This window comes from Aequorivita iocasae, assembly GCF_016757735.1.
Classification (GTDB): Bacteria; Bacteroidota; Bacteroidia; order Flavobacteriales; family Flavobacteriaceae; genus Aequorivita; species Aequorivita iocasae.
Window position 1 is genome coordinate 1210443 of record NZ_CP068439.1, and the last position, 57671, is coordinate 1268113.

The following is a 57671-nucleotide window of genomic DNA, read 5'->3' on the forward strand; positions in this document are numbered from 1 at the left end:
TGAGGGATTCAACGTAAATATGGATTGCCCCAAAAGCAGATTCTGGGCCTGTTGAAAATTTATCGGAGTACCGATCCATTCGCCCAACAAAGCAAAATCACCTTCAAAGTACGTGTTGCCAACAGTTTCATAATAGCGCACGCTTGTGGGCGTTATCAGGACCTTTGCGATTGTAATTCCCAAAATCGAAGCTTTTACCCAAATGTGCTTGTCTTTTTCCATACGCAGGCTCACGGTAATACTCTGCAATTTTTCATCGGTTTCATACACCAATTGTACCCTTCCCGCCAGTGTTTTAAAATCTGGGGCAGCAGCTTTGTGGGCAGCAATTATCTCCTTGGCAGAAGCATTTTCGATATTTGAAATGTTCTTGGCACCACCGCAGGATGAAAGTACCAGTAGCAACAAAATGTAATAGGGTTTCAGTTTCATAAAATTAATTCGGCATTTTAGTTGCGGCAGCTTTATCGGAATACATTTTGGCTTTTTTGTCATCGCCTTTGGTACTGTAGGCCAAGCTTAATTGTTGGTAAAAATCACGCTCCATTTTTGGATCTTCCAAAATAAAATCCAGACCAATTTCCAGACTTTCAATTGCGGCGTCACTTTTTTGAAGTCCGTTGTTTGCAACACCATTCAATAAATATAAAAGTGCTTGTGAGGGAAAAATTTCAAGGCCTTCAGCACTCAGTTTTACTGCGGCATCATATTTTTTGAAATCTATTTGAAACAAAAGTGTATTCTTCAAAAGATGGTAATTATCAGGGTCTTGGGCTATTCCTTTTTCATATGCGGTAAGGGCGTCTTCCTTTCGGTTTTTTGCAGCGTAATAATCTCCCAGTTTTTCGTAAACACGACCGTTTTCAATTGAAAATTGACTTACTATTTCTGCCAATTGCGTTTCGTATTCTGGGTTTTCATTCACATACTGAATAAAATCGCCCAGGACTTTATACTTTGTTTCCTTATCAACCTCTTCCGAAGCAAAAACAATTTTCATAGATTTTATTGCTTCCACGGCATTGCCCTCATCCAGATAAAATTTATAAAGCGCCAAATGTACCAATTGTGAATTTGGATTGCTTTCCAACAGGTTTTTTGCAGCTTCAAATGCTTTTTCTTTATTGCCCTGCTCACTGTAGAGAAAGATGAGATTCAGATATTCTTTTTCGTTTTTTGGATTGTTGTCAATTTTCTGTTCTAGATTTTCTATTGCTCCTTCGGTATTGCCGCTGGCACGATAAATTTGGGCACGCAAGGCATTTCTTATATCACTCTCGCCCCAAATTTGATCAAGGTTGTCCAATTGCTCCAAAGCTTTGTCATATTGCTTTGTAAGTGTATAAAGATTGGCTAAATCTTCTTTGTAATCTTCATCAAAAGGTATAAGCTTTTGTACCAAAGGAATGGCTTTTTCATAGTCTTTCTGTTGATAGTACAATTCATAAAACTGCTCCAAAACATCCAGTTTATCGCCTTGGCTTTTCAATACTTTGTTGAAATTTTCTTCAGCTTGAGCATATTGTTTTAGATAGGTGTGGTTTTTCCCCATTTCAAAATAAACCACGGCTTTGTTCTCTTCGCTTTTTGCTGCCTTTTCGGCTTTGTTTAAAGCGATGAGCGCTAGTTCATAATTCTCAATGCCCTTTTGTTTTAACGCTTCAAAAAAGTTTTCCTGAAACGCATCAGTAACATTTTCCGGTTCTGCATTTGGCAGATTTTCGGTTTCTTGAGACCATGCATCGTTTGGCAGAAGCAGTATTCCGAAGAAAATTAGAAGTATGTGTTTTATTATTATCCTCAAATTATGAAATTTCTGCCTTAAAAGGAATAGGTTATTTTAACTCTGAATAATCACCGATGCTCACATTGGTGAATTTGCCATCAAAAGTAGCATAATTGCCAATCATGGCGTTATCCAAATGTGCGTTCTTTATTTTTGAATGCTTTTGGATAATACTGTTTTTTACGGCACTATCCTCAATTACCGTGCCCTCGCCAATAGAGGCGTATGGGCCAACAGTGCTGTTTTTTAAAATTACACTTTCACCAATAAAGCAAGGTTCAATTATTTTTGAATTTTCATTGCTGATGTTTTCAGAAATCAAAGGATAATTTGCTTCAGAAAGAAAACCCAACATTTTTTGATTGGTTTCCACGGTAACTTCTTTATTTCCGCAATCCATCCATTCATCTACCGTTCCGGTTTTAAAAATTTTTCCTTTGGCCATCATTTGTTTTATACCGTCGTTTATTTGGTATTCGCCGCCATTGATAATGTTGTTTTCTAAAACAAATTGTAATTCATCTTTAAGTTGCGAAACATCCTTAAAATAGTAAATACCTATAACGGCTTGGTCGCTCACATATTCTTTTGGTTTTTCAACCAGTTCAATAATCTCGTTTTTATCGTTAAGGTTTACAACGCCGTAGGCTTCGGGATTTTCAACTTTTTTGGTCCAAATTACAGCATCTGCATCTTTGTCCAAATCAAAATCTGCACGTATCAAAGTATCTGCATAAGCGATTACTGCCGGTCCCGAAAGTGAATCCTTGGCACACATAATTGCATGGCCTGTTCCCTTTGGATCGAGTTGGCGATAAATAGTAGGCTTTGCATTTAAACTTGTTGCAAGTGCTTTTAAACTTTCCACCACATCATCACCAAAAAAAGCGGGATCGCCGAGAATGAATGCGATTTCATCAATCTTTTCATTCAAAACTCCAACAATATCTTCCACCAAACGGTGCACGATTGGTTTTCCTGCAACGGGAATCAATGGTTTTGGAACGGTAAGTGTATGTGGGCGAAGTCGGCTGCCGCGGCCTGCCATTGGGACTATTATTTTCATTTTTTTTTAAATTGAATTCAAATTCTTATTTCACGCCAGTACTTCCAAAACCTCCCGCTCCGCGTGAAGTATCGGTTAATTCTTCAACTTCTTCCCAAACGGCGCGTTCGTGTTTTGCGATTACCAATTGCGCAATTCGTTCGCCGTGTTCAATAGTAAAGTCTTCGTTGGAAAGGTTTACCAAAATCACCCCGATTTCTCCGCGATAATCGGCATCAATGGTTCCGGGGGAATTTAAAACAGTGATTCCTTTTTTTGCTGCCAAACCGCTTCGTGGGCGCACTTGTGCTTCGTAACCGATTGGCAATTCAATGAAAAGCCCTGTTTTTACAATGGCACGTTGCAAGGGTTTTAATGTTGAAGGTCCGTCAACGCAGGCGCGTAAATCCATTCCGGCGGAAGCTATTGTTTCGTAGGAAGGCAATGGGTGGTTTGATTTGTTGATTATTTTAATTGTCATTGAAAATTATTTTCGGATGATTTTTAAAAATTCCTTCTTTTCAGAATAGAACATAATTACGGCAAATACAATTAACAACGCAGTTCCTATCAATATATTTCCGTTGAAAGCGTAAAAGGAAATTGCCGAAAAACCAATGGCCAAAAGCAAATAACCGCTTATTTTTTTCGCTTCGTAAGGCACGTCATAATACTTGCGGCCGTAAAGATACGAAAGCACCATCATACTGCCATAGGCGGCAAGCGTTGCGATTGCGGAACCCATATAACCTATAATAGGAATCAAAACATAGTTCAAAACTAAAGTTACAATTGCCGCAAAAATTGAAATATAGGCCCCGAATTTTGTGCGGTCCGTAACTTTGTACCATACCGAAAGGTTGTGGTAAATTCCCAAAAAAAGATTCGCCAAAAGTATGAGTGGAACTATTTTTAACGCCTCCCAATATTGACTGTTTGGGATTAAAATTCGTTTGAAAATGTCTATATACACAACTACGACCAAAAGAATGAGGCAGCCGAAAAGCGTGAAATATTTGGTAATGGTGGCATACGTATTTTTTGCATTTTCGTGACCGGAATGGTTGAAGAAAAATGGTTCGATGCCCAATCGGAAAGCCATAACGAAAAGCGTCATAAACATTCCCAATTTATAGCAGGCAGAATAAAGACCAACCTGAACCTCCGCAATATTTTCGGGTAAAAGATATTTCAGAAGAATTCTGTCAAAAGCTTCGTTTATACTGAAAGCAATTCCTGCAATCAATACGGGAATGGCGTATTTCATCATCTGTTGCCAAATGGTTTTGCTGAAACCGAAACCAATTTTCGCATAAAGCGGAAGCAGTACCAAAAGCGTTACTGCACTCGCAATTAAGTTCGCGATGAAAACATACGCTACTTTATTTTCGGGAAACCAAAGGGAATTCCAATAACCGCTGCTTTTAGCAAGTTTCGGAAGCATTAAAAGGAAAAATAAATTGAATGCGAGATTTATAACTACGTTGAAAATTTTGACCGTAGCATATTTCATGGGTTTTTCGTTGGCGCGGAACCATACGAATGGTAATACCACCAAAGCGTCCAAAGCTAAAATTAAAAGTCCGTAGGTTACGTATTCAGGTTTAAAATCTGAAACCTCAGCGATGAAATTTCTGAAAAGCAACGTTATTCCCAAAAATATTAATGTGGAAACCGTAAGCGAGGTAAGCGTTGTGGACTGAACGATTTTTTGTTGTGAAGCGTCTTTGGTAACAAATCTGAAAAAAGCGGTTTCCATTCCGTAGCTCAACAAAACATTTCCCAAAATAAGGAACGCCATCACGGTGGAATAGATTCCGTATTCCTCGGGCAACAAAACTTTCACATAAAGCGGCACTAAAATTACCGAGAGCACGCGCGGCAAAACCGTGGCGAGGCCGTAAATAAATGTCTGTTTAAAAAGTTTTTTGAAAACGCTCAATGCGGTGCAGTTTTATAGCGCAAAAGTATTGAAAATAATAGTTTTGAAGGCTACTTCCCTAACTTCATATTTTAAATGAAAAGGTTTGAAATTTCCTCCGTAATTTTTGTGGGCCGAAATGTTTTCGCATCCAAAAAGCACCAAAGCGTGGTAGCTTCAACGATAATTTTTCCATCAGAAGGACGGATTATTTTGTAATGTCGTTCACTTTTTACGCCTTCGTAATTATCAATCCAGGTCTGGGTTTCAAGTTCTTCGCCTAAAAAGGAAGGATTTTTATAGGAAATGAAATGATTCAAAACTACCCAAACATATTGCTCACGCTGTGCTTCGGTAGTTTTTGAAATCCAATGCGCTTTCGCAGCATCAAGGCACCATTGCAAATAAGTAACATTATTTACGTGATTCAAACCATCAATAGCTGAAGCGGGAACGGTGAAGCGCTGTTTGAAAATTTCAGATTTCAAAAGCCTAAAATTAATTTCGCAATAAGAAAATAGGTAAGTATTCCGAAAATATCATTGCTTGTGGTTATAAACGGACCCGTTGCTACGGCAGGATCAATTCCTCTTTTATCTAAAAGAATGGGAATGAATGTGCCAATCAAAGCCGCAAGAATAATAACAGTTATAATTGCGATACCAATACTGATGGATTCGAGATAAGAAGTAAAGAAAAAAAAATGGCTAATAACCAAAACAACCAAAGCGATGGCAATGCCGTTAACAAGTGCTAGCAAAGATTCTTTCAATAATCGCGTTATAATATTTCCTTTTATGGTATCGTTCGCGAGTCCCTGCACCACAATTGCGCTGGACTGTACGCCAACATTTCCTGCGGTTGCTTGAATTAGCGGTACAAAAATTATGATTTTTGGAAAAGTGGTCATCATGGATTGGAAACCAGTAATTATGCTAGCAGCTCCCAAACCGCCCAACATTCCAATCATCAGCCAAGGTAAGCGGGCTCTTGTAAGCTTAAAAATACTATCGTCTGCCTCTACATCCTGTGATATACCGGCAGCCATTTGGTAATCTTTTTCAGCTTCTTCTTTTATGAAATCTACAATATCATCAATGGTAATTCTACCTACCAAAACACCTTCTTCATCAACTACCGGGATGGCTTCCAAATCGTATTTCTGCATAATTCGCGCCACGTCCTCAGCTTCGGTATGTACATTTACGTAATCTACTTTTGGAATGTAAATTTCGCTAATATGTGCTTTACTGGGTGCCGTAAGCAAATCTTTCAGCGAAAGCCTGCCCTTTAGTTTTCCTTCTTTATCAGTAACGTAAATGGAATGTACACGGGTAACATTTTCCGCCTGTCGGCGCATTTCGCGTACGCAACCGGCCACGGTCCAGGTTTCTTTTACGCGAACCAATTCTTTCGCCATCAACCCTCCGGCTGTATCCTCATCATAACGTAAAAGGTCAACAATATCTGCGGCGTGGTCTTCGTCTTCAATGTGGCCAATAACCTGCTTTTGAACATCGTCATCGAGCTCTGCGATTATATCTGCCGCGTCATCGGTGTCCATTTCGTCAAGCTCGTCGGCAATTTCGGAAGGGGAAAGATTGTCGAGAATGCGTTCCCTAAAATCGTCATCCAACTCCATTAACGCTTCACTGGTAATCTCGCTATCGAGAAGTTTGACCAAATACGTGGCTTCTTCGTGGTTCAGCTCCTGTAGTAGCTCTGCCACATCGGCAAAGTGAAAATCGTGCAAGAGGCCTTTCAGCGCATCGCCATCATTATTGGCAATGTACTGTTCAATCTGCTCTATAAACTCTTCAGTCAGTTCAAATTGCATCGGTTTCCAGTTTTTGTGTGAGGGCTATAAATTGTGTAACAGAAAGTTGTTCAGGGCGTTTGCCAAAGATAGCATCTTCTTTTATTTTATCGGATAGATTAAAGGATTTTAAACTGTTTCGAAGTGTTTTTCTACGTTGCTGAAAAGCTGTTTTCACAACTTTATAGAGCATTTTTTCATCGCAGGGAAGGGTGTAATTTTCTTTTCTTCGGAGCCGAAGGACGCCGCTGTCTACTTTTGGAGGGGGGTTAAAGACTGATGGTGGCACAGTGAACAAATATTCGGCATCGTAAAATGCTTGTGCCAAAACCGAAAGAATTCCATAAGCTTTGCTGCCTTCCTTTTCACAGATTCTTTCAGCCACTTCCTTTTGGAACATACCTGTAAACTCTGGAATTTGCTCTTTCCAATCCAACAATTTAAAAACAATCTGCGTTGAAATATTATAGGGAAAATTGCCCGTTATGGCGAATTGTTCTTCCCCGAAAAGCTGTGAAATATCATACTTCAAAAAATCCGCTTCAAGGATTTTAAGGTTTTTATCGGGATAATTTTCCTCTAAATATGCAATAGATTCCGTGTCGAGATCCATTGCGATAACTTCAATATTTTTTTTAATTAAATATTTGGTCAGTACGCCCATGCCGGGACCTATTTCCAAAACGTTTTTATAGCCTTCAAGAGACAATGTATCGCCAATTTTTTCGGCAATAGTTTCGTCTTTTAGAAAGTGTTGGCCTAAGTGTTTTTTTGCGCGTACTTCTTTTCCCATCAGTGTTCGCTTACAATTTCAAGTTCTGTGCGGAATGCTACAAACTTGCCTTCAAAAGGTTTACTTTGTGCACGAAGTTCGGCAGCGTTTTCGGCATAATATTTTTGAAGTGTTTCCTTGCTGTCGGTTGTATATTGAACCGAATAGGTAATTCCGCCCATTTCTTCCTCAACCACTACCCGTGTCATCAAGGCTTTGCTGAATTTTCCGGTAGCGAGCATCGCTGGTATGTGTTCGGCCTTCATCCATTGCAGCCAACGCTCGTGAATGGTTTCTTCTATGTTTAAGGTTACGTTGTAGATGTACATGTTTTTTTAAATTCCAATTTTCAAGTACCAAATTCCAAAATCATTTAATCTAAATACAAATTCCTATTTGGAATTTGGGATTTGAAATTTGGTGCTTTTTTAATTTATAGCATCCCCCCGCAAGGCACGGTACTTCTTCCGTGAATCCACAAAATAAATACTGTCCGCAAAGTTGAAAATGATCGCTTCGTATTGTGCTTTTGCCTTATCGGGTTGGTCTAATTTTTCTTCATAGATTTTTGCGAGGCGGTAATGGGCATCATCGGCCAAAATATCTTCATTATAAAATTCTATGATTTTTATGTAGTTAGATTCGGCTTTATTATACTGGCCAGTTTTCTCGTAAATCATTCCTTGTTTTAATAAAGCCTCGTCCTCTATTTTTTCGCCTTTGTGGTTTGTTAAAATATCTTCCAACGCATTAATAGCTTCTGAGTTTCTATCTTGAAAAGCTAATAGATCTGCTCGGGCATATTTTTTCAGAGCTGTTTGGGTAGAGTCTTCCAATGAGTTGTCGCGAATCAACAAACTAAGCTGCATGGCATCGTTCGCCATTAATTGCGATGTAGATTTTTTCAGCACGTCCAGCTGTACTTGCGCCCATTCAAAATCACCTTTAAAATAACTGGTTCGGGCTACTTTAAATCGCGCTTCCTGGGCAAGGACGTCGCTTTGTACTTTTTTCTGGATTTGGGAATAATAGATGAGTGCTTCATTGAATTTTTCATCAAAGACCAAAATATCTGCCAGCTCCATTTTTACCCGGGCTTCTTGATAGGAAGTTAAATTTTGTTTGGCTAAATTCTTCAGGTTTTCTATGGCGACTTCTTTTTTATTGTTTTGAAAGGCCAAAAAATGATTGTAGTCTATTTGCAGCAAATAGGTCTCGCGGTTTCGTCCAAATTCATCCAAAAGGCTTTCAAACTTTTTTTCAACTTCAGCATATTGTTTGGGAGTGGCGGTTTTTACTTCCATCTTCATCAAAATTTGATTGCCCTGAAGCTTGTTTTGGGGAGTGAATGAATTCTCAATTATGTAATTTACTATTTCTCTTCCCACTTCATAATCTTCATCGGCAATAGCAATGTAGGCAAGTTCCGTAATTCCACCAAGGTCTTCGCCTATACGTTTATAAATAGCTTTTTCTTGTATAAATGCTTTTTTATATTCTTTTTGTTGAATAAACAACCAACTGAGCAATTCGTTATATAGAAGGTCGGGATTTTGCTGTGACCGCTGTAATAGTGCTTTTTTGAGTTGCAAATTTGCCTCGTTGTCGGGGTCTTCATTTATGTAAAGGCTAAAATAGCGCTGTGCGGAACCTTTAAATGCCTGGTTCTTTTCCACCAGGCCCAAATAGCGGTCAAACATTTTTTCAAGTTTTCCCTGTTCGCCATAGATCTGCGCGAGTTGCATGTTGAAATCCAATTTATCGCTAAGCGCCATTGCTTTTTCATAAGCAGCTACAGCTTCGTCCAAAAGGCTGTATTTTTCAAAAGTATTGCCGATACTGTAGGAATAATTAGGGTTTAAGTCAATGGACTCTATTGCTTTGTTATAATTTTGAGCCGCTATTTCTGGTTTATTTTGAAGTGAATAGTTATAGCCCAATTCTATATACAGCTGCGGAAAATTTTTGCCGTTGCCCAATTTTTCTTTTATGAGACGTTCCGCCTCGGAATAATTTTCAAGTTGTTGGTTGCTTTGTACAACGCCCATAAAAAAGTCTAGCCTGTATGGGTTTTCTTTGTTCAGCTTTTCATAAATGCGCAAAGATTTTTCAAACTGACCTTGTTCAAAATAATTTTTTGCCAATGCATCGCTTTGTGAAAAGCTTGCCATGGCATTAAAAAAGAAGAGTATTAAAAAAATAGTACGCATGCCGTAAATATAAGCAAATGACCCGATGCTATAAAGTTCTTTGGGAATTTATCAAAAACAAGGCCGCAACACTTACTTACCGTCTTTGATTTTAAATTTTTTCAATAAAAAAGGGACCGCTATTAGGCAGGTCCCCTCTTTTCAACATTAAACAACCTCCTCTTATTGTTTAATGATTCTGTATATACTGGATTGTCCATCAATATTTACCTTCATCAAGTATATTCCTGCTGTAATTGATGAAATGTTGATTGACGGGTTGTTTTGCTGCGGAGAAGTTTCAAGAACCTTTTGCCCTAACAATGAATAAATTTTAACATTATCAATAGTTTGGGTAGCCGATAAGTTTAGAATTTCATGTGCTGGATTTGGATAAAAGGCAAATCCTAAAAAATTGTTTTCTTCTGTTGAAGCTGTAGCGTTTTGTGCATCAAAATAAAGCCCATATCCAAACGAACCGCCTGCACTAGTACCTGCAAAAGCCATACATGGGTTGTCGTCAGGGGTTTCTGCCACAGCAGAGGCAAATCCATCAAATACATCTACGTCGCTATCGTTCACTGCTTCAAAAGGGCCAAAGGAAGTGCCATCATATCTATGTGAGCGGTTTACATCATTGTCAGAATTATCGATAATATCACGTACATAAGAAGTTTCCATGATTTCACTATTGTTCACTTTCTGCATCCAAGAATCTATGTGTGCAATGTTATATCCTGCAGAGGTGGTTACATAACCTGTGGGTGCATAGGCCGCTCCATTTTCCCGGCGGTATGCTTGGCCGTCAAACTTATCGGTACTTCCCGCTGCCCGCGAAGATGCAATTATCAACACCTCATCGCTGGCTATCCCTTTTCGAGCAGCACATATGGTTGGGTTTAGTGATTCTATGCTAGCGCCATCAGTAACGGTTTCGTTACTACCCCATGAGGCTGGATCATTATAGTCGGTATTTACATTGGCTCGTATACTTCTAGAATTAAAGCCTATAAAGGTAGTGTAGCAGCCGCCAAGGTAACCATATGCGAATTCAACTTGCTCTCCAACAATTCCGAGCGAGTTTTCGTCGGCCCAGTCAAACCCGAAACTACCCGACGTACTTCTGGCCGAATATATATTATGGTCAGATTTTTCATAAGTAGCAAAACTTCTTTGTGTCCCTACACCTGGGTAGTTGGTGCCAACTCCAAAATCCACTACATCGCTAGCTATCACTTGTGCGTCAAACACGCCAGTATTTGTGTCCCATCTCCATGCTTGGAAATTTTTACTTTCTGTTACCAAATAAGCTATAAGGTAGCTATCATCATAAGTTATAAGTTGCATTTTTCGCATAGGGGCGGTCACGCCAACTTTTTTCCACTCATCAAAGGATAGTCCACCATCTTGGGAACGATAAATAAATATGGAATCGAAAGTTCCTCCAAATTCAATTAGGTTCTCATAGATGCCAATATAGATATTGTCAGAAATCCTGTCTTTATCCATATCTACACCATCTACATAATCATCACGTAATAGTTGGTCATTGCCCCATTCAGGGATTAATCCTTCCCCATCGCGTTCCAAAATTTTACTCGGGACAAATGCACCATTAATAGGTAAATTTTCCACGGTTTCTGGCAACCTATTAGTAACAATTGGCTTGTACAGTGCAGCTACGTTGGGGTCAATGGCTTGCCATGCATTTTTAATGGCAAGTCTATTTGCATTAATTTCTGACGCAGTGCCGTTTTCTTCAAGATTTTTGGCTTGTTGGTAAAGAGCCTGAAGTTCTGGCGTTCTGTTTGGGACGATAGTATTCCCGATTAAATCTGTTTGTGCTATGCCTGTGATGATACAAAGTGAGCACATTAAAAAGGTAATTGCATTTTTCATGATTACTTGTTTTAATTAATACTTGTCTATTCACTTTATAATCGAGGAGTTTACTAATGAGTAAGTAATAAACTTAGGCAAATCTAAGCCAGGGTCATTTATTGGGTTATAATTATTGTACCAAATTCTATAACAAATGTAACATGTATAAAAAAGCCGAAAACACAGGTGTTTTCGGCTTAAATAAAATTATTGAAAGAAGGTCTTTAGCCTAATTTTTCTAGATTTAGCTCTTCAATAGCGTCCCAGGTTTCATCTAAATCCATATTGGCGCCTTTGGCTTCCAGATAAAAACGGTTGCTTTCCATGAGTTGGATTTTACTTCTGTTGTTGCCAGTGCGATATTCCTCAATGGCTTTTGCCCCATTCTTAGTGACAGTTCTTCGGAAACCGTTTTCATCTTCTTCTTCAAAATCTTGCGACATTACCATTCTAACTCCTGCTGTTGCAGCTGCGCCCACTTGGCCAGCGCCATCAATTATACTGATTGAGAATTTCTTTGATTTGTCTTCATTTGCATAAACGGCTTCAATTGAAGATATATTCATCATGCCCGCTTGGCCCGCCTTGTAGCTTATGCGCTTCAATCCCTCCACTTCTTCCGGAAGCCAAGATTTTAATTCTTCATTGGTTAACGGTGTAGTTGCCTGTAATTCTTTAATATCTTCCTGCATATTGGTCATTTCCTGAACTGCGTTGGTAGAATTGGAAACAGCGTCTTTGGTTTCCTTAATTTTTTTGCTTACAGGGTTGTCCTTACAGCTCATAAAAACCGAACAGACTACTAAGGCAAGTACATACTTTTTCATAATTGAAAATTTTAGTTAGTAAATAATTTTGTTGAATTATAGCACTAATATAATCAATATCAGAAAAATAAGCAGTGTTTAAAAAGAAGAAGATATTGTGAGGATTATATTTCCGCGGCCACTTTTTCTAGTTCTGAATACCAATTTTCACCAAACTTTCGGATAAGGGCGGTTTTTACGAATTTGTAAACGGGTACTTTAAGTTCCTTGCCTAAAGTGCATGCATCATCACATATGGGCCAGCGATGATAGTTTACGGCGGCAAATTCACTGTAGTCCTGAACGCGAACAGGGTAGAGGTGACAAGATATTGGTTTTCTGAAATCAATTGCACCCGCATTAAATGCATCTTCAATGCCGCAGCTGGCAATACCTCTGTCTGTAAAAGTAACATAAGCGCATTCTTTACCATCAACCAAAGGTGTTTCCAATTCGTCAAGATCTGTTTTGATGTGTGCGCCTTGTTGTTCAATGGCGGCAATCCCTTCTGGTCGAAGAAAAGGTTTCACTTTGGGGTATATTTCCTGAAGAATTGCTACTTCTTCTTCAGTGACAGGAGCCCCCGCTTCGCCTTCAATACAACACGCTCCCTTACAGGCATTGAGGTTGCAAACAAAATCTTTTTTGATAATGTCTTCAGAAACGATTGTTTTTCCCAGTTGAAACATGCGGCAAATATAGCGTGTTTGCGTATTTTATTTGGTTTAAATTATACTTTTATTAACGATAATGAAGGGTATTTCATCAAATTTAATTGCCTAATTTTGCGCCCTTAAATAAAAGCTATGGTTTTAAATTTTAAGGAGATAGTTACGGCCACGATGGTTCTTTTTGCAGTTATTGATATAATAGGTAATATTCCTATTATAATTGGGCTACGCGAAAAAGCTGGTCATATAAACTCGGGCAAAGCCTCTGTAATTGCAGCCATAGTGATGATTGTTTTTCTCTTTTTGGGAGAAAGCATTTTAAAATTGATTGGCGTTAACGTAAATGAATTTGCAGTAGCGGGCGCACTTATACTTTTCTTTATTGCCCTAGAAATGATTCTCGGCGTCACACTTTTTAAGGAAGAAGACACCAGTCCAGATTTGGCCTCTATATTTCCATTGGCCTTTCCGCTATTGGCGGGCCCCGGAAGTTTGACCACGCTGCTTTCTTTGCGTGCAGAATATGCCATTCAAAATATAATTGTAGCAATTTTGGTAAATATCGTTATCATTTTTGTGGTGCTGAAAACATCTGGAAGATTACAACGTTTTTTAGGAAAGAACGGAATTGCAGTGATTCAAAAAATATTTGGTGTAATTTTGCTGGCGATTGCTGTGAAGCTTTTTACCTCAAATATCCAAGAATTGTTTAATTAATTTATAATGAAGATATTTATTTCCATATTGATCGCCTTGGCCACAGGATTGGTGATTTTTAACGCCACTAAACTAGATTTCGACAATTTATTTGAAGGCGACAGTGCCGTGGCTACCATCAGTATTCTGGCAGGACTTTGTGCAATTTTAATGCTAAGTATATTGTTGGTTTCCAAAACCATCGCTAGCCGTACTAAAAAGTAGACCGTTAATTTTTTTCCAAATGGTTGCTGGCCTCCAGTTCCAGAACTTTTAGAAGCATTGGGTCATTTTCGTTAAGAATAATTTCGTACTCATTTGGGCCAAAAAGCTGCTGTGCAATGTTTGCCTTGAGTGTTCTTTTCAAATCTTCGGTGTAATTTGATAAGTCTATTTGCGCCTCGTTGAATTTTGCGTACTCAATAAATTCTTTTGAAAGCTTCTCGTCCACGATAAAATTTTTTCTGAAATCGTCAAATTTTATTCCTTTAAACATATCTCGGTTTTTTTCGAGATACTCAAAGATGAAATAGCTCATAAACCCGCTTCTAGAAACATATTGAAGGGTTTCATTTTCCACGCTTGTGTCTTTTGGGACAAAAACGTCTGGTATAATTCCGCCGCCGCCATACACTACCTTTCCTTTTGGGGTTTTATATTTTAAAGAATCGGCCACTTTTATACTATCAGCGTGAATTAATTCACCATTTCGGTACCTTTTTTCATAATCGCTATAATAGGTTTCATTTCCATTTCCGTACGGACGCTGTATGGAACGGCCCGTGGGTGTATAGTAGCGTGCAATGGTTAAACGTACCGCACTGCCATCGCCTAGGGACATTTCACGCTGTACAAGTCCTTTCCCGAAGGAGCGGCGGCCAATAATGGTTCCCTTGTCGTTATCCTGTAACGCGCCTGCTACAATTTCACTGGCAGAGGCTGAATTTTCATTGATTAGAACATACAATTTTCCGTGTTCAAAATCACCACGGCGGGTGGCGTAGGTTTTGTTTATATCGCCACTTTTGTTTTTTGTGATGAGGACTAATTTGTCATCTTCCAAAAATTCATCTACCACACGTTCCGCTGTTGAAATGTATCCGCCTGGATTGTTGCGGAGGTCCAGAACCAATTTTTTGATGCCTTGGTCTTTAAGTTTGTCTAGTGCAGTTTCAAATTCCTTAAAAGTTGTTTCAGAAAAACGGTTTATTTTTATGTAGCCCAGATCTTCATCTAATTTATAGGAAGCATCCACGCTCACAAGAGGCACTTGTTTTCTTCTTACTTTTAATTCCAAAACTTTCTTTTGACTAGGACGGTAAACATCTAAGGATACTTTGCTGTTTATTTCGCCTTTTAAGTAATTGGAAATGCTATCGCGATTGACCAACTCGCCAAAAAGTTTTTTGCCATCGGCATATAAAATTCTGTCACCCCCTTTTATACCTGCCTTTTCTGCGGGTCCTCCTTCAATGGAGCGAATAACGGCAATAGTATCTTTATAAATGTAAAAACTTACGCCGATGCCCGTAAAGGCACCGCGCATATCATCAGCGTTGTGCTGGTATTCGCTTTTTGGAATATATACGGAGTGCGGATCGAGGTTTTCAAGGATTCCGTTTACGGTAACATCAACAATACTATCGGTATTTACATTGTCAACATATTCATAATCTATATAGTCAATAAGACGGTTGAGCTTATCTTTTTTGGAATTTGTTGCAAATATTTTTTCAGTATTGTCATTAAAATTGAGTTTCGACCCAATAAAAACACCTGCGGCAAGCGCCAGTCCAATCCACAAAGGCAAGTATTTTTTATAATTTCCCATTATTCTATATCCAAATCTGAAATGTGCTGTATGCTAACTCCTGCTTTTTCCAAAAAAGCAATCCCAGAGTTGTCTTTATATTCGTTATAATATACCATTCTCTTTATGCCCGCTTGATGTATTAATTTGCTACATTCCTTGCAGGGAGACATTGTGATATAAAGTGTTGCTCCCTGGCAGGCCTGTGTACTTGAAGCTACTTTTAAAATTGCATTTGCTTCTGCATGGAGCACGTACCACTTTGTAAAACCTTCGTCATCCTCACAAATGTTTTCAAAACCGGTGGGGGTGCCGTTATAACCATCACTAATAATCATTTTGTCTTTTACAATAAGTGCGCCAACCTGTCTTCGCTTGCAATAAGAAAGTTTGCTCCATTCTTGGGCCATTCGTAGATACGCAATATCGTACTTGCGTTGTTTGCTGTCCTTCATACTTTTAAATAGACAACGAAATTACTTGGAAGTTACGCCACTGCCAAAAAAAATGTTGTTAAGTTATTGCCAAAGTGAAATTGGAAGAATAGACACCTCAATGTGAAACCCCAAAGAATAACAATTGCTTTCTAAAAAATCCAGTTGTCGATGAGCATGGGAATTATCATCCCAATAACTAATGAAGAAACCACCAAAACCCAATCCCGCTTGTTGAAACGAAAAATAGTTTGGAAGATGAATGCGATGATTAAAATTATTATCACCACAATAATTTGCGCCGCTTCTATACCGAGAGCAAATTCCAGCAAGGGCAAAATTTCTCCGCTCCTGTCCAATGCTTTATAGAAAGAAGCAAAGCCTAACCCATGTATCAATCCAAAGAAAATGGTAACGATATAAAAAATCCCCATTTTTTCCACTTTCTTTTCTTTCCCGGCAGTAAAGAGATTGAAAAGTGCCGCAACTAAAATAGTTACAGGAATTAAAAACTCAATAACCTTACTCGAAACACTTACCACATTATAACTGGCCAAAAGCAATGAAAGTGTGTGGCCAATGGTAAACATGGTTACCAAAAGCAGTAATTTTTTCCACGAAGAAAAAGTGTAAGCTGCACAGAGCACAATTAAAAAGAGAACGTGATCGTAGGCCTTCCAATCCAACACGTGGTGGAGACCAAGGTTAAAATACAACCAGAAATCAGACATTGGGGATAGTGGTTTTCAAGGTTTGCCCAAATATAGTGATTGTGGGGAAGATTTCTAATTAATTGGAAAAATAAAAACCCCAACATTGCTGTTGGGGTTTTTTCTGTACTCGAGGTGGGAATCGAACCCACACTCCCGAAAGAACTGGATTTTGAATCCAGCGCATTTGTATTCAAATTTCATTAAGTCTATTCATAATCAATTGTTTATAAGATATTTAATTTTTATTGATTTCATTTAATATGGCTTAAAATCAAAAAATGTTGTACCTATGTTGTACCAAATTTTATTATCTTTATAGCGTAAAATCAATATGTTATGTCTTCGAATACAAAAATAGTTTTGAGAAAAAAAGCGAATAAAGAGGGGGAGTTTCCATTGGCAATTCGCATTACCAAAAATAGACGTTCAAACTATCATTATGTTGGGCATTATATAAACGAAAAGTTCTGGGACATTAAAAATGGTAGGGTTAAGAACACGCATCCCAATGCGTTAAAACTGAATAATCTTTTACTATCAGAGTTGTCCCTAGCGAACCAAACTCTTATCGATTTACAATCCCAGAAAAAGGACTTGTCTGCTAATCAAATTAAAAATGAGATATATTCATCCAATGCGAACTCAAATTTTTTCACGCTTGCCGAAGTTTATCTTGATGAAATGAAACACAATAATAAACTCGCTCGGCTATCATCCGATAAACCACGTGTGAAACATGTTTTGGAATTCTCAAAATCAAAACAACTTACTTTTCAAGAAATAGATGAAAGTTTTCTTAAAAAGTTTATTCTGTATTTAAGAAAGCGTCCTATGTCCGAAAGATCAATCGCAAATACTCTTATTGTTGTTCGAACAATTTATAATAGAGCTATAAAATTAGGGGTGGTGGACAGAAAACTTTATCCATTTGGGTCTGGTAAGATTAGAATAAAATTCCCTGAAACTGAGAAAATAGGATTATCAAAAAATGAAATCAAATCATTGGAATCTGTTGAAAATCTTACCAAAAATGAAATACACGCTAGAAACGTTTGGTTGTTCAGCTTTTATTTTGCTGGAATAAGAGCTGCTGACATTCTTAAAATTAGGTGGTCTGACATTTATGACAAAAGACTCCACTACCGTATGAACAAAAATTCAAAACTTCTTTCTCTTAAGATACCGGATAAAGTTTTACCAATACTTGATTACTATAAGCCAGGAAAACTTAATGAAAATGATTTTGTTTTTCCAGAATTAAAAAAAGCCGATTTGAAAAATGCCAAAGATGTATATGCTAAGACGAAAACAGCTACCAAAAAATTCAACAAGTACTTAGTAGAGGTGGCGAAAAAAGCAAAAATCAAGAAAAAATTTACAATGCATATTGCCAGACATAGCTTTGGTCATATATCAGAAGACAAGATTCCCATTAAAATGCTTCAAAAACTTTACAGGCACTCTTCTATTACAACTACTATACAATATCAAGCTAATTTTATTCATAAAGATGCCGATGAAGCTTTAGAAAGTGTGATTAATTTTTAATTTGACATTTATTCAATTCTTTATTTCAAATAATCATGTGATCATAGAAATATTCCTGGCAAATATTTATGCGAACATCCTAGAAGTGTTGACTTTTAAAGAGAGATGTATGTCAAAATTATAGTAAAATATTAGATGTTAATTTAGATCTTGTTAAGTTTACTTTTTATTCAATTTTATTTTTATTTCTCTCAGGTAGAATATCATTAGAAACTTTTGCAACAGTGCCTGGTCCGGGCATTAAACTACCCTTGTTATGTTTTGCCCAACAGGCCTTAATTAAGTATTCAGTATCCCTCTGTTCTGCCGAATTTAAAAATTTTGTAGAATAATTACTGCGGAGATTAGAATACAAATTTCCTAAATAAAATGAGTTTTTATTTAATTTGGACATGTAAGTTAATATGGAATCTTTCCATCCTTGGGGTCTAGCAGAAATTTCCATTAAAGCAAGGATATGTCTAACTGTTTCGTCATCTTCTTCCAATCTGTGTTCACGAAAAAGCATTCTTAATTTATCGGAGAAAAGATCATCCTTAAACCAAATATTGAGATTTGAAGGCATGGCAATTATGATGCTTTTCAAACATTCATTAAACTCCTTTGGAAAATCATCAGTTAACTTAAATCTTGCCCCTCCAACACCGCCAAATCCATTTTTCGCAAGAACGGGGGCAATTAGATAAAGAGCTCTCATCAGCTCTTTCCATGCCTTTGCAATATTTTTTAGTAGTTCCTTTTTATGTTCAGGTTTAATGAATTCACTGTTTCTAAGTGCACGAGAACTGGATTTAATCAGCTCCATGAGATTTTTTACATCATACTCTTCCAGGTAATTATCAATTGTTTGAGTATATGGTTTTATACTATCGTAATTTTTGTCGGCAACGATGTCTTTTATTTCATCAGATACCTTTGATTCTTTGATATTTTGTTCAAGCTGATGCTGTGTCATTCCTTTTTCAGTCTCATTTAAGGACCATTTTATTTCCTTAAATAGATTTATGTCATCTGATAACCCAATTTTAGAATGTACTTTATCTGAAAGTTTTGAAATATCATTTATCAACATCTTCACTATATCCTCAGCTCTTCCATCTATGCCAGTATAAAATTCAATTACCTCCGGATAATATAGTGAGTGCTTATCTTTGAGCATATAAACTTTAAATTCTTCCGAATCTTTCATTCTGATGGCTGCGAAATAATAAATCCAATAAGAAAATCTAAATCGTAACTCACCGTTCAAACCAATTACAATTTGGTTGTTTTTTAAAACTTGTAATAAATCTGAAACGTTCGATGGGTTATATTCTCTCTCACAAAAAGGCCTTGTAATTTTGTAAAATTCTTCTTCAGTAAAAGATTCTTTGTTCTTACGTAGAAGATATTCGCTAAAAAAACCTACTATAAATCCACAGTTCTCTTCATCAAGAGTGTCCCCATAGAATAAATTACCTGGATTATCAAAAATCACTTTTAATACGTATTTAAAAACTTTCGATCGATTAATCGGCCTATCTTCAAAGTCATTCAAAAACGCAATCAACAATTGAATGCAATTAATGGGAGTACGGTGAATATTTAAATCAACTAAATCTATATCTAATCGTTCAAGAACACGATTTTCTTCTGCTATTTCATACAGTGAATTGAAATCACTTACTAAATTCCGCAGTCCTTTACGATTAAGTTCACGCAAAAATATTTGATCAAAACCTTCGTGACTTTCTTCAGAATCCAAACCTTCCAAAACAATATTATCATGATAGTTAGAAAAAATTATTATTGGAATATTTAGGAATTTTCCTCGAATATTATTTAAGATTTTTTGAGAATCTTTTGTATTGTTTTTCCAATGATCCAATAAGATGCATTTAACAGCGTTATTCTGAATTCTAAGATCTTGTACTGTGTCTTCAAGATCGGAATGATATTTACCATATGTCCAATTGTGGGCATCCAAATAAATCCAACATTCTTTTTTAATTTCCCAAGCCTTCATTGCTAAATAGTGAGCATAGCATGTTAGCCCAAATTGAGGAGCAGCAATTAAATGGTAATTCTTGGGTTCGTTTATTATGCTTATATAATCTATAATTTTTGAATTTTCTTTTTTAGTTGGGTTATTTGGAGAATCCGTTGTGCAAATCCGTTCAACCCAAGTCGGAGATTTTGAGTATGATTTCATTGCTTTTTGAAAATTCGACTGAAGTTTTAATGAGATAAAATCATCTGCAGTTATTTCTGAACGAATAAAATTCCAGATGCCACTTTCCGTACCAGAAAAGTTCTGCCCTCTCATGAATTTTCTCTGTCTGAGAACCCATTCTCTGTATTCAACTGAATCGATTTTCCCGTCTTCAAATTTAATTATTGCATATCCGTTGAGGTCTGATTTGGCTGAGAACAACTGTGGTGACCCCAATTTTACGACACCTTGATTTTCTGATATAAAAGAATGGTCTAAATCTTGATCATGAATGTGACCAGATATAAGTATATCTATCCCGTTTTTAAGCATTCCTTTTATTTCTTTTCTGGCATAATTAGTAAGAAATTCTAAAGGGTGATGCATTACTAGCATTTTAGTACGACCTTTATTATCCTGAATCCATTGATTTAAACCGGAGGTGTCAATTTTCAACACACCTTTATCGTTAATGCCATTAAACCCTCCAGAGCAAAGCATTGAACAATTGAGGAAGTAAATGGATAATTCTGGAATTAATAATTCTGCATATCCAGTCAAATTGAAATTAGATTTGTGCATTGTATTTTTACAAAACTGTTCATAAAACTTGAACTTATTTTGTATTAGGTTGTTTTCAGTTTTCGCAAATTCATTGAACTCTGTTTCCTCAAATTTTTGTGCAATTAGATTATTGTGCTCTTCAAAATTTTTTTCAACAATGTTTCTATTTAAATCATGATTTCCTGGTGAACAGAAAATATTCTGAAGGGAAATTAGTTTTGTCAATTTCTGAATAAAGTTGTCGTAAAATTCATTAAATATCTTTTCTGAGTTTCCCTTGTTAACTAGGTCACCAGAGATTATACAATATGTGTTGGCCGCATCAGATTTATTTAATTTAGACTCAAGGTCATCGAAAAAAGAACTTATTACTAGCCCTTGATTTTCAGGCTCATTATTTTCATAATGAATGTCAGAAATATGAATTATTGTTATCTCGCTCATTAATTTATGTATTTCTTTTAATTGTATTATTTTAATTGCCACTACATGTGTTTAGATGGCAGATTAATTGCTGCTATACAGCTAATGTTCGCGATTATTTTTCTAAAACTTCAAATATAAAATTATGCTTTTATATGTAATTACGGAAAACCGTAACAGTGAGCATATTAATTGGGGAGAATACCAAATATAATGAAATAATTTTAACAATCGAATAGGCATTTGCAAGCTTAAAGATTGGCTGCCATTAATGAGAAATTAATATCCATATTAAAGAAAAAGGTTAGCTAGTAACTTCGATATTTGTTGGAAATAGTTAATTTTGATCAAGCAATTCCGAAACGTTCCAAGCCAATCTTACTAATTCATTTTCCTGTTGTGATTCGGTTAATGTACTTAGCGGTTTGTCAGGAGAATTTACAGCTTGAAACTCAGACAGGTTTTTATCTTTAGTAAATAAGCATGGCCTCACTATCAATGGCAAAATCCTAGTTCCGTGTTCTCTTGCATTCCGCAATAAGGTTGGAAGTTCATCATTGCGAATGAAATCGGATGCTAAAAAATCAGTTGAAATAATCAAAATTGCAATTCCAGCATCTTTCAAAGCATTTGCAATCTCAATTTTCCAGTTATCTCCTGCTTTTATTCGAGTATCATCCCACAAATCAAAACTTTTGTCATTATGCATCAAAACCTTTAAGTTAGTCTGTACTTTTTTTAACCAAGCTGAATCTATGTGAGAATAACTAATGAAAATTTTGTTTTTATTTATGGTAATATCTGTACTTATTTTTGGTTTTTTTTCCACTGTCTTATGTTCATTTATTGCTCTATTTATTTCAATGAGACCATTTAAACAATTCCCTTTTAAATGACTTAATTTAAAATATTTTGCATCAATAGATTTTTGGCTTTTCAACGTCAACGCACCGAAACAATAAAGAGCTTCTATGTTTTTAAAATTACTGAGAATATCTTTATGCGGAAATGAATTTAAAATCAAATTATTTAACCATAAATGAGTAATTGATTGGACGGATAATATTTCTAATGGAAAATTTTGAATGTAGTTATTTGAGATATTTAATTTCTGTAAATTTTTTAGGTTAGAAAAGGACTTTGGAAGACTGGTTAAATTATTTTTCGCTATTTGCAAGTTTTTTAATGACTCCAAATTTTCAATTTGAATCGGAATTGATTTAATTCTATTATTGTTCAAATTAAGAACTTTAAGTTTTTTTAAGGAACATATTTTAGAATAAAAGTTGTTAATATCATTATTTGAAATGTCGAGAACCTCCAAATTTCTTAATTCTTCAATTTCCTTGGGTATTTTCTTAATTTTATTGTGGCTTAAGTTAAGTTTTCTTAAATTTTTTAGATATAAAACTTCTTCCGGAAAATTGGTTAATCCTTTTCTTGACAGGTCTAGTTTTGATATATGTTTTGAAGGAATTTCGACCATAACTTAATTAAACTTTTAAATTTAAAGATAGTTTAATTTAATATATTTGAGCGTCCCTTCGGAGGTAAGGGGATTAATAAATTAAGCATAGGAGACGACGCGCACTCGGAACACAGGGTTACCTGTAGAGTGACAGAGTAGTCGGATGACTAATGCTGCTACGGCATCCTCACGAATATTAACTATAGTTATTAGACCCGAGCCGGCAAAGATGCCACTCGGGTTTTTTAATTACTGCCAAGGTTTTTGTATATGAGCTGTGGTTTATTTTGGCCCAGACCTTTCCAAATAAAACTGACTTTTTAAAATCCGCCTGGCTCTGCCCCAGGACCTCCCATTTAGATATGAGTGTGCTATCTAATTACACCACAGTTGGATTTTAAAACCCTGATGGTAAACTTGGCAATAATGCCAAGTTACCAGACACCTCGACCTCCCCAGAATAATAAATTCAATTTAGTGGAGAGTCAGGGAGTTGCTTCTTAAATCGGTTGCCTTTGGGCTCCCGATAATATTTTTAATGTTTCAGGATTCATTCGTTCGAAGTTTTCATTCCTCCATTCAATTCTGTTAGAATTAATGTCCTCTGAACTTTCCTTTCCGTAAATATACTTTTTATCATTCTCAACTATACCAAATAAGCGAAAATTTTCAATTCTATAAAGACCTACAATTTGTGGTAAACCGCCAGTCATTGGGTCTTTGATTGTTTTTAATGTTTCGCTTAAACAATGGAAAACTCCTCTGCTGGTTCTGTAATTGTTATGTCGTTCTCTTTCCCATTCTTGAAAATTAGTGTCAAACTCTTTTTTACCAGAACCTTCGCTACAAATTTTAGTGGAAATGTTTGGAAGGTGTATTTGTTCATTTTTTAATCCATTGACTTTGTCAAAAGTTGTTTTAAAACAAGAGAATTCCTTTCCACTTCTTGTTCCGTGTAAAATTGTAAATGAACCAGTTGATTGACCCTTTGGATAATTTTCTATTGATGTGGATATAAAATCTAATATTTTATTGTTCTTTTCATTACCATTATCTAAATCGTTAAGAATTATTCCCGAATCAATTTGTGGTAATAATTGTCCCATAATAATACTGGGTATTAAGACATCTCCACAAAATCCAAAAATTTCTGGAAATCGTGAAGAACCAAAAACCTTAATTCCATGGTCATATTTATCAGCTTTTCCCCAGCTATACCTACTGTCGGATGCAATGTATAAGGATGCAGGTTTTTTACCTTCTTTATTATCGTCTACTCCAATCCAAGATATTATTAACGTCATTCTTTTTTAATGTTTGCCAACTTGTTTATACACGTTACTTTTATTCCTTTTATATTATTATTTGGCATGCTACGCGCTAGTTTTAATATAAAAACATTCATTATAATACATTTATGCGGCAATTAGTTTATGTAAATTTAAATCAAAATAAAATTCCTGCCTTATGGAAACCCGTAACAGCGAGCATATTAATTGGGGAGAATACCAAATATAATGATTTTATGGTATGAATGGGAAAATGTTAGAAATAGTTCGTTGATAATAATTTAATTTATAAATTCTCACAGAACTATTATTCAACAACTCAATTTTTTAAAAAAGTCTGATAGACTAATACCCCTAGCGTCGCAAATTCTCTTTAAGGTTTCAACCGGTAATCGATATTCTTTAGTACTTTTTATTTTCCGTACCGTACTTTCGTCGATATTGTGAGTGAGGGCGAAAGAGTTTTGTGATTTTCCTTCATTCAACCAAGGATGTAACCATTCCTCAGTTATATAGCTACAAATTTGAATATTAATATTAGTCATATTAACAAAGGAAATATATGACTAACAAAATAATTCGGTCGTTCGACCGTAATTTAAGTTTTATTTATTATATTAGCGATGTATTTATAAATTTGCGATACTTCTTAAAGTAAAATAGTAGAAGCATTCGCTTTGAATCTCGGTTCGAAAACTGGTACTTTTTAAACACACGAGAGGATAAGTGTAAATGCTCACGACCCGGGGCGTGGGCTTACTTATTGTGTGTGGGTATACCAGTACCTCGAACCGGTAAGTTGAGACTCCACGCCCTTTTTGTTTGTCAGAAAAGGCAAAATTCTCAACGCTTCAAAGTCATCTTCTCTTAATTATATAAAAGAACTCGCTTTACATTCATTTAAATTATTACTCGTGAAATTATTAGCGAGTAAAATAAAGAGTTTATGTCCGAAGACATCTTTATACAATTAAAAAAAGGTTGTCCCGCCGCCTTTGCGCACATACACGCAAAGTACAGCAGGAACATCTTCTGGGTGGGCAAGCGGCTTATTGAGGATGAGTTCGTAATAGAAACCCTGGTACAGGATGCCTTCTTAAAACTGTGGCTCCATAGGGACACGGTGGAAACACCCAAGCACGTCTTCTTTTTCCTGAGGTTCGTGATGAAGCGGGAATGCATTTCCTACTACACCCGTCCCAAGAACAAATTTTCTCGGAACGTCCATTCGTTGGAACGCTTCGAGAACTATCAGGACTATATGGCGGGCTATGACCCTCTTGCCGAGGAAGAAAATCTACACCTCCAAAATATATCCCAAGAGTACTTTGAAAGGCTCGAAAAGGTATTGCCCCTATTGGATGCCGAAAGCGGTCGTTTCATAGAACTCTGCCTAAAGTACGGCTTCCAGTACAAGGCGATCGCCGAAGCGATGGGAATGAACATTAAGGAAACAAGCGTCAAGATAAAAAAGGCAATTTCCGAAATCAAAGATATCATCCAAAAGGAAACGGTAATGGAAAAGCCAACCGTAACATTGAAAGCCGAGCGAACCATTACAGAACAACAGACAGAGGTATTGAAACTACGCTGTGAGGGGAAACTCTCCTTTGCGGAGATCGCCACGGCGCTCGACCTTTCCCAAAGGGAAGTCCACGAAGAGTTTATGGCCGCCTACAAGCTATCCCGAGACAAGCACCAACCACAACCACAATCCGCATGACATGGAAAAGGAGACAATGAAACTGACACGGAAGATACAGCTATTGGTCGACCTCCCCACCAAGGAAGAACGGAAGGAGGCACTGGACACCCTCTACCAATGGCAGAACAGGTGCTTCCGTGCGGCCAACCTCATCGTTACCCATCTGTACGTACAGGAAATGATAAAGGAATTCCTCTACCTATCCGCAGGGGTGCAATATAAACTGGCGGATGAGAAAAAGGACGAATTGGGTCTACTGCAACGCTCACGTATCAACACCACCTATCGCGTGGTCTCGGACCGCTTCAAAGGTGAGATCCCCACGAATATACTGTCCACGCTCAACAACGCCCTCATAAGCGCCTTCAACAAGAACAGGCCGGAATACTGGCGGGGCGAATGCTCCCTCAAGAATTTCAAACGGGATATGGCCTTTCCGTTCAGTATGGAACTGGTCAGTGGGCTGCATTATGACGATGGGAAAAATGCCTTCTGCTTCAGCCTGTTCCAGATCCCCTTCCGCACCTATCTCGGAAAGGACTTTACCGACAAGAAAAAACTGTTGGAACGGGTCGTCGCCGGGGAGACCAAGCTCTGTACCTCCCATATCAAACTCAGGGACGGGAAGATCTTCTGGCTCCCTGTCTTTGAGATCGAAAAGGAAGAGCATCATTTGAGGCCCGATGTGATTGCGGAGGCCTCACTTTCCCTTGAATATCCAATTATAGTCAAAACGGGCAACAACAAGCTCACCATTGGCAGCAAGGAGGAATTTATGTACCGTAGGCTGGCCATACAGGCAGCCAGAAGACGCGCACAAGCAGGAGCCACCTTTTCCAAATCGGGCAAGGGGACCAAAAGAAAATTGAAGTCCGTGCGCTTCTTCTACCAGAAGGAGAACAGATACATACGGCACCGTATCCATGTGTACAGCAAAAAGCTGATCGACTTTTGCATCAAGCACCAGGTGGGCACGTTGATATTGGTAGGCCAACAGGACAAGATTGGGATCGCCAAGGCGGAGAAATTCGTCCTGAGGAACTGGAGCTATTATGATCTGATAATTAAAATAAGGTATAAGGCCGAAAAGGCGGGCATCGAGCTTTTGGTCGAATGATAAACTGATTGCGAAACGAGGGTGCTTGTACACCCGTAAGGTGGGGCCACTTTAGCGCACACACTAAATGTAAAGAGCATATACAACGCGTGGACTCTCTTATTTAAATGGGGGCCAAAATTTAGGGAATTTAAAAAAGACGTTGGGGATTGTTGGTCAATTTCCGAGGGGGCCGAAACGGGAATTTTACTAAAAAATTCGTGAAAGATTTGCCTGTTAATGGGTGGTTTGAAGCTTTTTCACGGAAAATTACTAAAAAACAAATTTGCAAACTTTTATAAAACGCTAAAAGCAAATGATTTATAAAACATAACATCGCGCAGCGTGTTATCCTCTTGCTTTACAAATTTTTTCCGCTCCGCTCCAAAAAAGTAAACTTTTATAAAACAAAAACAAACATAAATTTATAGCCAAACATTTTATTTTTTTAATATCAATTTCCTTTTAACTTTAAGGAATCATCAAGGAAAGGGTATTTTATTTTAGCTCAGACCCAAACGATTTACTTATTATATCCTGAGCGTTTTCCTTTCCTTTTCGAATAAGTGCAGAATTTCCAATCCAGTACAAATCGCCCCCACAGAACAGACACTATCCTCATCCCATTATCGATTTACTTCCCATAGCGCCATCGCGTTACCTTTCCGATACTGCTCCATTTTAAAATTTGAAATTGGAAAAGAACTTATAAAAGGGAGCTTGCGACCGGTTATGCAGTTCTCCAATTTTAAATTTTGCATCTTTAATCGGAAAGGTAATGGGATGGTGGGGTTTATAAATTTGATTGGGAATGTTTTGGAATGCTCTTTAGAAATTCATCACTTCAATAGCAGCAGGATCAAGCGGACTCAATCTCAAAATTTATATTCCGGAATTTATTCTTTCAACAGTAAAATTAAATTTTGGGATTGTGTCCAAGAAAATGTAGTGACGCGCATTTCCCGAAATGCAATGGAGTGGGAATGGGCTGGAATGAGATGTATTCAAAAAATCCAAATTATATCAAATGACATAATTAGATGGAAAAAAGTTACGATAGTGCTAAAAAAATTCTCATTTAGATATTATAAATGATAATTTTACAAAATGTTTTATAGAAGGAAAATTGTATTCGCATTGTTGGAGAATTTTGAAGAAGGATTGGAAAGTACTCGTCTTCAAAAAATGGTGTTTCTGTTAACCAGAATGCAGAAAGAAGCTAATTACGACTTTGTACCATACCGGTATGGCTGTTACTCCTATTCTTTGAATGCAGATCTCCGAGCAATGGTCAAACGGGAATGGCTTTCAGAAAATGAAAAAGCATACCGCCCCAAAATCAAAAAAAAGTACTTTAAAGAGCTTACCCCAGAAGATCAAAAATTGGTTACTAAAACTATTGCTCGATACGGGAATATGAAAACAGATGCCATAACAAAGCACACCTATCTCAATTTTCCATATTATGCGACTAAAAGTATTATTGCTGAAAGATTGCTGCCAGAGCAATACTTTGAAAAAGTTATTATTGCTAGGCCAAGTGATGATAGCATAACTCTTTTTACCATCGGTTATGAGGGTATTTCTCTAGAAGAATATCTTAATCGATTAATCAAAAACAATGTAAAGTTATTAGTAGATGTGCGTAAGAATCCGTTGAGTCAAAAATATGGGTTTAGCAAAACGACTCTAAGTAGCTTTTGTGGCCGTTTGGGTATTGATTATATTCACATACCAGAAGTCGGTATTGATTCTAGTAAGCGTAGAGAATTAAACTCGCAAGCAGATTATGACGAACTCTTTAAAGAATATCGAGAAACGGTATTAAACAATACAGCGCATAGTCAGAATACTATTTTTGAATTGCTTTTGCGATACAAAAGAATTGCACTCACCTGCTTTGAAGCTGACACTTGCCAGTGCCACCGAACCCATCTAGCCGAAAAATTAAAAAAATTGCCTAATTTTAAATATCCATTAATGCATATATAAAATATGGCCCTCACTAAAGTTCTGATTACCGTAAAGACTTACCCGACTTTCTCATCTACCTACGGCGAATTAGTATGTACAGCAGGATTTCTTGAAGATGGATCTTGGATCAGACTTTATCCCATTCCTTTTAGAAAATTGAAACAAGACGAACGCTATAAAAAATATCAATGGATAGAATTGGATATTGTAAAAAATGACAAGGATTTTAGACCAGAAAGTTATCGCCCGGCAACCATCGATACACCTATTAACCTTTTAGAGACCATTGATACTAAGAATAATTGGTTTTTAAGAAAACAGTTTGTTCTAAATAATGTACATACGGATATGAAAGCTTTGATAGCAAGTGCACACGACAAAGATATCTGTACGTCATTGGCAGTTTTTAAACCTACAGTCATAAAGAATTTTAAAATTGAGCAAATTGCTGGCGAATATGACAAAAAGAAATTGGATCAACTACAAGCGTTGAATGATCAACAAAATCTTTTCGAAATGGACGATCTTAAGTTCGAGCTTGCCGAAAAACTTCCTTATAAATTTTCATATGAACTCGAAGATGAAAACGGCGTGCCCAGTACGATGATGATTGAAGATTGGGAAATAGGACAATTATACAGGAATACTCTTGCCGCATCAGAAGGCAATCAGTCGGTAGCTACAGCTAAAGTTAAAGAAAAATACTTTGATGATTTTGCCAAAACAAAGGATTTACACTTATTCCTGGGAACAACGAAATCATTTCACTATCGTTCCAGAAATCCATTTATGATAATAGGAACTTTTACCCCTAAAATTGATACACAAACCAGCCTCTTCTAAATGCGCTGTATTTTCTGCAAACAAATATCAGATTTATCTAAAAGTGTCCAGCATATAATTCCTGAATCATTGGGAAACAAGGATTTGATTCTTTCCTATGGGACGGTATGTGATTCTTGTAATCAATATTTTGCGATTAAAATAGAAAAGCCGATGTTAGAAATGAACTATTTTCAAAATGTCAGGTTCAGGAATCAAATTAAAAGTAAAAAAGGTAGAAATATTACTTACAAAACTCTCTTCCCTCATAAAGATGGTGGTTGGTTCGATATGTATATTCAGGATGACAGCCTTGCATTCAGTGGCGATGATTCAAAAATTATCAATTTAATTAAAGAAAAAAAAGTAAATAAAATGATGTTTGAAGTGGTTGACCAGCCAGTATATCCCAACATCAATGTCTCACGTTTCCTTGCAAAAACAGCTATTGAAGCCTTTGCTATAAAATTTGAAGACGATAGGAAATTACTAAATGAAATGATTGATATGCCTCAATTAGATCCATTAAGAGAATTTGCTCGATATGGAAAAGGAAAATTTTGGAACTATCACCAACGTCGCATTTATTCTGAGGAAACTCGTTTTGAAGACCCTCTACACCATCCAGAACCTTATGAAGTACTACACGAATTGGATTTCTTGATACTTAAGCCGGGTATATATTATTTCGTTTTGGTAATTATGGGTATTGAGTATGTTATCAATTGTGGCGCTTCTGAATTGGATTTATATAAACATTGGTTATTGAAAAATGATGATATTTCACCCATTAGAAGATTTTCGGAAAGAATAATAAATAAAAAATGAAGCAATTTAGATAATTTCTTATTAAAATTTTACATCCTGCCTATTTACTCCAAAAAAATTCAATGTGTTATAAATCTATTGTAATAATGTAGTTTTAACTGTAATGCGACATACACTTCAAATAAGTAAAGCTCTGTTGAGCCTTGTATGGGCAAAAAGGATACCTGGCAATCTTCTCTCAAAATCTTTTTAAATGGTCCTGAAAACTGTTCAAAATTAAGTTCCTTTCTCGTTCCTGTGTGCTTTATTCCCAAAACCTCATTATGGTATTCTCTACCCATGGTGTAACTCAAAGAAGATGAGAAATGATTTGATCCTTTTATATGTTGATGTATACGTTTAATAACACCGCGGGATATTCCTGTGTAAAATGGTTCATCATCTAACCAAAAGAGATAAATACCCTTAAAATCTTTGGATTGCTCTAATTGAGGGATTAGGGCTTTTAAGGAATTGCGAGACGTCCCCTTTCCAACTCCTATTTTACCAAAGTTCTCAAATATACTAATCACCCTTGACCTATTTGTAAGCTTAGTGAGCATTGCAGGAAAATTTTCAATTATATCCTTAAATTCCCGAGTTTCATCAGGCAAGAAATTTGGTGGCCAATACTTTTGAAGTTTTACGGTTGGTTTTGCATCTGTCATTGTGAATACTAATCTTTAAAAGCTTGCGGAAAATTGTGAACTAAAAAATCAAGTGGGTTAATACCTTCTCCTTTCTCTAAACCCAATGCTGTTGGCGACACATCGTCTGTTGGCCATAGGCAATGAGAATTCGACAATTGGAATAGCTTACTTTCTTTAATTTGTTTTGAAAACTTTTCCATTTTACCTTTTTCATTATTATAAGCAAATGCAATTGCGCTGGCAATTAAATCAGCACATTGAACACCCATTTCATCAGTAGAGCTAACCAATTCAACAGATGAGATTTGATGAGGAAAACTCATAGTACGATTGTCATATCCTATTTCTATGGTTTTGCTGGTATTTACCACAAGTTCAAGAGTTTTCTCGATGTACGTGTTGTAATGTTCAATTTGTTTTGACTGATCAAATCTTACATCAATTTTATCATTAATCTGTTTTGCCCATTTATCACAAAGAACTAAAAAGGTAGAAAATGTGACATCTATGGAAAATTGGTCAATCGCATCCAATACTTCTTCAATATAGCTTTTACTTTTTCTAACAGGCTCCAGAATTTCTTTTTCATCAATTTGGCAATATAGTTCTTCAGTTATAGTGTAGAAATTACTAATTGATACAGCATCTTTATTTCTAATCATTGCAACAAATGATTCAAGAAAAATATTGAATAAATCTTTATTCCAATAGAAGTTACCGAAGTAGAATATCCAATTTGCATAGGCGATATGGCGACCGTGAAGGTATAGGTCATATCCTTTATGATAAAAAACCGTCTCAATCAATAAATCAACTATCTGGCCACAAGTGGCAAATTCCTTATTCGCATAATATAGTATTATGTGATCTTCCATAATCCAAGAACTGTTCAAAAAGGCTAAAATCTTCCTTCGACCTGCACCACTATTTTTTAATTGCTTAAAATGGATCTCGCCATCTACATTAAAGATTGATTTTATGTCATTCTGTGCCTTCTCATCATAATTCACGGAAGCTAAAACAAAAACCTTTTGATCTTTATTGAGCATATCCTGACCAGTATTTCCAGCCTCATCAAAATAGATTTTATTCATTTTAGGAATTTTTCATTGTATTGATAAAATGTTTAAGAGGAAGGTGATCTTGACACCTATAAGTTTGTTGTAGCCATTTTTGTCATCGTCTCTTCAACTCCGCCGCTTTAGTATCATAATAATAATCTCCAATTGTCCCATCCTTAATCTTATCAACCATTTCATCAATAACAAATATTGGAACTAAAAACCATTCTTTAACTTTAACCAATTTTCCAAAACGATCCTTGACATCAATCTCCAGGTTTGCATTACCGAAAAATTTCTGAATAACCCTTTCCAACTTCATACGATTGATATTACCTAGCTTGTAAGTCGCTACAATTTCAACTTCCGCCATCAGATAGGTTGGATCGTTTTTAGCATTTGAAATTCGCTTTTTCACCTCTTGTCCTGTTACACCAATTTTGTGAATCACATTTCTGTTCTCCGCTACTAAAGGGTGATTGGAGAGAGAACGAAGAACGTAAATAGTACCGCTTTCAAGATCATCATCACTGTTCTCTCCTGAGAATAATGGACCCAAATTAGGCTCGGAAACAAATCGACTCGTTTCATCTTTATACATTGCCCGAATGAGTGACCTTAATAAAATATTACTTTCTGTACCATTCGCATAAATAACTCTTAATCGGGCGTCATCTTCACCATTTGGAGCTTTAAAGAATTCTCCGATCTTAGCAATGTATGCAATCTGCCCTCCAATAATAACAAATTGCCCTTCGCTAAGCGATGCTTTAGTAAAACCGGCGTCTTTTCTGAAACGTATTGTGTTTCGATAACCAATATCAATATCGCCCTTCACTTCATCAAATAGAGGTTTAAATTTGTCAAAATCTTCACATACTTCCCTATTCGCCATTTCCTCCATAGTCCTTTTTACTGAACGTGGTTTAACAAATTTTAAATGAGTGATCGAATCATCTTCTTCGTCATCAACCCAAAGTTTTGCTAATAACTCATCATCACTTAAATTTTCTGGAATGCTTGAAATATTCTCATAATCCCCACTAAGAATGTTTTGATAATCCATATCGCCTAATAAGGTCTTATGATTTTTAATTTTGATAATCTGATCAAGCCTAACCGCGTATAATCTTTCAAAAATATCCTTGTCTTCTCCGTGCTCCGGCAAACGACCGTTTTTATCCACAAATTTTTGAATTTCCTCAAAACCAGCAATAATGCGCTCTTCTTGTTTAGTATGGGTGATAGATTTCTTGGCTTCAACTTCAACACCTAATGCTGAAAGAAGCGCATTGTCTTCATCAGTAAGTTTATTTTCTTTAGCCATTTTGTTCTTCATATTTTTTTCGTGCAAGGAATGCAATTCCTTGGGCCATTCGTTGTTCCCAAGGATCAGCAGATTTTATGTCTGGCAACCGTCCTCTTTCATTTTTAAACTTCAAAGCACGCTTAGCCAGTTCACGAGCTTCCTCTAGTGATATATTCGGTTTTCTACCCGAAATCACCTCTGCCATAGCCTTTAAACTTTTCTCGGTCATTGCCTTTGATAAAATTGCATAGGCTTCACTAAATGGATTAATGCTGTCAATCCAATCCACATCCAAATCCCTTACATCCATCGTAAATTTGCGGACTCCATCAATTAATGAAGTATTTGCTTGATTCTTTAATTCATCACTGGCATTAAGTGCTTTCTTCCCCATTTGAGTGAGGTTTAGCGCTGCAATAGCGAATTGTCTTATCGCCTCTCGTTCTTCATCATCTATTTCAGGATATTTTTCCTTAATTATTTTTCCCATTCTTATCTGGGTTAACTCTTGCGGAACCAATTCCTCATCAAATAATCCACGTCCTAACGCTTCCTTATCTTGGGCAAAAGCAGCTATCACCTCATTTAAATCTTCTTTACAAATACGCTGAGCACTTTCACTTTTAGGCATTGAGAGGCCCTTAATCTCAACCTCATATTGACCTGTCTCTTCATTAAAACCGATATTTTCCTTGTCGGGATTATATCCTCCTTCTCCATAATCTACTCCTTCCAAAGGTCCACTCTGAGGATTCTTTGGAGTGAAATTAAACCTTGGCGTTAATACTTGTTCCATTAAAAGACTCGCAGAAATCGCCTTTAAAGTATCATTCACAGCATCTGTTACTGCTTCTTCAGAAGCCTCTACTTCGGCAATTAAATTTGTGAATCTCGTTTGGATTTTATGAGGTGCATCACGGGTGGCGCGACCTATTATCTGAACAATTTCTGTTAAACTAGAGCGATACCCAATGGTAAGTGCGTGTTCACACCATATCCAATCGAAACCTTCTTTAGCCATTCCAAGAGCAATGATAATATCGACGTGATCACGATTTGTTTTAATATCTGGTAATCTAAGTGCTGCTTGAACTCTGGATCGCTTTAAAACGTCATCATCCACCAAATCGGCTATTTTGATGATTTTTCCCTCCTTGGTTTTAACCAAATGAAACCCAGTATCAGGATCAACACCTAGCCATTCTCCTAACTGATCTATGATATGTTCAACTTCTTTAATCTTTTGGCCAGTGCTCTCACGCGAGTTGACATTGGGTATATGAATAATTGTTTTTTCGTTTGGATTTAGCACATTCAAGATTGCATCGGAGTAGGCTTCACTATAAAAGTAGTAACCAATATTGAGCGTCTTTAAATATTCATATCCATTTAATTGCTCGTAATAGGTGTAAGTCACAGTTTCAAATTTGGATTCATCCTCTGGCATTAAGACTGGATTAGCGTCACCACGAAAATACGATCCTGTCATTGCTACAATATGTGCTCTATCTCTAGAAATCAAATCTTTTAGTTGTGTTCCCAGAACATTATTATCATCGGCACTTACGTGATGGAATTCATCGATGGCAATCAATCTATCATCAAAAACATCCACGCCAAAACGTTCAACGGCAAAGCGGAACGTTGCGTGGGTACAAACGAGCACTTCATCCCCACTTTCTAAAAAAGTCTTCACAGAATTCACCTTACTCCCATCCTCTCCAGGCGAGTTGCATAGATTCCATTTGGGTTGTACAAACCAATCATAATGAAAACCATATTTTGTTAGCTGTTCATTCGCAAAGCTTGAACCAATAGACTTTTCGGGTACTGCTATAATAGCCTGTTTAATTCCTTGACTGTTAAGTTTGTCAAGCGCGATGAACATTAACGCACGGCTTTTACCCGAAGCTGGCGGTGATTTGATAAGTAAATATTGCTCCCCACGCTTTTCATAAGCACGCTCTTGCATTTCTCGCATCCCCAGTTCATTGGATTTAATAGAATTCCCTGTACCTTTATAACTTACAGTAACTGTGGGTATTGATTTTTGTTTTGTCATACTTTCTTTAAATGGTTAGTCATTTGGGTGTAGAGTTCAAATAGTTTTTCAAGACGCTCCGTATCATTTCTAAAACGACGCCCTATATAAATGCGTTCCAAAACCTCATCATTTCTCTCGTGCGCTTGCTTTAAATCCTTAGGCATTTTTTTTGGGTCGTATAAATCAGCTATAGTAGCTGGGAAATGCCGTTCTCTAGCAATTAGAATTTCTTCGGCACACTCTGTTAAATCTTTTTTATTTTTTTCAGTAAGCTTTGGCAATGGAAAAGTGTTATATCCAAGAACATTTGAATAACTGATTCTTTCTTCAAGTTTACCACAAACCGTCTCAATCCAAGTCTTATGTAACTTTGAGGAGCATACAGAAAAAAGATAAATTTCGGGGTCATAAACCGTAAAGAGCTTATTTGTACTTATACAGTTTGCACCTAATAACTCACCAGTTAAATATTCTCTTTTCTCCGATGAAACTTCGGGCATCACAAGTGATAATCTTCCATATCCTTGAATTTGAATAAATCGATGGCTCAAACCGGCTTTATTCTGAGTGGATTTTGCAGAACTTTTGAGTCTTGCTTGTTTAACCAATTTAATCCTATTCTTTATCTGAGGTATCATTCGCGCCTTCTGCAATTTATCATCTTCAATCCATAAGCAATATCGTTTAGAGCCATCTATCAATTCCTTTGCTCCAAATAGAGGCCTTATAAATTCCCTAGAATCAGGAGAAATTTCTTCAAGTTCTCTCTTTTCTTCACTTGATAGAATTAGGTTGCCACCATCCGTTGGCTGATTCCCCTTCAACATTTTAGGTAAATTGGATATTGAATTTGAATATCTTGGTATAAACACATCTCGATAATCAATAAGGTAAGGATTGATATGTCGAACGTTTTTACGAGAGTCTTCGAAATAAAGAAATTTATCTGCAGAAGAAGAAATTCTCACACCTACAATTACGCAAGTTACTCCAGCATTGTTCTGTGCTAAATTGCTCCATTTAAATGCTGTATGAGCAAAACCTATTTCTTGATTATTTGATAGAATATGTGGCCATAATATGTTTACTTGCTCTCCTTGGCATATTGAATTCGTTGTAACAAAAGCATAGGCTCCATCTGTTTGTTCATAAAATTTAGATGCTAACCAGAACCATCCAGATATATAATCTAAATTTTTAAACCTTATATTATGAGGATCAAATAAATCTTTAAGATCACTCTTTTGATTTGTATTCTGTTTTGAACTTCCTGCGTAAGGTGGATTTCCACAAATAAAAGTTTCACCCCCTTCATTATCAAAGTCAATTTCTGCTTGATCCAAAGGACTACTAAAAAGATCATCCCCGTGAAGTTTTACGCCTGTTCCCGTTGGTGGGCATACCGAAAGCCAATTGATGCGCAAGGCATTTCCTTTGGTAATCCAATTTTCTGCATCTAAGGGTAAAAACTCCGCCAGAGCTAACTGATTACCTCGGTAAAGTACATCACATTGATATTCGGCTATTATAAGTGCGAGTCTCGCAATTTCTGAGGAGAAATCCCGAAGCTCAATACCCCTGAAATTAGTAAGCGGGATTTCACTTGAAAGATTTTTTTCTCCCCTTCGTTTATTAATTTCATATTCAATTTCACGAATTTGCTTATAAGCTATCACTAAAAAATTCCCAGAACCACAAGCAGGATCGAATACTCTAATACGTGCCATACGTCTGCGCAAATTCAATAACTTTCTGGCATTATCTCCTGCTTGCTCTAAATGCTCTCTTAGATCATCTAGAAATAATGGATTTAGAACCTTTAAGATGTTTGGAACAGAAGTGTAATGCATTCCTAGCATACCACGTTCTTCATCATCCGCAACAGCCTGAATCATAGACCCAAAAATATCCGGATTAATTTTTTTCCAATCCAGATTACCCACGTGAATTAAGTATGACCGTGCAATCTTAGTAAATTTTGGAACATCAGTTGACCCAGAAAACAACTCCCCATTTACATAAGGAAACTTATTGGCCCAGGCCTTTATATTATTTTTTTCGCGGTCTTTTAATTTCGTATCCATTGCCCGAAACATTTCACTGATTATCTCGTGTGTATCCGAAGCATCACTCATACTCATTTGCTGTACGGTAAGTGTAAAAAGCCCTTCCCCTTGGAATATACCGGTATCCTCTGCAAAAAAGCAGAAAATCAGGCGTGCCAAGAAATGGTTCATATCTGGCCGTCTTTCAGCAGTCGCCCACTCGGGATTGTGCTGTAATAATTCAATGTAGAGTTTATTTAATCTGCCTGTGGCTTTAATATCAAAGGCACTTTCTCTAATTTGTTTTACGGTACTTATTCCAGCCAATTCAAGGAAAAAGCTAAAGTATTCGTGAAAATCTTGGTATTTACAAACTAACGTTTCTCCACTAATTATATTTTCAGCTTGAAAATCTTGGCCATCTGTTGCAAGGATGAATTGTGCTTTTGATTTTCTTGTTTCAGGAGTTTCTCTAAGTAGCGTTAATGCCTCTTCAACTTTGCCATTTTCAGAAACGACAATGTGAATATTATTTCGTTGCAATACTCCTCCAACAATTGTTGACTTATTGGTGTTCCCTTCCCGCAAACGCTTAATAGTAGTAGGTTTATTTCCAAATGCTTCTAGAAATGAAAACGCAAATTCTTGCGGGTCAAATGGCTGCCTCGCTAAATCTGATACGGCTTCTTCAATTTCAACTGCGTTCATTATAATTCATTATATTATTTAAGCTTTTCAATTAGTTCATTTTTCAGCCATTCAAAAGCTGCATCTTGATCATATTTAATTTCGGGTCTCAATAAAGCTTCCATATCTCCAATAAAATCAGGATTGTTTTCCTTTTCTTCCACATTGAGCATAAACTCCTTTTTAGTAGGTGCTTTTCCCACTGAAACACTCATATACTCATAGAAACAATCTACAATCCTTGGAATGTCTAACTCTTGGTTCAATCTTGAATAATCCAAATCAAACAAATCCCTTCCTTTGTTCCTTTGATACAATGCTCTTAGTTTTGTGCCCAATAATTCATTTATATCATAGGTTCTAATGTTGGCTTTGCCTTCAAACCAATTACTTTTTACTTCAAAAGGGAATTCTACCCAAGGCAATACGTTAAAATGTTCCTTACAATTGATTTCCAACTTTAACCGCAACCTAATATTTTCATATTCAGAAGTAAAACGATATAATGCTTTTGCTCCGTGACCACCTATTTTAGTACTTCTTTTTTCATCAAAAAAAGTAACCACTTCAGCTATGCGTTGCATTATCGGTTTTATTGGTCCTGGTTTAACTTGCACTAAATCTATATCTTCTGAATAGCGCGGCGCAGGGTTTAAATATAACTTATGAAGTGCCGTGCCACCTCTGAATGCTAGATTTTCATTTAAAAATTCATCAGAAAATATGTCCACGAGTGCGCGACTGATAATTAAATCTTGTTCTACCTGTGAAAAATCTCTCCAAGGCGCTTTTAGCTGCCATTTGGCTATGTCTGGCCGTGGTATCATAAATCACTTTCTATCTTAATGTTCACATCAACCTTCCATCTATTCTCAACAGCGCCAGGCTTTTCATTAGATCTTGGACTTAACAAAACTGGATAGAATTTTTCAAGTTTTAGATGTCCATATATAAGATTTGCTATATCAGATTCTGAATCAAATTCATTCAGTAAATATCCAAAACGTTGTAATACACTTTTTTGAGTGTACCAAGACAATAAATCTTTTGCGTCTGCCAATTTAATTTCTTCAACCAACTCTTCTAAAACAGAGAGCATTCTATTTAATCCGCCAATTTTGGTTTGATGATAAATCAAGTCCACAGCTGTTAGGCAAGGACTGGATATATTGTACATTCCTGCATCTCCTTTTTTCGATGCTATATTTTTCTTTGGCCACTTAGAAACGGTAAAAAAGTCAAGATTGATAGCGTTTTTAGAAATGGATAACAAAGGCGCCTTGTCATGTAGAATGTATTCCTTTTGAATTTGCTGATGCCCAGCCCCATAAGATTTTGCTGCAGAGTATAGACCAACATAATAATTACGTTCTAAAAACTCAAATAGGCTGTTAACGTATAGCTCAATTGGTAATTTCCCAAATTTCGAATATCGTGGTGGAATAATCAAATAAAAATGATGTCGCAAAGGAATGATATCTCCTTTTTGTATGGCATAGGACAATTGGCTTTGTAATGAAGTTTCAGACTTCCTTGCTTTAGCAATAAGAAGTTCATCCCAGCTGAAAGCATAACTTTCAAATGATAATTTTTCTTTTAAGAAATCTGACAGATTCAATTATAGTAAATTTTCGAGAAATATAGTAAATATTAGTTGTTTTCTTGAAAGTTTACTAAAATTTTTTTTTGGGAATTTATATTTTATTTTTAATTATTCCGGTGACATCATAGGGATTATCGGTAAGAAAAGAAGGAGTTATTAAAAAAATTTTATAGAATCAGTAAAATATTACTTCATATCCAACAATCCATACTCCCATACTTTCATTCATTTATGAGGGACGAATTTGATATCAGTAAATTTTGAGGGTGGATTTGGCTTCGTAAATTCTCAAAGAAATTGATATGAATAGTCTCACTATTCTCCAAACTCTCAATTTATATCAAATTGATATAAATCCAATTATATATAATAAAAAATGAAATGTTGTACCTATGTTGTACCAAGTAAAAAAAAAGACTTCAACATTTCTGCTAAAGCCTTTTGTACTCGAGGTGGGAATCGAACCCACACTCCCGAAAGAACTGGATTTTGAATCCAGCGCGTCTACCAATTCCGCCACTCGAGCAAACGGGAGGCAAAAATAAACAATTATTTATAATTTAATTTAATTTTTATGCGGCTATTTTTTTAAATATGGCTAACTATTAATTTTTACCTTTACACTCTCAATAAACCAAAACCAAAACTTATGTCAACTGCTATCCCAGAACCAAAGATTTTTGCCTGCAAACAAAGTGAGGCGCTTGCTCAAGATATTGCCGAAGCCTTCGGAATTCCATTGGGAAAAGTTATTACTGCCCATTATAGCGATGGCGAATTTCAACCTTCCTTTGAAGAATCTGTTCGCGGAAGTCGTGTGTTTCTTATTGGTTCCACCTTTCCAAATAGCGACCATTTAATGGAACTTTTGTTGATGATTGATGCTGCAAAGCGTGCTTCAGCAAGGCATATAACCGCAGTCCTGCCATATTTTGGGTGGGCCCGCCAAGATAGAAAAGACAAGCCCCGGGTGCCGATTGCCGCAAAATTGGTGGCAAAAATGCTTGAGACAGCAGGCGCTACCAGAATCATCACAATGGATCTGCACGCTGACCAAATTCAAGGATTTTTTGAAAAACCAGTGGACCATCTTTTTGCCTCAACTATTTTCCTTCCCTATTTGCGAAGTTTGAAACTTGACAATCTAACAATCGCTTCCCCAGATATGGGCGGTTCAAAACGCGCTTACGCTTATTCAAAATTTTTGGAAAGCGACGTAGTCATTTGCTACAAGCAGCGTGAGAAAGCGAACGTAATTTCCCACATGGAGCTCATTGGCGATGTAAAAGGGAAAAACGTTGTTTTGGTGGACGATATGGTCGATACCGCCGGAACCCTTACTACCGCTGCCGATTTGATGATGGAGCGCGGTGCATTGAGCGTTCGCGCGGTCTGTACGCATCCGCTACTATCAGGAAATGCTTATGAACGAATTGAAAAATCGCAAATGCTCGAACTGATTGTTTCAGATTCTATTCCAACCAAACCTAGTAAGAAAATTAGAGTGATAAGTTGCGCAAAATTGTTTGCCGACGTTATGCTGAGCGTAAATGCCAACAAGTCTATAAGTGGCAAGTTTTTGATGTAGGTTTCTTTCAAAAGAAAAAATCAAATTTCCTAAACTGATAATCCAAAATAAAATTTATCTTTGCACTCCCTAAAAAACAGCTTTTTAGGGAGTTTTTTAATAAATAAACAATTCAAACAAAATGAAATCTATTACAATTAAAGGATCACAAAGAGAAAGCGTGGGCAAAAAGGCAACAAAAGCCCTACGTAATGCTGGAATGGTTCCTTGCGTAGTTTACGGAGGGGATGAGCCAATTAGCTTTTCAGCAGAAGAAATTGCATTTAAAGACTTGGTTTACACTCCAGACGTACACACGGTTGTAATCAACTTGGGAGGCACAAAAATTAATGCTATCCTTCAGGATATACAATTTCACCCAGTGACTGACCGTATTCTTCACATCGATTTTTACCAAATTTTTGATGATAAGGAAGTAACTATGGAAATTCCTGTGCGTACCGTTGGTAACTCCCGCGGTGTTCGTAACGGTGGGGTTTTGCGTATTGTTAACCGTAAGCTTCGCGTGAAGGCGTTGCCAGAAAATCTTCCAGATTTTATTGAGGCAGACATTACCGAAATGCGTATTGGTAACAAAATGTACACAAAGTCGCTTAAGGCAGACAATTACAAAATCATGCATCCAGATAACACCGTTATCTGTCAAGTTAGAACTTCACGTACCGCCATTGTGGACGAAGTGGAAGAAGAAGATGAAACTGCAGAAGGTGCAGAAGGAGAAGAAGTTCCAGCTACAGAAACTGATGATGTTGCTGCAGTTAAGGAATAAATTTCTTTTTAAGAAGATTACCCAAAAGCATCCCGTTAATTCGGGGTGCTTTTTTTATTTTTACGGAAGATTGACAGCAGTATGTTTTCATTTTTCAAAAAACTTTTTTCGGCAAAGACTGTCGATGCTATTTCAGAAGAAACAGATCCAATGAAGAAATTCCTTATTGTTGGCCTTGGTAATATTGGCCCCAAATATGCAAATACTCGCCATAATATTGGTTTTAAAGTGGTGGATTTTTATGCCGAAAAAAACTCGCTTTCGTGGGAAACGGCCAAACTTGGCGACGTTACTTCACATAAAGTAAAAGGAAGAACCTTTATTTTCCTAAAGCCGAGCACGTATATGAACTTAAGCGGAAAGTCTGTAAAATACTGGCTTGACAAAGAAAAAATTCCGTTAGAAAACATGCTTGTTATAACTGATGATTTAAATTTAGCCTTTGGTACCATCCGCATTAAAACCAAAGGTAGCGATGGCGGCCACAATGGTTTGAAGGATATTCAGAATACTTTGCAAACCACCAATTACAATCGTTTCCGATTCGGTATAAGCGATGCCTTTGCAAAAGGGCGACAGGTAGATTACGTTTTGGGCGAATGGGAGGCCGAAGAAGAAAAGCAGCTGCCCGAACGATTGGAGCTGAGCTGCAAAATTATTGAGTCTTTTGGCCTCGCAGGAATGAATATTACAATGAATACATATAACGGTAAATAATTTTGAAAAAATATTCCTCAGCTTCCGCCTATAAAAATAACCGTCAAAGCGTCGTGACCATCGGCACTTTTGATGGAGTTCATATAGGTCATAAAGCTATTTTAAAAAGGTTGGTGGAAACTGCGGAAAAGGAAAATTTAGATTCCACTGTGCTCACTTTTTTCCCCCATCCGCGGATGGTTTTACAGCAAAATGTAGATATCAAACTTATTAACACGATTGACGAACGTACGGAACTACTTAAAAATACTGGTCTCGACCATCTTGTTGTCCATCCGTTTACACATGCTTTTTCCCGATTGACAGCTTTGGAATATGTACGCGATATTTTGGTAAATGGTTTAAAGGCAAAAAAAATAATCATCGGTTACGATCACCGTTTTGGAAGAAATCGCAATGCCAATATTGAGGATTTAAAGGAATTTGGAAAGACCTATAATTTCGAGGTTGAGGAAATTTCCGCCAAGGAAATAGATGATGTAGCCGTAAGTTCCACAAAAATTAGAAAATCCTTGAACGAAGGCGATATTGAAACTGCCAATAGTTATTTAGGCTATAATTTTATGATTTCCGGGGAAGTGGTTAAAGGAAAAGCAATTGGAAGAACCATTAGCTATCCCACTGCCAATTTAAAACTTAAAGAGGCATACAAACTGGTTCCAAAGAATGGTGTTTATATAGTACAGTCAAAAATTGATGGCGAAAAAATCTTCGGAATAACCAGCATCGGGACCAACCCAACGGTCGGCGGAACCGAAAAAACAATTGAAACGCATTTTCTCAATTTCAATAAAGATCTATACGGCAGGACTATAACCATTGAATTTTTAAAATTCATAAGAGATGAGGAAACTTTTGATTCTGTTGAAATCTTAAAACAAGAAATCAAAAAGGATGAACTATTCGCGAAACAATTTTTAAAAATCCGTGGATAAATTTCTTTTCAAACAAATAGACAATATTGGGCTGGTGCTTTTTCGTGCTGTCTTTGGTCTTTTGATAACAATTGAAGCTTTTGGTGCTATAGCCACGGGCTGGCTAGGAAGAACTTTGGTTGAGCCTCCCTTTACTTTCAACTTTATAGGGTTTGATTTTTTGCAACAGCTGCAAGGGCCGGGAATGTATTATTACTTTGTGATAATGGGTGTTTTCGGGATTGGGGTGATGCTGGGTTTCAAATATCGCTTCAGTATGATTGCTTATGCAATTATGTGGACAGGCGCTTATTTAATGCAGAAAAGCAGCTATAATAACCATTATTATTTAATGATGCTGCTATGCTGGATTATGGCTTTTCTGCCTGCCAACCGATGGTTTTCTGTGGATGCAAAACTAAATCCTGAACTTAAATCGCCTTCCATGCCCCGTTGGGTACTTTTAATTTTGATTTTGCAAGTATGGATTGTTTATACTTATGCCTCAATTGCAAAGTTATATCCAGATTGGCTAAATGCTTCTATGGCTGCGTTGTTAATGGAGAGTAGAAAGCATTATTGGCTCATTGGCGATCTATTGCAGCAAAACTGGGTGCATTGGACTATTGCCTATACAGGCATCTTTTTTGATCTGCTCATTGTGCCCTTAATGCTTTGGAAACGCACACGTCTATTGGGGTTTATAGTTTCCGTGTTTTTTCATCTCTTCAATTCAATAGTCTTTCAGATCGGGATTTTTCCATATATGTCAATTGCGTTTGCACTATTTTTCTTTTCTCCGGAAATTCTTCAAAAACGGTTTCTTCCGAAGAAAAAATTATATAGAGGCAATGAAGTTATTGTCCCCAAATATAATGGTGCGCTGATTGCGGTGTTCGGAATTTATTTTGCCTTTCAAATAGGTTTGCCATTGCGCCATTGGTTCTTTAAAGATGATGTGCTCTGGACCGAAGAAGGCCATCGATTAAGTTGGCGTATGATGCTGCGTTCCAAAAGCGGAAGTCTTACGGTTTGGGTAAAAAACAAACCCGATGGTGAAAAGAAGCGTTATAATTATAGCGAGCTTTTAGGTTCGAAACAACAGGGGTCCGTTGCAACAAAACCCGACATAATGTGGCAACTTGCACAAAAAATAAAAGCTGTTGAGGAGAAAAAAGGACGTGATGTGGCTGTTTATATGGAAGCTTCCGTTCGTGTCAACGGTGGGTATTATCATCCTTTTACGGACCCTACGGTAGATTTGGCTTCTGAAGAATGGCACCCATTTAAGCATAGTAAATGGATTTTGCCTTCACCGAACGATTATAGTGAAAAGCCAGTGAAAGAATAAGGCGATTTTCCTAACTTTGCGCTTCAAAATAAAATAGGAAAATGCTACAAGTAACCGACATCCGCGAAAACAAAGACAAATACATACAAGCCCTTGCCAAACGTGGCGTTGATGCTTCTTCGGTTTTTGAAGAAGTTTTAAGTTTAGATGAAGAACGCCGCGCTTCGCAAGCCCAATTGGATGATGTTTTGGCAAGGAGCAATTCCTATTCAAAGGAAATCGGGAAACTTTTTCAAAGCGGTGAAATACAAAAAGCAAACGAACTAAAAGAAAAAACAGTTGACTTGAAGGAATCTTCAAAACTACTGAATGAGCAAATGCTTGCCGCTGCCGAAAAACTGCAGCAATTACTTTATACACTTCCTAATATCCCGAACGATTTGGTACCGTCCGGTACCGATGAAAACGATAATGAAGAGGTTTATAAAGAAGGCGAAATCCCAAAACTGGTTGAAGGCGCGCTTCCGCATTGGGAGCTTGCAAAAAAATACGATTTAATAGATTTTGAGCTCGGTGTAAAAATTACCGGTGCAGGTTTTCCCGTTTATAAAGGGAAAGGTGCGCGTTTGCAAAGAGCGTTGATTTCTTATTTTTTGGATAAAAACACAAAAGCCGGATACACAGAATATCAAGTGCCTCATTTGGTGAACGAGGCCTCGGGCTATGGCACTGGACAACTTCCCGATAAAGAAGGGCAGATGTACCACGTGGGCATTGACGATCTTTATTTAATCCCTACCGCTGAGGTTCCTGTTACAAATATGTTCCGTGGCGATTTGCTGACTCATTCCGAATTGCCAATTACATGTACGGGCTATACACCTTGTTTTCGCCGCGAGGCGGGAAGCTATGGTGCGCACGTTCGTGGTTTGAACCGTTTGCACCAATTTGATAAAGTTGAAATCGTCCGCATTGAGCATCCCGATAATTCATACGCAGCTTTGGACGAAATGGTGGAGCACGTAAAAGAAATTCTTCGCGAATTGAAATTGCCATATAGAATTCTTCGTCTTTGCGGGGGCGATTTAGGTTTCACTTCAGCGTTGACCTATGATTTTGAAGTATTTTCAACCGCACAGGACCGTTGGTTGGAAATTTCCTCTGTTTCAAATTTTGAAACATTTCAAGCCAATAGATTGAAACTTCGCTTTAAGGACAAAGACGGTAAAAACAAACTTGCGCATACTTTAAACGGAAGCGCTTTGGCTTTGCCGCGCGTTTTGGCCGGAATTATGGAAAATTACCAAACCGAGAACGGAATTAAGATTCCGGAAGTATTGGTGCCCTACTGTGGATTTGATTTTATCGGTTAATTTTTTCGCTGCCAATTTATTGATTTTTTTGTCAAGTAGAAACGCAGGGGAAAGCTGTCCCACGTCTAATTTTTCAGTGAATATTGGTAGTTGCTTGACGCTGTTTCTTCCTAAATAAGGTAGGGTTTTTTCATTTTCAGAAATTTTGGAAATGTTAAAAAAACTATGTTTGTAGTTTTCATTTTTTGTAAACTTTTTATGCTCGGCAGGCTACTAAAATATTTTTATTGTTTTTAAATTCAATTATTTACAGAAAATTATTTTTAGAAATTTGTAAACAATTGAAAATCACGTGTTGAAAACTTTGTTAAAAAACGCAAAGCTTTTTCTTCCAAACTACCTTTTAATTTCTCCATATTTGTTAGTCCCGAGTAGCGGCAAATTTTAACCTAAAAAACAACGGACAATATGAGTGCAATTGAACCAATTCTTCAGGAAAACAAAAACAGATTCGTAATCTTTCCCATCCAACACCACGATATTTGGGAGTGGTATAAAAAAAGCGAAGCGAGTTTTTGGACAGCCGAGGAAATTGATTTGCACCAAGATCTTACCGATTGGAATTCAAAACTTAATGACGACGAGCGCTATTTCATAAAACATATTCTTGCATTTTTCGCCGCTTCGGATGGAATTGTGAATGAAAATCTTGCTGAAAATTTCGTAAATGAAGTGCAATACAGCGAAGCGAAATTTTTCTACGGCTTCCAGATTATGATGGAAAACATCCACAGTGAAACCTATTCGTTGTTGATTGATACATATGTGAAGGATGAAAAGGAAAAGGACCAGCTTTTCAACGCAATCGAAACATTTCCGGCAATTAAAAAGAAAGCCGATTGGGCGCTGAAATGGATTGAAAGCGATTCATTTGCCGAGCGTTTGATTGCTTTTGCAGCGGTTGAAGGAATTTTCTTTTCAGGTGCATTTTGCTCTATTTTTTGGTTGAAAAAACGCGGCTTGATGCCCGGGCTAACTTTTTCCAATGAATTGATTTCCCGCGATGAAGGCGTTCATTGCGATTTTGCCGTGCATCTTCACAATCATCATTTGGTAAACAAGGTTCCAAAAGAGCGCATTCGCGAAATAATTGTGGACGCTTTAAATATTGAACGAGAATTTATTACCGAATCACTTCCGGTAAGTTTGATTGGTATGAATTCAAAATTGATGACGCAATATCTTGAATTTGTAACCGACAGACTTTTGGTTGAGTTGGATTGTGAAAAAGAATACAACGTTACCAATCCATTTGATTTTATGGATATGATTTCGCTTCAGGGCAAAACCAATTTCTTTGAAAAACGTGTGGGCGAATACCAAAAAGCCGGCGTTACCAACAAAGACAAGGAATCAAACAAAATCAGTTTCGACGCAGATTTTTAGAAAGCTCCCGCTTTCCCCAAAATATATAATTCAATATAATTAGTTGATTGTGTGCATTATCAGCATCGCGCACAAGGTTTTTCAGCTAAAATACTAACCGATAAAATTTAAAAATTATGAATGTAGTAAAAAGAGACGGCCGCAAAGAACCGATTATGTTCGATAAAATCACGGCACGAGTGCGCAAATTGTGCTATGGCTTAAACGAATTGGTTGACCCAGTGAAAGTAGCAATGCGCGTGATAGAAGGGCTTTACGATGGCGTAACCACCAGCGAGCTCGATAATTTGGCCGCTGAAATTGCGGCGACAATGACCACTTCGCACCCGGATTATGCACGTTTGGCCGCGCGCATCTCCGTTTCAAACCTTCATAAAAACACCAAAAAATCATTTTCGGAAGTGATGACGGATCTTTACGAATACGTGAATCCGCGTACCGGGAAAAAGGCTCCGTTGCTGAGCGATGAGGTTTTTGAAGTGATAAAAAATAATGCCGAGGAATTGGATTCCACAATTATCTATAACCGTGATTTTGGGTATGACTATTTCGGTTTTAAAACTTTGGAACGTTCCTATTTATTGAAGCTGAACGGAAAAATAGCCGAGCGTCCGCAACATATGCTGATGCGTGTTTCCGTGGGCATCCATTTGGATGATTTGGCTGCCGTGAAGGAGACGTATGAATTGATGTCAAAGAAATATTTCACCCACGCAACGCCAACGCTTTTCAATAGTGGAACGCCGAAACCACAAATGTCTTCCTGCTTTTTGCTTGCTATGAAAGATGACAGTATCGACGGTATTTATGACACTTTGAAACAAACCGCAAAAATTTCACAATCTGCCGGCGGAATCGGCCTTTCTATCCACAACGTTCGCGCAACGGGATCGTACATTGGTGGAACCAACGGAACTTCAAATGGAATCGTGCCGATGCTTCGCGTGTTCAACGATACTGCGCGTTATGTGGATCAAGGCGGTGGAAAACGAAAAGGAAGTTTCGCAATATATGTGGAACCCTGGCACGCTGATATTTTCGACTTTTTGGATTTGAAGAAAAACCACGGAAAAGAGGAAATGCGCGCCCGCGATCTATTTTATGCGATGTGGATTCCGGATTTATTTATGAAACGTGTGCAGGATGATGCTGAATGGACGCTTATGTGCCCCAACGAATGTCCAGGACTTTTTGAATGCCACAGCGAGGAATTTGAAGCGCTGTACCACAAATATGAATCTGAAAAGAAAGGCCGAAAAACGGTAAAGGCCCGCGAACTTTGGGAGAAAATTTTGGAATCGCAGATTGAGACCGGTACACCGTATATGCTTTACAAAGATGCGGCGAACCGAAAGAGCAACCAGAAAAATTTGGGAACCATAAAGTCGTCAAACCTATGTACGGAAATTATGGAATACACTTCACCGGACGAAGTTGCGGTCTGTAATTTGGCTTCCATCGCCCTGCCGATGTTTGTAAAGAATGGCGAGTTTGACCACAAAGAACTTTTCAAAGTAACCAAACGCGTAACCAAAAACCTGAACCGCGTAATTGATAGAAATTATTATCCGGTGATTGAAGCGCAAAATTCAAATTTCCGTCACCGTCCTGTTGGATTGGGAATCCAAGGTTTGGCTGATGCATTTATTATGCTCCGTTTGCCTTTCACAAGCGATGAAGCTAAAAAATTGAACCAAGAAATATTTGAAACGCTTTATTTTGCTGCCGTAACCGCTTCCATGGAAGAAGCAAAGGCAGACGGGCCCTATGAAAGCTATAAAGGATCGCCAATTTCCGAAGGACTTTTCCAGCATAATTTATGGGGAATAAATGATGAGGAATTGAGCGGCCGCTGGGATTGGGGTAAACTGCGAAAAGATGTAAAAAAACACGGCGTGCGCAATTCACTTTTGGTGGCGCCAATGCCGACTGCTTCCACTTCGCAGATCCTTGGAAATAATGAGGCTTTTGAGCCGTACACTTCAAATATTTATACACGTCGCGTACTTTCCGGGGAATTCATCGTTGTGAACCAACACCTTTTGGAGGATTTGGTTGCGCTTGGTTTGTGGAATGAGGATTTGAAAGAAGAAATCATGCGTGCCAACGGTTCCATTCAAGATGTGGAAATAATTCCGCAGGATTTGAAGGAACTTTATAAAACTGTTTGGGAGCTGTCGATGAAGGATATTATTGATATGAGCCGCCAACGTGGTTATTTCATTGATCAAAGCCAATCGTTGAACCTATTTATGGAAAACGCAAATATGGCAAAATTAACCTCGATGCACTTTTATGCGTGGAAAAGCGGCCTAAAAACCGGAATGTATTATCTAAGGACAAAAAGTGCCGTGGATGCTATTAAATTCACACTTAAAAAGGAAGATAAAAAAGAAACTGTTGGTGCTGAGGCTACAGCGATTGTAGCGGAAAATGTTTCAACAAAACCAATGACGCCGCAAGAATTACGGGAAATGCTTGCGCAATCCAAAAACGCGGCGGATGATGATTGTTTGATGTGCGGGTCCTAAAATTTATTCATACTTTTTTGAAAAGGAAGGCAATTGTCTTCCTTTTTTTATGGATTATTTTATATTAGCCTTTTTATAAATTGGATTATGGAAGACTTACTTATTGCCTCGAAAATCTGTTCCCAATGCAATTCTGAGATAGAATTGGATCAGAAATATTGTAATGATTGTGGATACCCAGAAGGGGGAACAACACAAGAACAATCAGGTTTTCATGCAAGGCAAGTGATGAAAAAGAGAGGTCAGGCGGAAGCTTCATCCCTAATTAAAAAAGGGAGGAACAGTCTTTTTGTAGTTGCCGCAATTGCTTTTTTATCTGGGTTATATTATTTTTTTAAACTTGATGACTCATCCGTCTTAATAGTAAATTCAATTCTTTCAATAAGTTATTTATTACTGGGTTTTTGGTCACAGAAACGTCCTTTGGTAGCTTTGATTTTAGGATTACTGGTTTATTTGACAACGCTCGTCTTGAATGGTTTGATTGAGCCCGAAACGATTTATAAGGGTCTATTGATAAAAGGTTTCATAATTGTTTATTTATCGAAAGGAATTAATTCTGCGTTACAACTCCGCAATGCTTAAATAGATGTTGTTGAGCTGTAAATATTGTAGTGCTCCTGTAAAACAACACGCGAAATATTGTGGTGGTTGCGGAAAAGCAATCCAGCAAAGCAAACACGGAATTGAAAGCAAAAGTGTACAACTTGTAATTGCCTTTTACCTCACATTTCTCCTTTATTCAATAATTGCTTTTTTTATTTATAAAGAGGATGAGATTACCCTCCAGACTGAAATTATAATTGAATCTATATTTATTGTACTTACATTATTTTTCAGCTTCTTCGATTTTAAAAAGATTCTTGCCCTATATAATGTGAAATATATTTCATGGCAAAGTATGATTTTTGGGATTGTTTTTCCAATTTTTACCGCAATAGTAGTATACATATTTGTTGAAGAAATTAATAGTTTATTATTTGATGAATCAGACAATATATTTTACGAATATGCGGCCTATAACTATCCATTGTTTTGGGCATTGCTATTTACCGTAATATTCCCACCGATTTTTGAAGAATTGGCTTTTCGGGGCTTTTTGTTCAATCAGTTGAGAAACTTCGCAAATCCCTGGGTAACCATTATAGCTACGGCTTTTATTTTTGCACTTGTTCATTTTTCCTTTCTGTCCATTTTATGGATATTTCCTTTTGGGATGGTGTTGGGCTACTTAAGGTATCGTTATAAAACCCTTTGGTTAGGAATGCTTGTGCATTTTATTCAAAACCTTTTGGTTTTAATGATCGATTATTACTATTTCCAAAACGATCCCTTCAAGGATTTGTTTTTATAGCGAAAATGCCGCAGCGTTTAAATAAACACTGCGGCATTTGAGTTGTTGAATTCGCTTATATTATTCCTGATCTTTTGGCATAGACATTTTGGTATATTCCAAAACCAGTGCGCTAAACCAATCCCAATTGATTGATTTGTAAGGATACTTTGCCATAAATTCAGCGTTATCCCCAAATAGAAATTCATAATTTTCTTCAAAATCACTTTTTGGGAGCCAAAATACTTTATCTCCTTTTTGAACATAATACGATTTTACAACGCCACCGCCAATGGTAGGGCCAGGGCCCATTTTAAATCCAGAAGATTCCTTTGCGAAGGGATCGTGGTAAACCGAGATTATTTGGCTGAATTCAGGATTGATCAATTGCATTAAAAATTCCTTTTCGTCTTTCTTGTTTTTTAGGGAAACTTTTTGGTTTACGAAATAAATTTGATCGTTGCTCGTCAATTTTTTTGTGCTGTTTCTTCTTCCCATCCCGAAATTACTGAACTTTTGTGAGACCTTTCCGAACTTCTCCCAACCGCTAGCATACAGATAGGCTTCCGCAATTTGTGATGCGTCATAGGTTTCTTTTTTGTCTGTAACACTGTCCTTAAAAACAATTTGGGCAATCTGTCCTTTTTTGGTTACCACTCCTTTGCAGTATCCCTTGTGTTCTGAACCGTCTTTCATAATAACGGTTGATACTTTTTTTGTGGCCGGTTGGTCAAAACCTTCATTGAAATAATAGGTTTTCAGCATATCCTTTTCCTCGTCACTATATTTAACCTTGTCTTGTGCAGAGACAAAACCACAGGCTATCATAAATACAATAGATAAAAATTTTAGTTTCATAATTTTAAGATTTATTGGTTGCTGAAACAATATTCCAACATAAAATTTAAACGAAGAATTTTTTTGATGGAAAATAGGTCCGTAAGGCATCAAAATACGGCAGATGCCCTATGCTTTTGATGAAAGAATCTCAAGGAGGTGGGTAAAAATAAAGGAGCCTCCAATGGAGGCTCCTTTAATCAAATTTTATTAAAATTAAGCTTTCTTATAGCTTGTGTAATATTCTTCCATTAAATTCATCAAGGCCGTTACCAAATCTTTTGTTTCCAACAGAAGGCTGAAATACAAGGTGGTATTTTTGGGGCTTGATTCCTCGGTGCGGGTTCGTGCTATTTGCTTTTCAATTTTATGTGAAAGGCTTTGGAAAATCTCATCCTTTTTATCAAGTACTTTTCCAATTCTTTGAAATTCCTTTTTGTGGAAAATATCTTCAATTTCATTTAAAAGTTCTTCCAAATGTTGATCTATTTCCTGTAAATCCTTTATTTGGTTAAAGCGAAGCGCCTTGTGATTGTTGTTCACGTGCTTGTAGCTCGCTTTTGAAATAAATTCCAAAGACTGCACCACATCGGTCAAATAGCCAAGGATAATAATATAGAAGTTGCTTCCGCGGACGCTGGTTTCATCAAGATTCTTGATGAAATAGAAGATATTGTCCCGCAGTTCCTCAACTTCGTCATTCAATTTATTTACGCCTTTTTTGCTCTTTTTCAATTTTTTGGTGTCTTGTTTGGCAAGACCCCGGAGCATATCAGTATAAATTTTGTTGGAACGTGAAACCACATTGCTTATGTTTTCAGCACTTTCCTGAATAATTCCTTGGACGGTTTTGCTTTCGGTTTTCTTCAAGCCGGTTTTGTCCAATTTCAGTTTTACTTTGTTTTTATGTGAAATGTAATTTCGAACTAACAAAAGAATAGCTAATAATAGCAATACGGCTATCATAGCGCCTCTTCCTATAAATATTAAATAGGTAAGAGTTCCTGCTGCTACAAATGCTACAAAAGCAGTAAAAAACCATCCGCCAATTACATTCATTACCCCGGCAACTCGGTAAACTGCACTTTCGCGGCCCCAAGCTCTATCTGCAAGTGAAGTACCCATTGCAACCATGAAAGTTACGTATGTGGTGGAAAGGGGCAATTTCATAGAAGTTGCAGTGGCAATCAATATTCCGGCAACCATAAGGTTTATGGAGGCGCGAATCATATCAAAAGCGGGAAGCTCATAGGTTTTATGTTTTGGAAGGTTAACAACCGGTTTCTCAAAACGCTTGTCTATTTTCTCTTGAAGCGATTGTGGGATAATATAATCAAAGTAGGTTGCCAATTGGGTACTTGATTTTACTAAGAATCTTGAAAGCATGTTTGGGCTAAACTTTTCATGGCCCTCGCCTTGGCGTGCAAGATCAATCTCGGTATCAGAAACGGTACGCGCTTTTTTGGAAAACCACAAAGTGAGCACCATAACACCCCCTGCAATAAAGAGAAGCATAGGTTCTGCTGGAACTTTTTCGGCAAGACTCTGCATGGTATATTCTGAAGCGGCCACGCCAGAAGCTGACCAGTCTATATAACTGTGGTACGCCGCCATAGGAACGCCTATAAAGTTTACCAGATCATTTCCGGCAAAGGCCAGCGCTAGACTAAAAGTACCTACCGCAATTACGATAATTAAAATATTCTTTTTGAAGATCATCATAAAAAGCTGTGAGAAAACAGTCCAAAAAACAAAGCTTCCGCCTATTAATAACCAAGTATCGCTTTCAACTATATCTTTAAAACTTCCGTAAAATGGAGTGCCTTTTAATCCTTTTACAAGAATGAAATAACTGATACAGGTAAGAGCCAAACCTCCAAAAATGGCTCCTATATATTTCATTTTTCTTTCCACATGAAATGTAAAGACCAGGCGCGATAAGTATTGTACAACCGCCCCCACAGTAAATGCAATTGCTACCGATAAGAGTATCCCTGTAATGATTTCAATTGCTTTTTCGGTATTGATATATTTTGTGATAGCGGAAATTGTTTCCGCATCGTTATGCCCTATTTTTATAAGCGCCATAATAACTGCAGCGCCCAAAAGTTCAAACACAATGGAAACCGTAGTAGAAGTGGGTAAGCCTATAGTGTTGAAAAAATCCAGCAATAAGATATCAGTAATCATTACGGCCATGAAGATGATCATTATTTCATCAAAGTAAAATTCACCGGGGACGAAGATTCCTTTGCGTGCAACTTCCATCATTCCACTTGAGAAAACGGCTCCAATGAAGATGCCCAAACTGGCAATTATCAAAATGGTTCGAAAGGAAAGGGCTTTAGAGCCAATGGCCGAGTTTAGGAAGTTTACCGCATCATTACTGACCCCAACCACCAAATCTGCAATTGCAAGTGCTGCAAGAGCGACAATCATTAATAAATAAATGTTATCCATTCTAGTTTTAATTAAGTTGGTGCAAATTTCCTATATAAAATAGGATTGATTGTTACCAAATTGTTATCTGTATTTTTCTTAAAAATGAAGGTCGAAACCCATCCGGTACTCTATAAAATTGCTTTCTCCGCCTATGGTTGAATATGTTAAATCTGTTTGGACTTTTAGTTTATGGCCCACTATATATTTGGAGCCTCCCAACGTAAATTGGTTTTCTGTGTCGTTTGTTGAAAATGTATTGTCGGGCACAATAGCGGTAAAGCGCCCAGCTACTTCCCAATTGGTTTTAAATACATATCCGCCCTGAATATTAAAGCCCTGTCCAGTATAAACTTCATTTCCAGTAATAGCTCCGTCGCTGTTGGTGGCTATTGGGTTTTCCGCATCGCGGTAGCTATATTCGCCCATTAACGAAAAGCCATTGTACTTAAACATAGCATCTATAAAGATCGTACTAATATTGGTTTCGTAAAAACCTATATCATTTCGCATATAGCTTCCTTGATTACTGCGGGTTTTTACCGCATCTACATTTAAATCATAAGTGGCTCCAATGGCCAGTTTAGGTGTTTTTTCCCTATAAATATCACCCCCAATATAATCTCCTTTTTTGATAAATTCACCAAAAGGCAGCAATTCTATACGGCTAGTATACTGAAGGCCACCAAGATTTCCTGTTATTACATTTCTTCCTTCTCCTTGCGAAACAGCAAACATTTCTCTTATCAGAAATTTTTCAGAAGCATAAAAGCGGTGCCGAAGTTGTATCCCCAGGTCCCTATCAATATTGAATATACTGTTAAGCCTGGAGCGATCTATAAGCTGAAGGTTCGCAGATGAAATAACACGCTCGCGGTTTCCCGGAAGTTTTGTCTGTCCTGCCCATAACTCAAGATTTTTGTAGAACTCCCACATTACTACTGCGTCATAAATGATTCTGGGAGAATTGCCCGTAAATTCTGAAGCACCTGAAATATCTTGATTTGAAAGGCCCAATTCTATTTTATAGCGAAGTTTTGGGGAATATGCAAAACCGTCAAATTTAAGACGGGCGCGGCGAATGAGAAAACTGTGTTCCGGTTTTCCAAATTTATCGGCCTCGTGATCCCAAAAAGAATTGGCTCTCACTTGAATTCTTGGGGCGAAACGTACACTCCATGTACTGTCTTTACCCACAATGTTAAACATTCCCTCTCCAAATTTTGGAATATCTATTTGTGAATTACCAATGGAAACACATAAAAAGAGAAAACCAATAAAGAAAATATTCTTTTGGCGCATTTTGTAATCGATAATAGTTTTTGTCGCTGCAAAGGACTAAAATTTATACTTATTATATGTTTCCATAATGTTAAGCAACTCTCTTTTGGTCCATTATAAATTTAATAAAAAAGGGCTGTTCATAACAAACAGCCCCATTTGAAAATCTAGTCGACAAAAACTAAACGATTTCAAAATTGCCCAATATAATAGGCAATTACAAAGAAAATCTTTCAATAACAACTTAGTGTGAAATTAGTTTTATCAAATCATTAAGTTATTGATTAGTGTATTTAAAAGATTAATAATGAAGATATTAAAGTTTTAATGTTAAGTTAACGTTACCAAATGGTTTCGTAAGGGTTAATTTTGTAACTTTGGTTATTCCAAATTTTTTAAACTTGAACAAATGAAAAAGATATTCACAATATTGGCGGTTGTTTTTTTAACTTCGGTAGCTCTAGCACAAGAAGAAACTAAAAACACTTATGTATTAGACGGTGATGTTATTAAAGCAACAATTTATCACAACAATGGAATGATAGCCCAAACGGGATATTATACTATAGATAATAAACTTACCGGAGAATGGGTAAGTTATGATATTAATGGAAGCAAAACTGCTGTAGCACAATATGACAACGGTGAAAAAGTAGGAACTTGGGTATTCTTTCAAGGAAATTCAAAGAGGGAAGTTTCTTATGATGCCTCTCGTATTGCACAAGTTAAAACGTGGACTGTTACCGATACCTACGTTGTTTCAAACAATCCTTAATTCTATTAATTTTTTAATATAGAAAGAGCCTCTTGAATTCAAGAGGCTCTTTTTTAATTGTAGAATTAAAAACTTAAAATTAATTGCTAATCCAATCCCACCCTGAAATATCTACTGCAGTACCATTAAATACATTGTCATTAGGAGTAACCAATGGAACACCGTTTACAATAACGTTTGCCAACGGCCCATTGTCCTTCATATCTACATTCGTACCATAATCCGTAAGCAATACATTGGTAAATGTACCTCCAGATTGCTTTTTAAATTGAATCGCGATTCCACTTCCTGGATTGCTGGTGTTAATAGCCGTTAAATTTACGAAAGAAGGATTGTTGTTATCGCCATCGCCTTCTAAAGCTGTAGAAAAACTTGGGCCATTGTTAAGAATGTAAGTATTGGTAATTGTTCCGCTCCAGCCCTCAGTCCAATCCACTGAATCATCTTCATTGTTTTCAAAATAAAGGTTTGTTGCAGAAACTGCTCCTCCGAAGAATTCAATTCCGTCATCCGCCCCATCAATTACAGCTACGTTTGAAATTGATGTTCCTGCACCAACCGCATACAGTGTAAGGCCGTTATATTGTGACTCTGAGTTTATTTGTGCTCCC

The 57671-nt window shown here is 37.1% G+C and carries 50 protein-coding genes and 1 tRNA gene (2 of these 51 cut by a window edge); 19 read left to right on the forward strand and 32 right to left on the reverse strand.

All coding sequences use genetic code 11. The annotated features are described in order from the left end of the window. From JK629_RS05700 to JK629_RS05760, 13 genes are all read right to left on the reverse strand, one after another. A protein-coding gene (locus tag JK629_RS05700; protein ID WP_202337646.1) for a DUF4292 domain-containing protein crosses the window boundary here: on the reverse strand, nt 1-432 show its 5' portion. Its footprint begins 333 nt before the window's first position; only the first 432 of its 765 coding nucleotides appear in the window; it begins with the start codon at nt 430-432; its stop codon lies off the left edge, out of view. 4 nt (nt 433-436) lie between these two features. After that, on the reverse strand, nt 437-1804 hold the full coding sequence (locus JK629_RS05705; RefSeq protein WP_202337647.1) for a tetratricopeptide repeat protein: 1368 nt from the start codon (nt 1802-1804) through the stop codon (nt 437-439). Nucleotides 1805-1835: 31 nt separating this feature from the next. Then, nucleotides 1836-2852, reverse strand: coding sequence for a sugar phosphate nucleotidyltransferase (locus tag JK629_RS05710; protein WP_202337648.1), 1017 nt, complete (start codon nt 2850-2852; stop codon nt 1836-1838). Between the two features lie 25 nt (nt 2853-2877). After that, complete coding sequence (gene dut / locus JK629_RS05715; protein ID WP_202337649.1) at nt 2878-3312, reverse strand: dUTP diphosphatase; 435 nt, start codon at nt 3310-3312, stop codon at nt 2878-2880. A gap of 6 nt (nt 3313-3318) precedes the next feature. Then, the gene (locus JK629_RS05720) at nt 3319-4773 is read right to left on the reverse strand and encodes an oligosaccharide flippase family protein (RefSeq protein WP_202337650.1); all 1455 of its coding nucleotides are present in this window, start codon (nt 4771-4773) and stop codon (nt 3319-3321) included. Nucleotides 4774-4844: 71 nt separating this feature from the next. Next, nucleotides 4845-5240: an acyl-CoA thioesterase gene (locus tag JK629_RS05725; RefSeq protein WP_202337651.1), complete on the reverse strand. Its 396-nt coding sequence runs from the start codon at nt 5238-5240 to the stop codon at nt 4845-4847. Beyond that, complete coding sequence (gene mgtE / locus JK629_RS05730) at nt 5237-6589, reverse strand: magnesium transporter (RefSeq protein ID WP_202337652.1); 1353 nt, start codon at nt 6587-6589, stop codon at nt 5237-5239. The genes JK629_RS05725 and mgtE overlap by 4 nt, the downstream gene beginning before the upstream one ends. Further along, the gene (gene rsmA / locus JK629_RS05735; protein WP_202337653.1) at nt 6579-7361 is read right to left on the reverse strand and encodes a 16S rRNA (adenine(1518)-N(6)/adenine(1519)-N(6))-dimethyltransferase RsmA; all 783 of its coding nucleotides are present in this window, start codon (nt 7359-7361) and stop codon (nt 6579-6581) included. The genes mgtE and rsmA overlap by 11 nt, the downstream gene beginning before the upstream one ends. After that, complete coding sequence (locus JK629_RS05740; RefSeq protein ID WP_202337654.1) at nt 7361-7669, reverse strand: DUF4286 family protein; 309 nt, start codon at nt 7667-7669, stop codon at nt 7361-7363. Before JK629_RS05740 ends, rsmA begins: the two co-directional genes overlap by 1 nt. Before the next feature lie 99 nt (nt 7670-7768). Beyond that, entirely contained in the window at nt 7769-9550 is a 1782-nt protein-coding gene (locus JK629_RS05745; RefSeq protein ID WP_202337655.1) for a tetratricopeptide repeat protein, read from the reverse strand. Nucleotides 9551-9712: 162 nt separating this feature from the next. Continuing rightward, complete coding sequence (locus JK629_RS05750) at nt 9713-11428, reverse strand: T9SS type A sorting domain-containing protein (RefSeq protein WP_202337656.1); 1716 nt, start codon at nt 11426-11428, stop codon at nt 9713-9715. A 206-nt stretch (nt 11429-11634) separates the two neighbouring features. Next, a complete protein-coding gene (locus tag JK629_RS05755; protein WP_202337657.1) occupies nt 11635-12237 on the reverse strand; it encodes a hypothetical protein in 603 nt (200 codons plus the stop codon). 104 nt (nt 12238-12341) lie between these two features. Further along, complete coding sequence (locus tag JK629_RS05760; protein WP_202337658.1) at nt 12342-12905, reverse strand: DUF3109 family protein; 564 nt, start codon at nt 12903-12905, stop codon at nt 12342-12344. Between the two features lie 117 nt (nt 12906-13022). Here JK629_RS05760 and JK629_RS05765 point away from each other — a divergent pair, with 117 nt between their 5' ends. Then, on the forward strand, nt 13023-13604 hold the full coding sequence (locus JK629_RS05765; RefSeq protein WP_202337659.1) for a MarC family protein: 582 nt from the start codon (nt 13023-13025) through the stop codon (nt 13602-13604). 6 nt (nt 13605-13610) lie between these two features. After that, a complete protein-coding gene (locus JK629_RS05770; protein WP_202337660.1) occupies nt 13611-13808 on the forward strand; it encodes a hypothetical protein in 198 nt (65 codons plus the stop codon). 4 nt (nt 13809-13812) lie between these two features. Here the strand turns inward: JK629_RS05770 and JK629_RS05775 are convergent, their stop codons facing one another. The 3 genes from JK629_RS05775 to JK629_RS05785 all read right to left on the reverse strand — a co-directional run bounded on the left by JK629_RS05775 (nt 13813) and on the right by JK629_RS05785 (nt 16558). Beyond that, nucleotides 13813-15414, reverse strand: a complete 1602-nt coding sequence (locus JK629_RS05775; protein WP_202337661.1) for a S41 family peptidase — start codon at nt 15412-15414, stop codon at nt 13813-13815. Then, nucleotides 15414-15848: a deoxycytidylate deaminase gene (locus JK629_RS05780; RefSeq protein WP_202337662.1), complete on the reverse strand. Its 435-nt coding sequence runs from the start codon at nt 15846-15848 to the stop codon at nt 15414-15416. The genes JK629_RS05775 and JK629_RS05780 overlap by 1 nt, the downstream gene beginning before the upstream one ends. Nucleotides 15849-15979: 131 nt before the next feature. Continuing rightward, nucleotides 15980-16558: a HupE/UreJ family protein gene (locus JK629_RS05785; protein ID WP_202337663.1), complete on the reverse strand. Its 579-nt coding sequence runs from the start codon at nt 16556-16558 to the stop codon at nt 15980-15982. A 318-nt stretch (nt 16559-16876) separates the two neighbouring features. Between JK629_RS05785 and JK629_RS05790 the strand changes: the two genes are divergently transcribed. Beyond that, nucleotides 16877-18088, forward strand: a complete 1212-nt coding sequence (locus JK629_RS05790; protein WP_202337664.1) for a site-specific integrase — start codon at nt 16877-16879, stop codon at nt 18086-18088. Between the two features lie 166 nt (nt 18089-18254). On the opposite strand, the gene JK629_RS05795 is transcribed toward JK629_RS05790, so the two are convergent. From JK629_RS05795 to JK629_RS15585, 4 genes are all read right to left on the reverse strand, one after another. Continuing rightward, a complete protein-coding gene (locus tag JK629_RS05795) occupies nt 18255-21329 on the reverse strand; it encodes a metallophosphoesterase (RefSeq protein ID WP_202337665.1) in 3075 nt (1024 codons plus the stop codon). 274 nt (nt 21330-21603) lie between these two features. After that, nucleotides 21604-22752: a leucine-rich repeat domain-containing protein gene (locus tag JK629_RS05800; protein ID WP_202337666.1), complete on the reverse strand. Its 1149-nt coding sequence runs from the start codon at nt 22750-22752 to the stop codon at nt 21604-21606. Nucleotides 22753-23234: 482 nt separating this feature from the next. Continuing rightward, nucleotides 23235-24038 (reverse strand): hypothetical protein, encoded by an 804-nt coding sequence (locus tag JK629_RS05805; protein WP_202337667.1) that lies wholly within the window; start codon nt 24036-24038, stop codon nt 23235-23237. Nucleotides 24039-24334: 296 nt separating this feature from the next. Further along, entirely contained in the window at nt 24335-24568 is a 234-nt protein-coding gene (locus tag JK629_RS15585; protein ID WP_202337668.1) for a helix-turn-helix domain-containing protein, read from the reverse strand. Between the two features lie 401 nt (nt 24569-24969). Between JK629_RS15585 and JK629_RS05815 the strand changes: the two genes are divergently transcribed. The 5 genes from JK629_RS05815 (at nt 24970) to JK629_RS05835 (ending at nt 30448) form a co-directional block, all read left to right on the forward strand. Further along, nucleotides 24970-25746: an RNA polymerase sigma factor gene (locus tag JK629_RS05815; protein WP_202337669.1), complete on the forward strand. Its 777-nt coding sequence runs from the start codon at nt 24970-24972 to the stop codon at nt 25744-25746. A gap of 1 nt (nt 25747) precedes the next feature. Beyond that, the gene (locus tag JK629_RS05820) at nt 25748-26845 is read left to right on the forward strand and encodes a hypothetical protein (protein WP_202337670.1); all 1098 of its coding nucleotides are present in this window, start codon (nt 25748-25750) and stop codon (nt 26843-26845) included. Nucleotides 26846-28030: 1185 nt separating this feature from the next. Beyond that, nucleotides 28031-28816: a DUF488 domain-containing protein gene (locus JK629_RS05825; RefSeq protein ID WP_237460071.1), complete on the forward strand. Its 786-nt coding sequence runs from the start codon at nt 28031-28033 to the stop codon at nt 28814-28816. Nucleotides 28817-28819: 3 nt separating this feature from the next. Then, the gene (locus tag JK629_RS05830) at nt 28820-29641 is read left to right on the forward strand and encodes a hypothetical protein (RefSeq protein ID WP_202337672.1); all 822 of its coding nucleotides are present in this window, start codon (nt 28820-28822) and stop codon (nt 29639-29641) included. Further along, nucleotides 29642-30448, forward strand: a complete 807-nt coding sequence (locus tag JK629_RS05835) for an HNH endonuclease (protein ID WP_202337673.1) — start codon at nt 29642-29644, stop codon at nt 30446-30448. A gap of 59 nt (nt 30449-30507) precedes the next feature. Here the strand turns inward: JK629_RS05835 and JK629_RS05840 are convergent, their stop codons facing one another. The 8 genes from JK629_RS05840 to JK629_RS05875 all read right to left on the reverse strand — a co-directional run bounded on the left by JK629_RS05840 (nt 30508) and on the right by JK629_RS05875 (nt 40352). Continuing rightward, nucleotides 30508-31095 (reverse strand): hypothetical protein, encoded by a 588-nt coding sequence (locus JK629_RS05840; RefSeq protein ID WP_202337674.1) that lies wholly within the window; start codon nt 31093-31095, stop codon nt 30508-30510. Nucleotides 31096-31103: 8 nt separating this feature from the next. Further along, complete coding sequence (locus JK629_RS05845) at nt 31104-32171, reverse strand: DUF3800 domain-containing protein (protein ID WP_202337675.1); 1068 nt, start codon at nt 32169-32171, stop codon at nt 31104-31106. An 82-nt stretch (nt 32172-32253) separates the two neighbouring features. Then, nucleotides 32254-33477, reverse strand: a complete 1224-nt coding sequence (locus JK629_RS05850) for a GIY-YIG nuclease family protein (RefSeq protein WP_225626161.1) — start codon at nt 33475-33477, stop codon at nt 32254-32256. Continuing rightward, complete coding sequence (locus tag JK629_RS05855; RefSeq protein WP_202337676.1) at nt 33458-35509, reverse strand: DEAD/DEAH box helicase; 2052 nt, start codon at nt 35507-35509, stop codon at nt 33458-33460. Before JK629_RS05855 ends, JK629_RS05850 begins: the two co-directional genes overlap by 20 nt. Next, a complete protein-coding gene (locus tag JK629_RS05860) occupies nt 35506-38244 on the reverse strand; it encodes a class I SAM-dependent DNA methyltransferase (RefSeq protein WP_202337677.1) in 2739 nt (912 codons plus the stop codon). Before JK629_RS05860 ends, JK629_RS05855 begins: the two co-directional genes overlap by 4 nt. Before the next feature lie 14 nt (nt 38245-38258). Continuing rightward, a complete protein-coding gene (locus tag JK629_RS05865; protein ID WP_202337678.1) occupies nt 38259-39050 on the reverse strand; it encodes a nucleotidyl transferase AbiEii/AbiGii toxin family protein in 792 nt (263 codons plus the stop codon). Continuing rightward, on the reverse strand, nt 39047-39841 hold the full coding sequence (locus JK629_RS05870) for a type IV toxin-antitoxin system AbiEi family antitoxin (protein ID WP_202337679.1): 795 nt from the start codon (nt 39839-39841) through the stop codon (nt 39047-39049). Before JK629_RS05870 ends, JK629_RS05865 begins: the two co-directional genes overlap by 4 nt. A gap of 429 nt (nt 39842-40270) precedes the next feature. Beyond that, nucleotides 40271-40352 (reverse strand) — tRNA-Leu (locus JK629_RS05875). 123 nt (nt 40353-40475) lie between these two features. Here JK629_RS05875 and JK629_RS05880 point away from each other — a divergent pair. From JK629_RS05880 to JK629_RS05925, 10 genes are all read left to right on the forward strand, one after another. Then, nucleotides 40476-41414 (forward strand): ribose-phosphate pyrophosphokinase, encoded by a 939-nt coding sequence (locus tag JK629_RS05880; RefSeq protein ID WP_202337680.1) that lies wholly within the window; start codon nt 40476-40478, stop codon nt 41412-41414. Nucleotides 41415-41535: 121 nt separating this feature from the next. After that, a complete protein-coding gene (locus tag JK629_RS05885; RefSeq protein WP_202337681.1) occupies nt 41536-42183 on the forward strand; it encodes a 50S ribosomal protein L25/general stress protein Ctc in 648 nt (215 codons plus the stop codon). An 81-nt stretch (nt 42184-42264) separates the two neighbouring features. Beyond that, entirely contained in the window at nt 42265-42900 is a 636-nt protein-coding gene (gene pth, locus JK629_RS05890; RefSeq protein WP_202337682.1) for an aminoacyl-tRNA hydrolase, read from the forward strand. A gap of 2 nt (nt 42901-42902) precedes the next feature. Beyond that, entirely contained in the window at nt 42903-43835 is a 933-nt protein-coding gene (locus tag JK629_RS05895) for a bifunctional riboflavin kinase/FAD synthetase (protein ID WP_202337683.1), read from the forward strand. After that, the gene (locus JK629_RS05900; RefSeq protein WP_202337684.1) at nt 43828-45165 is read left to right on the forward strand and encodes an HTTM domain-containing protein; all 1338 of its coding nucleotides are present in this window, start codon (nt 43828-43830) and stop codon (nt 45163-45165) included. The genes JK629_RS05895 and JK629_RS05900 overlap by 8 nt, the downstream gene beginning before the upstream one ends. Nucleotides 45166-45206: 41 nt before the next feature. After that, entirely contained in the window at nt 45207-46478 is a 1272-nt protein-coding gene (gene serS / locus JK629_RS05905; protein ID WP_202337685.1) for a serine--tRNA ligase, read from the forward strand. A 408-nt stretch (nt 46479-46886) separates the two neighbouring features. Beyond that, nucleotides 46887-47864, forward strand: a complete 978-nt coding sequence (locus JK629_RS05910) for a ribonucleotide-diphosphate reductase subunit beta (RefSeq protein WP_202337686.1) — start codon at nt 46887-46889, stop codon at nt 47862-47864. 116 nt (nt 47865-47980) lie between these two features. Beyond that, nucleotides 47981-50395 carry a ribonucleoside-diphosphate reductase subunit alpha gene (locus JK629_RS05915; RefSeq protein WP_202337687.1) on the forward strand — a complete coding sequence of 805 codons (2415 nt, stop codon included), beginning with the start codon at nt 47981-47983 and terminating at the stop codon, nt 50393-50395. Between the two features lie 87 nt (nt 50396-50482). Further along, the gene (locus JK629_RS05920; RefSeq protein WP_202337688.1) at nt 50483-50980 is read left to right on the forward strand and encodes a zinc ribbon domain-containing protein; all 498 of its coding nucleotides are present in this window, start codon (nt 50483-50485) and stop codon (nt 50978-50980) included. A 10-nt stretch (nt 50981-50990) separates the two neighbouring features. Further along, nucleotides 50991-51749, forward strand: a complete 759-nt coding sequence (locus JK629_RS05925) for a CPBP family intramembrane glutamic endopeptidase (protein WP_202337689.1) — start codon at nt 50991-50993, stop codon at nt 51747-51749. A 60-nt stretch (nt 51750-51809) separates the two neighbouring features. Here the strand turns inward: JK629_RS05925 and JK629_RS05930 are convergent, their stop codons facing one another. The 3 genes from JK629_RS05930 to JK629_RS05940 form a co-directional block, all read right to left on the reverse strand. Beyond that, nucleotides 51810-52586 (reverse strand): hypothetical protein, encoded by a 777-nt coding sequence (locus JK629_RS05930; protein ID WP_202337690.1) that lies wholly within the window; start codon nt 52584-52586, stop codon nt 51810-51812. A gap of 195 nt (nt 52587-52781) precedes the next feature. After that, entirely contained in the window at nt 52782-55025 is a 2244-nt protein-coding gene (locus JK629_RS05935) for an inorganic phosphate transporter (RefSeq protein WP_202337691.1), read from the reverse strand. Nucleotides 55026-55103: 78 nt separating this feature from the next. Continuing rightward, nucleotides 55104-56306 (reverse strand): porin, encoded by a 1203-nt coding sequence (locus JK629_RS05940; RefSeq protein WP_202337692.1) that lies wholly within the window; start codon nt 56304-56306, stop codon nt 55104-55106. Between the two features lie 388 nt (nt 56307-56694). On the opposite strand from JK629_RS05940, the gene JK629_RS05945 reads away from it, so the two are divergent. Beyond that, a complete protein-coding gene (locus JK629_RS05945) occupies nt 56695-57060 on the forward strand; it encodes a toxin-antitoxin system YwqK family antitoxin (RefSeq protein ID WP_202337693.1) in 366 nt (121 codons plus the stop codon). A 79-nt stretch (nt 57061-57139) separates the two neighbouring features. Here JK629_RS05945 and JK629_RS05950 read toward each other — a convergent pair whose 3' ends face one another. Then, nucleotides 57140-57671, reverse strand: the 3' portion of a protein-coding gene (locus JK629_RS05950; RefSeq protein WP_202337694.1) for a hypothetical protein. The gene runs 1403 nt beyond the window's last position; only the last 532 of its 1935 coding nucleotides appear in the window; the start codon falls outside the window, past its right edge; it ends in the stop codon at nt 57140-57142.

What these genes read in the sequence shown, in the direction of transcription:
- JK629_RS05710 (WP_202337648.1), bottom strand. Translation starts at nt 2,852, where the DNA reads ATGAAAATAATAGTCCCAATGGCAGGCCGCGGCAGCCGACTTCGCCCA.
- dut (WP_202337649.1), bottom strand. Translation starts at nt 3,312, where the DNA reads ATGACAATTAAAATAATCAACAAATCAAACCACCCATTGCCTTCCTAC.
- mgtE (WP_202337652.1), bottom strand. Translation starts at nt 6,589, where the DNA reads ATGCAATTTGAACTGACTGAAGAGTTTATAGAGCAGATTGAACAGTAC.
- rsmA (WP_202337653.1), bottom strand. Translation starts at nt 7,361, where the DNA reads ATGGGAAAAGAAGTACGCGCAAAAAAACACTTAGGCCAACACTTTCTA.
- JK629_RS05740 (WP_202337654.1), bottom strand. Translation starts at nt 7,669, where the DNA reads ATGTACATCTACAACGTAACCTTAAACATAGAAGAAACCATTCACGAG.
- JK629_RS05745 (WP_202337655.1), bottom strand. Translation starts at nt 9,550, where the DNA reads ATGCGTACTATTTTTTTAATACTCTTCTTTTTTAATGCCATGGCAAGC.
- JK629_RS05750 (WP_202337656.1), bottom strand. Translation starts at nt 11,428, where the DNA reads ATGAAAAATGCAATTACCTTTTTAATGTGCTCACTTTGTATCATCACA.
- JK629_RS05755 (WP_202337657.1), bottom strand. Translation starts at nt 12,237, where the DNA reads ATGAAAAAGTATGTACTTGCCTTAGTAGTCTGTTCGGTTTTTATGAGC.
- JK629_RS05760 (WP_202337658.1), bottom strand. Translation starts at nt 12,905, where the DNA reads ATGTTTCAACTGGGAAAAACAATCGTTTCTGAAGACATTATCAAAAAA.
- JK629_RS05765 (WP_202337659.1), top strand. Translation starts at nt 13,023, where the DNA reads ATGGTTTTAAATTTTAAGGAGATAGTTACGGCCACGATGGTTCTTTTT.
- JK629_RS05770 (WP_202337660.1), top strand. Translation starts at nt 13,611, where the DNA reads ATGAAGATATTTATTTCCATATTGATCGCCTTGGCCACAGGATTGGTG.
- JK629_RS05775 (WP_202337661.1), bottom strand. Translation starts at nt 15,414, where the DNA reads ATGGGAAATTATAAAAAATACTTGCCTTTGTGGATTGGACTGGCGCTT.
- JK629_RS05780 (WP_202337662.1), bottom strand. Translation starts at nt 15,848, where the DNA reads ATGAAGGACAGCAAACAACGCAAGTACGATATTGCGTATCTACGAATG.
- JK629_RS05785 (WP_202337663.1), bottom strand. Translation starts at nt 16,558, where the DNA reads ATGTCTGATTTCTGGTTGTATTTTAACCTTGGTCTCCACCACGTGTTG.
- JK629_RS05790 (WP_202337664.1), top strand. Translation starts at nt 16,877, where the DNA reads ATGTCTTCGAATACAAAAATAGTTTTGAGAAAAAAAGCGAATAAAGAG.
- JK629_RS05800 (WP_202337666.1), bottom strand. Translation starts at nt 22,752, where the DNA reads ATGGTCGAAATTCCTTCAAAACATATATCAAAACTAGACCTGTCAAGA.
- JK629_RS05805 (WP_202337667.1), bottom strand. Translation starts at nt 24,038, where the DNA reads ATGACGTTAATAATATCTTGGATTGGAGTAGACGATAATAAAGAAGGT.
- JK629_RS15585 (WP_202337668.1), bottom strand. Translation starts at nt 24,568, where the DNA reads ATGACTAATATTAATATTCAAATTTGTAGCTATATAACTGAGGAATGG.
- JK629_RS05815 (WP_202337669.1), top strand. Translation starts at nt 24,970, where the DNA reads ATGTCCGAAGACATCTTTATACAATTAAAAAAAGGTTGTCCCGCCGCC.
- JK629_RS05820 (WP_202337670.1), top strand. Translation starts at nt 25,748, where the DNA reads ATGGAAAAGGAGACAATGAAACTGACACGGAAGATACAGCTATTGGTC.
- JK629_RS05825 (WP_237460071.1), top strand. Translation starts at nt 28,031, where the DNA reads ATGCAGAAAGAAGCTAATTACGACTTTGTACCATACCGGTATGGCTGT.
- JK629_RS05830 (WP_202337672.1), top strand. Translation starts at nt 28,820, where the DNA reads ATGGCCCTCACTAAAGTTCTGATTACCGTAAAGACTTACCCGACTTTC.
- JK629_RS05835 (WP_202337673.1), top strand. Translation starts at nt 29,642, where the DNA reads ATGCGCTGTATTTTCTGCAAACAAATATCAGATTTATCTAAAAGTGTC.
- JK629_RS05840 (WP_202337674.1), bottom strand. Translation starts at nt 31,095, where the DNA reads ATGACAGATGCAAAACCAACCGTAAAACTTCAAAAGTATTGGCCACCA.
- JK629_RS05845 (WP_202337675.1), bottom strand. Translation starts at nt 32,171, where the DNA reads ATGAATAAAATCTATTTTGATGAGGCTGGAAATACTGGTCAGGATATG.
- JK629_RS05850 (WP_225626161.1), bottom strand. Translation starts at nt 33,477, where the DNA reads ATGAAGAACAAAATGGCTAAAGAAAATAAACTTACTGATGAAGACAAT.
- JK629_RS05855 (WP_202337676.1), bottom strand. Translation starts at nt 35,509, where the DNA reads ATGACAAAACAAAAATCAATACCCACAGTTACTGTAAGTTATAAAGGT.
- JK629_RS05860 (WP_202337677.1), bottom strand. Translation starts at nt 38,244, where the DNA reads ATGAACGCAGTTGAAATTGAAGAAGCCGTATCAGATTTAGCGAGGCAG.
- JK629_RS05865 (WP_202337678.1), bottom strand. Translation starts at nt 39,050, where the DNA reads ATGATACCACGGCCAGACATAGCCAAATGGCAGCTAAAAGCGCCTTGG.
- JK629_RS05880 (WP_202337680.1), top strand. Translation starts at nt 40,476, where the DNA reads ATGTCAACTGCTATCCCAGAACCAAAGATTTTTGCCTGCAAACAAAGT.
- JK629_RS05885 (WP_202337681.1), top strand. Translation starts at nt 41,536, where the DNA reads ATGAAATCTATTACAATTAAAGGATCACAAAGAGAAAGCGTGGGCAAA.
- pth (WP_202337682.1), top strand. Translation starts at nt 42,265, where the DNA reads ATGTTTTCATTTTTCAAAAAACTTTTTTCGGCAAAGACTGTCGATGCT.
- serS (WP_202337685.1), top strand. Translation starts at nt 45,207, where the DNA reads ATGCTACAAGTAACCGACATCCGCGAAAACAAAGACAAATACATACAA.
- JK629_RS05910 (WP_202337686.1), top strand. Translation starts at nt 46,887, where the DNA reads ATGAGTGCAATTGAACCAATTCTTCAGGAAAACAAAAACAGATTCGTA.
- JK629_RS05915 (WP_202337687.1), top strand. Translation starts at nt 47,981, where the DNA reads ATGAATGTAGTAAAAAGAGACGGCCGCAAAGAACCGATTATGTTCGAT.
- JK629_RS05920 (WP_202337688.1), top strand. Translation starts at nt 50,483, where the DNA reads ATGGAAGACTTACTTATTGCCTCGAAAATCTGTTCCCAATGCAATTCT.
- JK629_RS05930 (WP_202337690.1), bottom strand. Translation starts at nt 52,586, where the DNA reads ATGAAACTAAAATTTTTATCTATTGTATTTATGATAGCCTGTGGTTTT.
- JK629_RS05935 (WP_202337691.1), bottom strand. Translation starts at nt 55,025, where the DNA reads ATGGATAACATTTATTTATTAATGATTGTCGCTCTTGCAGCACTTGCA.
- JK629_RS05940 (WP_202337692.1), bottom strand. Translation starts at nt 56,306, where the DNA reads ATGCGCCAAAAGAATATTTTCTTTATTGGTTTTCTCTTTTTATGTGTT.
- JK629_RS05945 (WP_202337693.1), top strand. Translation starts at nt 56,695, where the DNA reads ATGAAAAAGATATTCACAATATTGGCGGTTGTTTTTTTAACTTCGGTA.